Raw genomic sequence first — 45,248 nt, forward strand, 5'->3', positions numbered from 1 at the left:
TATTAAACAAATGACCTATTAATTTTATTCGCAAATAGAGTTCCGGAGAAATACTGGGGCGACCTTTGTTAGGACTATAAAGTTTTTCGGTGAGTGCATTAGCAAAAGAAAAATCGACTAGTTGATTTACTTTCTTCAAAAAATGGGTTTCAGGAATTAACTCTTCCAAATCCGAACCTGAAATACTTTTCTTCCCATTAATTGATCCTTGCATACAAATAATCTAACTCATTGAAAATAAATTTGGATTAGATCATTTTTGATAATTTGAGTAAAGTTTTTTCATATTTTTCAACAGGCCGGGTGGTTTTTTTAAACTTTATTTGATAATTACTCCTGCTAACAGAACTATTACAAAAGGCACCAACTAATTATCGTTTTTTGGAAAAAAATATTATTGTGTTAACATACAATCTATATAATACATCCCTATATTTTCCCAGCAGAGAATTCGTATTTGAATCACGAGAATCAAACACCCTATACACAACTCCATCCCAATGCCATTTTGGATGCAGTTGAAAGCACGGGGCTTCTTTGCACCGGCAGTTTAATCGCACTCAATAGTTATGAAAACCGCGTTTATCAAATAGGAATTGAAAATGATGAGCCCCTCATAGCTAAATTCTATAGACCGAATCGTTGGAGTTCAGAAGCTATTTTAGAGGAGCACCAGTTTTCACTTGAATTAGTACAACATGAAATTCCCATTATTTCACCTCTAATTATTAATGACCAAACCTTACACCATTATCATGATTTCAGATTCGCACTCTTTCCAAGGCGCGGAGGTCACGCACTAGAATTGGATAATAGTGAGCAACTAGAATGGATGGGCCGCTTTATAGGGCGCATACATAGAATTAGTGCATTCAAATCATTTGAGCATCGTATGCAATTAAATCCTCTAACATATGGGCATGATCCTTACAAACTTCTACTTGAGCAAAATTTTATTCCTGATTATTTAATACCTAATTTTTGCAAAACAGCCGAAACGGCATTACAAAAGATAGAACAGATATTTAAATCTATAGTTCACGTTGATCAAATCCGCTTGCACGGCGATTGTCATGCTGGAAATGTTTTATGGAACGAATCGGGTCCACATATCGTGGACTTAGACGACTGCCTCATGGGTCCTGCAATACAGGATATTTGGATGCTTCTTTCCGGTGAACAGGAACAAATGGATTTACAATTAGAGAAGATTTTACGAGGTTATTGTGAATTTCATGATTTTAATCCACGAGAATGCCATTTAATCGAGGCATTACGTACACTACGCATGCTTCATTTTTCAGGATGGCTTGCAAAACGCTGGACAGATCCAGCTTTCCCCTTGAGTTTTCCATGGTTTAATACGCCTGTATATTGGCAAAATCAGATAGTCAATCTTAATGAACAGATTGAATTACTAGATCAAATTGAATGCTAATTGATGGGCCTATCTGCTCCTTAACCACTCAAATATAATAATTTTTTAATGCAGCAAGGAGTCGGTACCAATAGCCTCATCCAAAGGATGAAGAATCTTATCCATCACAAATTTTGATTTTTTGAATTTTGATTATCTCGTAAATTCATAACGCCTCTTTTTTTATTTTTTCATGCTTATACCCTGTTTGTGATGGATAAGGTACCGGCCTGTTGTAAAAGATGAGGAAACTTTACACACTCTGATAAAAATGATCTAATCCATCAATTTTAATTGAATAACAAGAAGTTAAATGCAAGGAAGAATTCTCGACAAATCCCAACATACTGATTATTTATCACTGGATAAACTAATACCTAAAAAGCACTATTTAAGAAAAGTTAATGAATGCATCGACTTTTCATTTATTGAAGAGATTACCGAGTCTTGCTATTGCCCCAATAATGGACGTCCTTCAGTTGCACCAGAATTATATTTTCGAATGATGCTGATAGGTTATATATTTTCCATCAAATCGACAAGACAACTAGTTCAAGATATTCATTATAATATTTGCTACCGATGGTTTTGTGGATTAACACTAAATGACTCTATTCCCCATCACGCAAGTTTGAGTCGCATTAAAAAACGCTATACGGTTGAGGTTTTCGAAAAATTTTTTCAATCCATTGTCGAACAATGTCAGCAAGCTGGTCTTCTTCAAAGCCAGAATGTGATGACAGATAGTACGTTAATTCAAGCAAATGCCTCGTTGAACTCGATGAAGCCATTAAATAAAGAAGTTCCTAAAAATATAAAACCATCTAAAGATGGCATCTCTGAAAATAAGTGGCATATTTCTAATAAAACTCATCGGAGCAAAACCGATCCTGATGCAACGTTAGCTTTTAAATCAGGAACATTAAGAAGTTTAAAATATAAAGCACATGTGTGTTATGATAGTAAAAGCCGTGTAATTAGTGCCATAAAGATTACAACTGGAGCAGTACATGACTCTCAGCCTTACTTAGACTTAATAGTTCAATTAAAAAATAAATTAATGTTGAGAGAAGTTATAGCAGATAGAGCATATGGTTCTGGAGAAGTTATTTCATCCCTGAATGATATGGGTATCCAAGAATTTATACCATTATTTACTACACGTAGTGGTAAAACTCCTGATAAAGAAATACATGGAATTAATTATGATGAGATTAAAAAAACTTATATTTGCTTTGCAAATATTAAATTTAAACCAGGAAAAATAAATTCCGAGGGTTATATTTCTTATCGTACCCATACAAAAGATTGCCGTGAATGCTCTTTAAAAGCAATTTGCCAAGTGCCTCAAATGAAGAATAGAGACATTCGAGTTATGGCACGGCATATTCATGCCGATTTATTTCAAAAAGTGAAAATTAAAATGGAAACTGAGGAATTTAAAGAAAAATTACGAGAACGTTTATGGAAAATTGAAGGTGTTATGAATGAATTAAAAAACTATCATTGCCTTTCAAAAGCGAAGTATCGTGGTCTTGATAATATGCAGATCCAGGCCTACATAGCTGCTGTAGTGATTAATATTAAAAGACTTGTTAATTTTCTTTTGTTTTCAGTTATATCACATTGCATGATCAAAAATAGCGCATCTTTTACAACAGGCCGGTACGTTATCTATCTCAAATAAGGTATCTGTTAAATTAAAGTTAAACCTTTACCACTCCTCAGCTGAATTAAAATGCGCGGCCCATTTTAAGGCCTCGAACTCAAATTAAGAGATTTCTTACAAAATTATGCGCTAATATGAATAAACGGAGAAGATAGTGAGGCTTCATGTAAAAGTTCGTCCTTTGAGTGATTTGTCTTTACGGCCCATGTCAGAAGCTTTGCTTTTTTAAATAATCATTGAACATATGATCGCATTGGCATAATTACTACCTGTTTTCAACGTGTTCAGCACTTGATTATTTGCTTTATTGAAATTACCTTGCCCTAAATAGAAAAATCGATAACCATATTCTAAAAGTGCTGGACCAAAAACCGATTAATTTTTACGCCCAATCTAGCTGTGGCACTGAATGTAGTTAATGTATGGCCAGAAAAAATTTTATCCGGTATTGTTATACCATCCAGTGAGTGCTCCTCAAATCCATTCACCTTTAGGAAGTTTTGCCCTATGTCGGTATCAATGGTTAACGCGTATTGAGGAAATTTTGTTTTAATCGTCGATTTTGCAATGACATACACAAAACCAGCTAGATTAGCTAGTTAATTCTTAGCCATTAATCTAAGAACTTCCAAAAGAACTGATTTTTCTTTTAATTTTAGCGTTTTTAAAAATATGAATATTTTTTAATTGAGGCGATATACTTCTTTAATAATTGATTTATAATCCTTTCTAATAAAAACCTTGTAATAGAGAGTAATGTATGTCGGCGACTAAATCATTAACCAATTTTTATGGATCGTTTTTTTGGAAATGCGCAAAATTTGCTATCTGCCCCTATCGATTAACGATTAATGCCTTCCTGGACTCTGATCACCCCGATCCAAATGATCTTGCTTTAGGAATCGGTGCTTGTCTCGTTTTATCAACTATAGTTCCGATTTTACCAGCAATTAGCTCCATAACTATTGCAATTGCTTCAATTGCAGCAGTACTTGCACTAGCCTCTATGTTTGTCACTTATCCTTTTACTATATTATCTGATGCATGCAGATCCGATCATTCACATAGTCGCGAATTCGCATTTTGATAAATTGGTGGCTTAGTTTGCACATAGCCTCGATTTCCAGAGAACTAAGTGAGCTTTGGGTAAATCTGCATTACCGAAGGCAGACTTACCCAAAGTTTACCGCATACTTCAATATGCCAGGCGTACGCCAACAATTTGTCAATTGATTTAAATAACAATATCTTGCGAGTATATAAATCATCTCTAAAAATCTAGTGATGGGTAACAAAGTATGTAACATACTGTAGTATAACCATAGTTGTTTCAAGCAGTTTTAGGCAGTGGTTGCTAATTTTGTTACATTGCAACATCCTGATTTTATTAAATGTTTTTCTTGATCAATGTAGCTACGAACCAGGGGGTCGGAGGTTCGAATCATTCCGGGCGCGCCATTTTCAAATAAAAATCGGCTCTTCCCCATTTCCAGGGCACTAATCAAGTCGCTTTGCAAGTTCCTGATACTATGGTAATCACGGTTGCCGATAGAGAAGCGGACATTTATGATTTATACTGCAGACTATTGGCTCATTCGATCCTCTTCTCTACTGACTATTTCACAATTGTTTCATTCTTATCGACACAAAGGATAATTCCTATTGTTGAGTTATCATCTTTTCCGCCCCTTATCAAATTATTTGATATCAGATATAAATATATCCAATTAGATTTAATTGATTTATTTTGATTCAATTAAGACCTATATCATCAATTACGAGCCTTCCAATGAAATTCCACACCCATGCTAATAGAGAAAATCATCCTCTGGCTTCATTAATTCCTCAAAATATATGGTTTGAATTTTTTAAAAATAATGAGATCCCTGACTCCATTCTGGACTTGATGGGGTCCACCGATGATGAAATAAAAAATGCCGCCATAGCCAATGAACTTAAAACAAGAGAAACTTGGATAGCTATAGCAGTCAGTCATCCTGCATTAAGCACTAAAGAACTTATAGAAATAGGAAAAAAATTAAACCTTGATGAGTCGTCGCAACTAAACCTTACAGTGATGTTGGAAGAAGGTCCTCGCACGAGAGAATTACTCAAAACGCTTTCTGAAAAAGAATTCTACTCACACTCACTTTCGGAAAGTTATTTTCTAAGAATACAAAGAGCGGCAAAACTAGGACATATTCATACCCTAAAGTTCCTTGCAAAAGATATGACAGCTAAAGCATCAGTAGAAAAAATAAACATCGATTGGGGGGCTATAATTGCAAGGGACGATTATGAAATGTTCTACCGTGCAGCAGAACGTGGCTTTCTTGAAGTCCTCAAATACCTCGAATCATTGGCTCCTGAGAAAATCACCGACATGATTAAAGCCAGTAATTTTTATGCCTTTGAATTTGCAGCCTGCTTTGGCCATTTACATGTTCTTCAATATCTTCATCAAAAAGAACCAGACATACTCCGAAAAGCACTTCCTCGGGCGGATTTTATTACTTTTATACGGGCGATTATAGGCAGACATTTAAATATCCTCCAATTTTTTGAAGAACATGTTTCCAGAGAGCTCTTTCAAGAGATGATTAAAGCAAATAATTTCCGTGGTTTTAGATACGCCGCAAAGTTTGGCTCCGTTGATATCTTAAAATATTTGGAAGAGAAAGCCCCTCAAGAATTGCAAAATATGATTGCAGCAGATAATTTTAATGCTTTTTTTGCAGCGGTAGAACAGGGACATCTTCCTGTGTTGGAGTATCTGAAACAAAAAACATCAAACGAACATTGGAATAGGATCACAAACTTACTTTATGGATGTTTTACAGGAGAAATTCGCGCCAATAAGAATGAAATAAGACGCTATTTATTAGCTCATGCAAATGCACATTCATTTGACTATATAGAAGCTCATGAAGAATACCGGGTAGATTATGTTGAGCCTTTTGTGACAGAAAAAATGACCGCTCTTTACACAAAACGACTCGAAGCCCAAGCACAAAACCCCAATGCGGTCTTTGATGTGGAACCTCAGGAAGCTCAATTATTGTTTTACATCGCCCGTAATCTCATTCGGAGAAATGAGTTCCTGCTCATCGAGCATCTCCGCTTTTTGTTATGCATTCCTGCTGTTAAAGCCTTGGCTCATGCTGGACCTTATATTTGGCGCACCAATGAATTACTGCGCCTTGCGCAATCCGTAGGTAATGCAGCAGCAGCTAATTTATTATTAACGATTCCTGAGGTACGAACCCTTGCAGAACAAAATAATTATTATCTGGACGAGCAGCAAGGAAGGCTCAATTTAGCCGAGTTAGCAGCAAACCATGAGTCGTCACTTATCGTATTAACCCAAGGAGAACAACAACGGTTGCAGGCAGCCATCAACCGTTATCAGCCTTTATTAAAACAAGGCGGTGTGAATCAAATAATGAACGAGTTACGCACTAAGTTAGAAGCTCTTTATCAAGAAAATCCTGCCCGCTTGACAATTCAAGAGGAGTCTCTCCAATTACCTCTAACTTGGAATGCTTTTCAACAACTCCAGTTAACGTCCGAGCAAGAACAACGGGCATTAACAGCATACTACCAAAACAAAGCACACACTGCTTGGCGATACCTCTCTAAACCCAATCCTTGGATGCATCACCAAGCCAGTTACGTCAATATCAACCAGGCACAGACCGCACGTTGGTCTACTTTTGAGAAGTACCAAACCCTTATTAGCATTTTATATTTAGCCACAATTGATGAAAATACCCCTTGTATTGATGGTTTTACCTTGATAACCCGTCTTCAACATTTTATTGATGAGCTTGCTCATATAGGACGTGCTCATAATTGGGATAAAAGTAGACTAAATCACCAAGGAATAAAGGAGCAATACGATGACCTCGAAGGCGATCGACCCAGTTGCTTTTCAGGGGTGAAACGCCGGCTCTTTCAAGCGGTGCTGGGTCATCCCTTACTGAAACTACTTACAAAAGACATTATCAAAACGGAAATCAACGAATTTCTTAGAGCGCATTTCGAAAAAACAATAACAAACAGTAATATCGTTGCTGTCAAACAAGCTTGGGATAAAAACATTGAGGAGGGAGATTTAAATGAAGACGAGATAAAACATATCCAAAGTCTTAACGTCAGCTCTGAACAACAACAGGAATTTACACGATACTTATCCAACAAATACGGCCCCTCTTTTGCAAGCGATCACGAATTGATGCGACAGGTTGATGATGCTTTTTCATTGAGTACCTCATCTTCACACTTATTTAAACATGGAGGGATAATGGTGGAGTTTTTTAACCAACTTACAGAAGATGTGTCGGACTCAAACTTACCGCACAGTTCTGAGCCAGAAGTCCTACACTTAAATCCTGCCCCATCGAATTCAATTTGCGTCACTGAGCAACACGCGCTTGACAAAACAGTCCAGGTTCCGCTTCATTCATCCAATGAAGTTCCAACCAAAGAATCTTCCTTAGAAGAGAACACCAAAAAAGAATTTGAAAGGAGTGAAAAACTCCAGGAACTACAGCGTGAGATGGAGATTGCTGAAGCAACCGATATTTTAGAAAAAAGTAATTTTATGACTCATCTCAAAATTATTCAAGAAAAAACGAAGGAGTTTGAGCAATATGCTCTTAAGAATCCCCAAAAATATAAAAATGCTGCCAAGGCTGCAAGAGAGTTATACCAAGCCCTTGAGCATGCACGTCTCGATTTTGTGAATAAACCCGAAGCGATACAAAAAAAATTAGATGATTTTAAGAAAACAACTGGAGAAGCGATATCACATGCTCGACCCGTACTCAAAGAACATCGTGGTTGGAAACAAGTCTTAGCAGATATTGCCAGCGCCATAATTACACTAGCTACTGGGTTTTCTACTTATTTTGTTACCAATCGTTTTCGCTTATTTCAAGTGCAAACCGACGCTGAGAAGAAACTCCTAGATTTGGAGAAAAACATTCAATCAATTACGACTCATGATAAATAACAAGAGCCCCCAAGACATGGGCAAAGTAGCTCTTGAAATGGTCATTCAGTGACAGAATGAATATTATTTAAATTAAAAAGCATCTTTTTTGTTCAGTTAGATATGAAATCTAATTATATCCTGGGCGTGTTAACAACTCATCCCCACTGCCCACGTGCCGCGACTTGTTCCTGAGAGATGGTCACAAAAAGTGACCCTTATTCCATGGAAAAATAATGAATTTTTTTGAGGTGCATGAAGATATGTGATCCAATATAGTTTCGACATTACAAGGGTTCGCAAACAGTTCAAGAGAACCAATGCCCTGAAAAAGCATATTAATCCAACCCGAATACCGATAGGGGAAAAGGAAATCTGGCGCTGGCTTGAGAATTTGAAACAGTCTACGGAATTGTTGTGTCAGCCATCCCGATGGGTTCATATTGGTGACAGGGAGAGTGATATATATGAGCTGTTCTGTATGGCTCAGGAGCTGAGCACCCATTTTCTGGTACGCACTTGCGTTGATCGTCTGATTGGGGATGGAAAACAGACAGTTGCCGACAGGATGGAGACTGCAGAAATCCAGGGAATGCATACCATTGAATTTCTGGATGCAGAAGGTACTAAACAGGAAGTCAGTCTTGAGCTTAAGCATGAACGCATCCAACTGTTGGCCTGTCTCCAAACAGAAAAAATATCCTTCTCTTGAACTTACAGTCATTCATGCCGAAGAGAAAGAAACACCTACAAATAGGGAAAGAATTGTCTGGTAACTACTTACCGATCTGCCCGTTAACTCGATGTCTGACGCAGTTGAAAAACTGCATTGGTACGCGTTGAGATGGAGAAATAGAAACCTTTCATAAGATATTGAAATCTGGCTGCACGGCAGATTCATCGAAACTCAGAACAGCTCAGAGAATAACCAATCTTATTGCCATTTTCTGTATTTTGAGCTGGCGAATTTTCTGGATGACCATGATTAACCGCTCCTCACCTGATGCGTCTCCAAAGCAGGTATTCACAGTAGAAGAAATAAAACTACTGGATCAATTGATAAAAACTAAGCTACAAGAGGAAAAAACTGAAAGTTTGGCTTCTTATCTCATAAAAACGGCCAGACTTGGCGGATATCTCGCAAGAAAATCAGACCCTCCTCCTGGATTCATCGTTATTTGGCGAGAGTTTTTAAAACTTGCAGATATCCTTCATAGATATCTGCTGGGGAAAAATACTTATGGGTAATTGGAAGAGGCCGTGAACGGTTACGCAATCCGCTTTGAATTTTTAAAGTTTTTAGATAAACCACAAGAAGATCTGCATTAATTGGAATAACCCTGTGTGAGCTTTATTATTTGGGAATATATTCCAGACAAGCTTATACTGTCATACAATCTTAGCCGGATAATGAAATAACTTTTAAAGTTTCATTGTATTTTCAGTAATGCTAACAGATTTAAATTTCTCCAAAGATTTAGTGAAGCGATACTTATTTTCACTAAACATCGTTTCTACCAGCATATTATTTCGAGTACTAAATACGCCGCACTCTCTTTCATTTTCATCAAAAACAGACCAGAATCCCTTTGTTACATAACCTTTGTCTTCTTTAATAACATATTTACCTTGATATGTATTGTTAAATTCATCTACCGACAGATTTAATTTCTTAATGATAGGTGAACATGAGTTATTGTTTTCAATTTGAGAAAAATCATGGCTCGACGCTGGTGTGAACAATCTATTTTTTTCAGTTGTTGAGTAGGAAGGTACAATATTCGGAAATTCTTGCTTTTTAGAAATTCCCAGTCGTTTTCTTAAATCATTAATAACATCAGAAGCTTCTTTGACTGGTTCAACATAAGCACGATTCGATTTATCAAAGTTATGGTGAAGTTTATCATAATTAGATACATCAATTAAATCTTCTGTAAAGGAAATTTTAATTGCGATAAATCCGATATAGTCCACGTATAAATTGGCTGATAAATTGGTTTGTGCCTCTTCCTCAGTTAGTACCATGGACATGAATGCATCATTTATTTCTGTTTGATAATATCTTGTGATGCAGGGCTCGTGGCTATTACAAATTTTAATGGCCATTGTGTTGTACGTCCATTGACTATTTTTCGCATTTTCATACAGCGCTATTAAAACCTGATGTTTGGGTAAGCCTTGAATATTAACTTTCATTTTTTTACTTTAAGACTAATGGGAATCAAATTTTACCACTATGATTGTAGATCGATCAATACTAATCCGGTGACACGAGTTGCTTCATAAGTAAACGGTACACTCTTCAGTTCAACTTGTAACAGAAACAGGTTAGCTTCGTGAAATTAAATACTGATGGAAATGCATGTAAACTTTATAATCCGATATCTAACTAAAAATTGGCCGCAATTTTTAGTCAGCAAGTTTTTGGCGAAAAAATAACTGTTAATATTAGTAACCCAAATTTAAAATCGATTTCAGTAGAATGTTTAGATTTTTCTAATCTATCTAACTTTTTTGCAAAATTAAATTCACCTATTAGTACCACCATAACAATTGAAAAAAATAAAGATACAATTAAGAAAATTCTATAAATAATTTGTAAGAGATAAAATTTAATTAGGAGGTTAGATTAGTATTCAGCCACAACCTCTTAAATAATAAAAATGAATAAACTTAGACTTCATTTACTCTTCAAGCGTCTCTAGATTAATGGGATATGTTAGAAATTTTGTTCACGGTATTTAGGCTGGTGTCATAATTTGGGACATATTATTCGTCTTGTTAAGAGTCGCAACAAAATTATACTTTGCTTCGCTGTAAGTAGTTTCCCCTCAGTTCATGTTCTTCTTTTTCATAAAAGAACATAGCACATTCCTTGTTGTTACTGTCGCTAATTGTCCAGAATCCCTCCATTAAAATTCCTTTCTCCTCTATCAGTGAATAATGTTCATTATACCTGTCATTAAATTCGGATACGGTGATATCAAGCCCTTTAATCAAAATTGAATTATTATTTCGTTTGGGCTTTTCTGTCTTTGGTTTTGCAATTTGTTTTTATTTTGTCAATTTGATTAAATATTGTCAACCTTTAAGAAATAACAGGTTGTATTGGGTTCTCAATCCAAGCAGGTAATACTTCTTGTGGCGTAGACCCACTAAAAAATCCGTAGTCATTGGTGAACACTTTTTCTTGTTGGGCAGAGACAAACCCATGTAATTCATGTAAAGGTAGTTGAAGACCTTTTTCGCTGCAACTTTTCAGCCAGAACAGGATAAATTCTTGGCGATCCGCCTCATCGACATAGAATATTTCATGGTCGACGAATGCACAGAGAATGAAATAAAGAGGTTCCGCATAATTGAGTGGAATGTCTTTTGGTAAAATAAGCTGGAGCTCTTGGCTGTTTTCAATGGCTTTAACTTCAGGTATTAAATATGGTGGTAATTGTAATTCCTTGGCTAATTGCTTGAGATAGATATTCGTTTTGGCAATTAATCTTGTGACATAAACAGCTGGGATATGCTCTTCTATGAAATCTCTGAGCCTGCTAACGTTTACTGGTTGATAAAATCGGGTGAGATCATACCGCGCTTTTCCTATTCTGGAGATAATAACCTCTTCTATTTTCTGGCATGCATCTTCTGATAATAGGCCATCCTCTTTTAATTGATGAATCGATGTGGGTTTTTCAGGTAAAGAGATAGGATTGAGTATTTCCTCCAGTAGCTTAGTATCCTCTATCGAAATTTTCCCGTATAAGATGCGGTCTGATATACTCTTTTCATTTCTTCCTAAAGCAAGATAACAGGCGCAGTTGTCTTTTCTTATGACATAAGTATTTTTTAGATATAAATATTGGCTATAGAGTTTATCCGTAATAAATATCATTGGTTTTTTATATAATTCTGCTTCTTCATAATAATATTGATAGTCCCAGGGTAAAAGGTCTTTAAGCAATAAGTAAAGTGTATGCCGAATATCTGTTGATAGGGAAGTGTTGGGTAAAGTGTTCACACTAATTCTTATTGACTCTTCTATTAAGGATAATTTTGGTACAAATCGTAAAGGCAGATTAAGTTCCAGTGCTTTTGTTTTTAAAATAAGATTAGCTAAATTTATCATTGGGTCAATGCGACAGTTATCAGGGCGATCTCTATTAAGTTTTTCACCTTCATTATAAAAATGAAAGTAATCTTCTGTGCCTACACTTAGCTTGCTTATTAGGTACGAGGCATTGCCATATGAACCATATGATAAAGAATATAGCAAGAAGGGATTGTCAGATTTATCTAGTAACACATTAATGGCTTGCTTATACTGCTCTCGGCTACCTTGGCAATAATTATGTAAGTTCGTTACATTTAGAACAGTTACGGCACCATGGTTTTTGTCTATGAGCTCTTTTAAGAGAATACACTCGTTTGGTTTAAACAAATCAACTTTGGACCATGAAAAATAAAGTGAGTCAACGGCTTTTTTGCATGCTAAAAATCGTTCTTCTGTCGATAAAAAAAACTTTTCTTTAATGATATTATGGGTCAAATTTTGCCATAAACAGTCAATGCTATTTTTATTATTAACTAGAGGGTTAGCGAATTTTTCATCACTCATTTCTTTGTAATATTGTTCAAACTCTTGACGGCTAGAAGCTTTTCTCATGCATGATACTAAGAATTGCGTATATTGATTAAGCTGGGTATTCACATCGTTACATATAATCAGATCGGCATGTTGTGATATTTCTGGTGCAATAGAAAGGATATGAGACTCACCGATCAGGAGGGCAATACGAAGATTAGTTGTTTCTTTTGCTTCCAGTTCAGCTATTTTATCAAGGGTAATATTCCAATTATGTTCATTAGAGGTCTCATACAAGGTAAAATATTTGCCATTCTGAAGTTGATCTTCTTTGTTAATATCTGCACACAAGGCTTCGGCATCATTTGATTTTTTGTTATGGAAGGGTTTGGAAAAAAGCATAGTGAATATCACATTTAAATTCGTTCTCGAGTCTAGCTATTTTTGACTAAGCCAATTCTAACTAGAAGTGCGGCAGAAAAAAGGTAGTTTCGGCCTCTAAGTGCAAATTTCTGTTTTTGTATATTCAATTTGTTGAATGCAAAAATATTAAAACAGAAGGGACTGTCACATGAAGAATTATATCCATTTAACGTTATGATCGACAACGTTTATATACTTATCTTGATATGAATCTATCGATAAGAACAATGTTTGCTGATAAATATAATAATCCAATTTACTATTCAAATGGATATGCCTGGCACGGATGAAAAAGATATCAAAGTATCTTTTTCTGATAATACCTAACCATTACTGATGAAAAATCTATTTCAACGAAAAATCAAGCGTATCGCTACCTCGTTAAAAATTCTCAGACATCCGACCGAGCCCCAGAACTCACTCGCCGATGCGGCAGGTTAAAGGCCGCGAGCGTCCTGTTTCCGGAACATTGCTCTGAACCAGCAAAACGTATGCCTACACCAATGACTTAACGCCTGCAGAAAGATTTACTCCGCACCTTCGGACTGTCTGCGTAAATTGCAGGCTATCGCGGTCTCTTCACCTCGGCTTGTAGCCTTCCTTGGCGAGCAGTAAAGGATAAAAAATTTATATCTCGTGAAATCAGTTACGGCAAATATGAACGAGTTATTTCTTACCTTCAACATTAGACATAGATAAAGCTATAGCATCTTTTAAAAAAGGAATGCTTTGGGTAGTCTTACCGAAAAAATCTGGATCCAAGGGAGGATCACAAGATATTAAAGTTGAGTACGTCTAAGCAATACTTCGCACGATTAAAGTTTGAAAAAAATAATAGCCTCGTAATCGCACAAGATATAACCTATGCTATTGAAAATGTCAAACAAGGACTGTCTATAAAATGAAAGCATTAATTTATCAGGGACCAGGAAAGAAAGCTTTAGAAGAACGCCCCAAACCCACAATTAAATACCCTTCTGATGCGGTGATAAAACTTAAAAAAACGACTATTTGTGGAACTGACCTACATATTCTAAAAGTGATGTAGTTACTTGTACACCTGGTCGTATCTTAGGGCATGAAGGTATTGGTATCGTGGATAATGTAGGTTCAGGAGTAACCGAAATAAAACCTGGCGATAAGGTAATTATTTCCTGTATTACTTCTTGTGGTAAATGTGATCCTTGTCGCAAAGGAATGTATTCTCATTGTACTAAAGGTGGGTGGATTCTTGGGAATACAATCGACGGCACTCAGGCTGAATATGTGCTGATTCCTCAGGCTGATACGAGTCTATACAAAATTCCTCGAGGAGTTAATGAAGAGGATTTAGTCTTACTCAGTGATATTCTACCTACAGGCTTTGAATGTGGTGTATTGAATGGCAAGATACAACCAGGAAGCACTGTAGCTATTGTAGGCGCAGGCCCTATTGGTTTGGCAACACTACTTACCGCCCAATTTTACTCTCCTGCTGAAATTATTATGATTGATGTGGATGAGAATCGTTTGAACATAGCGAAACGCTTAGGCGCAACTCAAATTATAAATAATCATGATGGTAACGCAGCAAATAAAGTGATGCAGATAACCAATAACAGTGGTGTAGATACAGCTATAGAAGCTGTAGGTATCCCAGCTACTTTTGTTCTTACTGAGGATATTGTGGCTGCAGGCGGTACAATTGCTAATATCGGAGTACATGGAACCAAAGCAGATCTCCATCTGGAACGTTTATGGTCACAAAATATTACCATTACTACCCGATTGGTCGATACAGTATCCACACCTATGTTATTAAAAGCTTTATGTGCTCATAAGATGGATCCACACCCATTAATCAGTCACCATTTTAAATTTGAAAACATTCTTGAAGCTTATGATACTTTTGGACATGCAGAAAAAACGCTGGCATTGAAGGTGATTATCGATTTCTCATAAGCAATGATTATGGATTATATTGAAAATCGAACTTTTGATGAAATAGACATTGGTGATTCGGCAAGCCTTAGGCGATGAAATTACTGTGACTGTGCGTCATAAAAAGACTAAACAACATCAAATTGTACTTGATTGCCACTGCATTAAGCAAAGAAGGGAAACCATCATAAGTGGTCTTGCTACAATTATTGCACCAACTATCAAAGTCAAAAGAAAACGGGTTGAACTCCCTGAAATTGAATTCAAAAAAATAATAAGACCTAATTTATAAGGATGATAAAATATGCCCACTACCCTTGCTGAAATAGCTGAAAACGCTCGCAATATACACTTTATTGGTTTTTTCGATGTTAACGATACTGTTTTTCTTGGGGATTCCGAGAAGCGGGTTGACAGAGAAATAGCGACTTTAAAGGCGTTAGCTGAGAACTATTCATCTATATGGGATCCTGAGAAAACAACAGAAGTAATGACCTATAAAAAGTTTGTAGAGCAATACTTAGCTTCCGGTGATAAGCGCGACTCTGCTGTTGAAGCTGCGCGCAATGCCTTGTATAAAAATTTTATCAACTTTCTCAAAGAAACAAATAACCCATTGTTGGTCGACATTGAAACACAATATCATCAAATTCAGAAAAATCTACAAGGTGGCTGCATTGCTTCTTCGTTTATCAATTTAATACGTGAATTAGAAGAGAACGGATATCAATATACCATCATTTTTAGAACGTTCGGTAAGGACATAAAAGCCGTTACTGACGAGTTATCCCAAAAAACACACATAAAGAAGTTCAAGCTTGCAGATGTAAAGGCTGGACAATTACATATTGATGAAGATTTGGTTGTACAAACACCAGCGGAATTATTAGCGCACATTAAGCCATTTGAACATGCCGCTTGGCGAGATTCATTTCTAGATTGGAAAGCGACAGGAGAAACTTATACAGGTGGAAAACCCTATCCTGTCAATCTGGAAGATAAATCAACTATGACAATCTTTTTTGATGATAATGTCGGCAAGCAAATAGTACGCGTTATTCCAGTAAACGGAGATGTCTTTGAGCAGCAGGCATTGCAAGATGAGCTTAAGTCAGCAAATCGACTAGTGAGTGTTAACACCCGAGATGCTTTTGTTAATCCCGATTATTATACTCAACGTGTTGTACTTGCTTATCAAAAACTATTATTAGGACTTTCTCCCTCACCAGCAACAATACAACGTGAAGGACTCAAACGATTTGGTCAGTTCAAGTCTCCTGTTCCAACTAGAGTGGATGTCTCGTTAGAAGATGTTAACAAACTGACAGCTTAAAATTTTGAAAATATATATCCTTTAATTATCGCCGCTTTCAAATTGAGAAATTGCAATATCTATCTCTAGTATAATTTCAATATTCTTTGTCGTTGATATTCTTGGTAACCATGTGAAGGTTCATGCAGGAATCCTCACGACACAAAAGCGGCTTGTGATGTTTGATACTGCCTGCAAAAAATACACTTCAATACAGGCATTTTCTGCTGATGCTGGATATTGTGAAAGTGCTAAAACTGCATATTTAAAAAGAATAACAGATATCTTTTTTTAGACTGGAAACACTAATACCTTTTCATACTCCGTCCTGATAACTCTTCAGGCTTTGCGCACAAGTTTAATTATAAAGGTTTCTACAATCACATCAGATAAGCCTAAAATTTCAGCAGGAATCGGAGTAATTCGTTTGCTCCTGCGGGTATTCCTTTCTAGCAAATTGAACACGATTAGAGTGGACTAAATTCAATGCAAAGACACATAGAACCTTCTTGGTAGGTGGGTTCTAGCTTTTTGCCTATATCGCAACTCATTCTATAATCATTGAAACTTTTGCCACTAAATAAGATTGAGATTTTTTTTACCTTGTATTTCAAAACCTTGTTTTTCATAGAATCCAATAGCGTTTTTATTATTTTCCCAAACCATTACATCCATTGTTTTGAATTTTTTCTGACTGGCATCTAAATAACATTGCTCAAGATGTTATTGTAAATATTAAAAATAAATTGTAATTTGTTTTTGTTTTTTTACAATTCGCGACAGACAGGAGTTGTAAATCGATACAATAATGCGATCATTTTTACAGGATAAATAGGGAGAAAATCCTATGAAAATTAGAGAAATTAATCATATTTTTATTCCTTTGGCTGATGGATGTAAACTGGCAGCCAAAATTTGGCTGCCAGAACAACAAGCAGATTTGCCTGTCCCCGTTATTTTAGAATATTTACCTTATCGAAAGCGTGATGGGACTGCGATTCGTGATCAAATAACCCACCCATTTCTTGCTGCTCAGGGATATGCCTGCATACGAGTCGACCTTCGAGGATCTGGAGAATCTGATGGTTTGTTATCAGATGAATATACAAAACAAGAGCAAGACGATTGCCTTGAAGTTTTAAATTGGATTGAAAAACAGCCGTGGTGCAATGGAAAAATAGGTATGATGGGAATTTCCTGGGGCGGATTCAATGCACTACAAGTCGCCGCACGTCGTCCCCCTAATTTACACGCAATTATTTCACTTTGCTCTACAGACAATCGATACACTGATGATATTCATTATATGGGCGGCTGTTTATTGAACGATAATTTTCAATGGTCTGCGACCATGTCTGCCATGATGTCTAGGCCGCCAGATAAAGATTTGCTAGGAGAAAATTGGCGACAAACATGGTTAAATCGATTAGAACATCAAACACTACTCGCTTCCACTTGGCTACAACATCCGCAATATGACTCTTATTGGAAACAAGGTTCCATTTGCGAAGATTGGTCTGCCATTCAATGTCCGGTTTATTTAATAGGAGGCTGGGCAGATGGATACACCAATACGATTCCACGTATGCTTGAATCTTTGCAAAGCCCTCGTAAGGGTTTAATTGGTCCATGGGCTCATAAATATCCACATTTTGGCAAACCAGGACCACAAATTGGCTTCTTAAATGAAGCCTTGCGTTGGTGGGACAAATGGTTAAAAGGTATAGAAACAGGAATTATGGATGAACCAATGTATCGTGTTTGGATGCAAGACTCTATTTTGCCTGCCCCCTATTATGAGACACGCCCCGGAAGATGGGTGGCTGAAAATCAATGGCCAAGCAACAACATACAGGCAAAACAATTATTTTTTGCCAATACCAATCAATTAAAAGATCTTCCATATTCGTTTGGAAATGTGGTATATGGTACTTCCCCTCAATCAGTGGGCGAAACGGCTGGTGCTTGGTGTGGTTATGGTATGAGCCCCGAAAAACCAATCGATCAACGTCTCGATGATGCTCGCTCCATTTGTTTTGATAGTGAGCCGTTATCTAAGCCAGTAGAAATTTTAGGCTCACCTATCGTCGATTTAGAGCTCACGGTGGATAAACGAGAAGCATTTATTGCTGTGCGTTTAAATGAAGTATTTCCAGATGGTTCTTCTGCACGTGTTTCTTATGGTTTACTCAATCTCAGCCATCAAAAAAACAATGAAGAAGTGACCCCCATACAACCAGGGGAAAAAATAAAGGTCAGCGTTCCATTAAAAAACGTTGCTCATTCATTTGCACCAGGAAATCGTATCCGTCTGTCTATATCAACAAACTACTGGCCTTTAGCTTGGCCTTCTCCGGCCCCTGTTCGATTGGGTATTTTAACAGGAACGAGTTCTCTCTCTCTGCCTGTACGCACACCTAGTGAAGAAGACAAACACTTGACTGCCTTTGGCCATGCAGATGGAGCACCACCTTTAGATGTCATTTATTTTCGTCCAGCTTCAGGCCAGCGTACCGTTGAACGAAATCTCGGTGACAATACCGTCATCTACACGGTTATAGAAGATTCTGGTGATATGTTGATCAAAGATATAGGTTTAAGAACCGACTATATTCAGAAAGAAAAATACAGCATTCGCGATGATGATCCTTTATCGGCAAAAATCAATATTGAAACCACGATTGTAATGAGCCGCGATGAATGGAAAACCAAGACAATAACCCAATCTGAAATGCGTGGTGATGAAACCTATTATTATTTAAATGTCAATTTAGAGGCTTATGAAAATAATACCCTCATTGCTTCTAGAAAATGGGATGAAAAAATACCTAGAGTCTCTGCGGGTAAATCCCTTTCTTTTTTTAAGCCCGTTGCAACGGCTCAAGAGGACAAATCATATCCAACAGATTATGTTAATCGCGGCTTTGTTTCTTAACTCAGGAATAGACCAGTTTAAAATAGGCCTGACTGGCACCGTCAACTTAACCTTGAGCTAAACTGAATTAAGTTGACGGTGCCTTCCAGAATGTTATAGCAAACCCTTTTTCTTATTAGTGTTTATCTATATTAAGAACTGTAGGGCATGCTCTGTTGAACGGCTCGCTATTTTGTTCTTGATAATGCCACTCCAATTAAGACATAAAATAGTTATCTGCAGCGATGATACTCCTTCCGGATACTTCTAAATTAAATTTATTACAGTGAATAACAGCCATCCTCAGGACCAAATTCTTTTGGTAATAGCCCTTTTAGTGATTCACTTTTTAAGTATTCCAACATCTCAGGACCATGAAGTTTTTCTGGTACAGAAGATAAAATGCTTGTACCTGTTGAGCTTGCTGTGTCTACCGCGAGTTTTCTTAGTTCTAAATCCCCCATAATTAGAGCAGCATCATCAGGAGTTAAAACACGTTGCCCCGGTTCTAACTCACCTTCTTTTCTCATTGTGTCTATTAAAATTTCAAGATATTCAGGGTTTTGTGTAAGCACGATTTCTACAGCAAGTGCTCGTTCACGGTAGTCAGGATTATGAAATGTTTCTACCAAACATGATGACATAGGCACTAATCCTAATTTTGGCCTTCCTGTACCAACAACATGATAAATCTTATCTATACATTTATCTACATCATACATTCCATCAAAATGCACCCCTTTTTGCTTACCAACTATTGCGCATATTTCATTCACTTCTATGGTAAGCTGAGTGACATCAACAGCGTCCTTATAATAATCACCAGAACTCAACGCTAGTTCGGTTGCTCGCTTTTGTTCTTTTTCACACATCTGAGGGCACATTTTGGCTTGCTTACTGATGTTAGAGAATACAGCAGGAAGACATCCTACTATAATCGCCCCATCACTTGGTAACCAATATCTGTTTGCTCCATAACAATTAGCCGTTAACATATTACGAGTTAATGATAAAAGATTAGGATCGCCGCCTCTTATTACTTGACGAGCTATGTCACTATGCTCTACATCTTCAAAGGTTGTTGTCTTTGATATTTGAGTGAGCTGATTAATTTCCAACATATTGAGAAGTTGGTTTCTGGTTACTCCCCGACATAGCTGATTTGTTCCTATCTCTACAAGCTCAGGATCCCATTGTTTCAAACCTTGTAAGCCAATTTTTGAGATAGCTCCAATTACACTTCGATTTAATTTGCTTCTGACGACTTTATTGAACATAATAACCAATCTCCTTTTGTGATTGATATTTAATCATTATGATTCATCTATAATCATATACTAGAGGAAGTTGATTCGCAAATTAGTATTTGTTGTGAATCAGAAAATTATGAGCTTTTCGCTGCGCACCAAGAAAGGCGCGATAGCCTGTGATTTTCGCAGACAATTCAAGGGATAGGGAGTAAATTCCTGCCAATGTTAAATTCATTGGTACTGGCATGCGCTTTAATATGCCGCATTGACGAATGAATTCTGTGGACAGGGATGTCCCAGAATTTATAATAAGGTGGTGACACGATTTTTTCCATTTCATTTTAAATTGAAACAATCCGTACCGAAAATTAAGGATAAGAAAATGTTTTTAAAAACACTATTTAAATCCATACCAAAAGACATTCTTTTAGTTAAAGAAGTGCATGCTGCTCATAAACCAAGTATTTTTTATGCTGAGAATAGGTGGCGGCATAAAAACATGGGAAAAACACTAGATTACATTTTTGATCCTCATCAATTCATTGAATTAGAAAAACAATCACAATCTAATTTAAATCAATGGACACAGGAAAAAATACCCCTACCCCATTCAGTTGAAGTAAGTCATAAAGATTGGGGTCTTGCTACCTTTGAAGCAACTAAGAAACACGGTGTTCTTTATTCTGTACTCAATATGGCAAATTCAATTTTTCCTGGGGGTGCGGCTTTGCAAGGAGGAAGCGCCCAAGAAGAAAATATATGGAATAGAAGTACCGCTGCTCGAACTTTATTAGACAAAAATATTTACTTTGATAAAGATTCTAATACATTTCGCTATAATGAGACTGTGAGTAAGCTCTTAGAAGCTAAGATAAAAATGACTGCTCATGAATCTCAGGCCATAGGGGAACCAGGCATCATACCCTATAAAGTATTATTTCTCCGAACCCCAAGTATATGTTTCAGAGGCCCCGAAGTACCACTTATCACTAGTGGTTTTGATACATATAGAAGTATAGCGGACAAAAAAGAAAGTTTTTCCTTTCTTCCCAAATCAGATGTTTTTCCATTTTATGAATTAAGATCAGCAGCTCCAGATCTTTCTTCTGAATTATATACAATGGAAGGACAGGTACAATATATAGATGATTTAAGACGACGTATAGCCGCCCAACTCGACACACTTATCTTGGAAAAACAACGCCATGTGATTTTAGGTGCTTGGGGCTGTGGGGAGTTTAAAAATGATCCGGAACTAGTGGCGCAGATATACAGTGAAGAAATTGAAAAACGAGCTGATTTGTTCGACCATATTGTGTTCGCAATACTGAATACCAATTCACAAGATAACTTTACAATATTTGCTGAACAACTCAATGGTATGAAACTTGGAACACATTATGCTGATACGACTTTAAAATGTAAAGAATAAAGGACGTGTAACCACTATCGATACTGCGTTCCCGGCTTAAGACACATAAAGCACCTTAAATTAAAGATAAAGATTGTAATGAAAATTTGGTTGCTATTTTTTGCTTGAAATTTCATGATCATATTTATTTCGGTTACCTATTTCAGGTTGATCAAGGTTTCGAATAGCTTCACCTTTTTATGGTGTCAGACTGATGATTTGCAACGACTTTTGCCCATTATATTATTGGTGACGAATACAATTATTAATTAGAATCGATTATAATCGCGCAATTATTTTAAAAAAGGGACAATTTATGCTTCGTGATCTAAAGCCATTAATGACTTTAGGACGAATCTTATTGGTTCCATTTTATTCCATGATGGATAAAATTAATGTTTTACTTCAACACTAAATTGTACCGAAAAATCCCTGAGAATCTTCGTGGAGTCATGGAATATTATCCTGATGTTGAGCTATTTGAACTGAATCAAGCTGAATATACTCAATTGTGGCAAAAAGTGTCTTCTGTAAAATATCTCTACACGAATGGCTATGAAATAAGGCCGACAAACTGGTTTATGTACGCTTTTCAATCGATTAAAGGTTGGTTAGGTTTTAGTAACAATTGTCATCCACAAAAAGTCTCATTCATTTTAAATAAACTTGCTTATTATGGGTATGTAAAACAATTTAATCAGCCGGATTTCTCATCAATAAAATACGGTTCTTTGTCATCTGAAATTTGCACCATGGCCATTCACCAACGTAATGATGAAACTACAGCTCAGTTGCAAAAGAAGTTAATAACTGAATACTTTAATGTTGAACCTTATCTTAGCTTTAATGGTTCATTCCAAAGATTATATTCCAATCATCGTTATGGCGATAGCTGGATAAAATTGAAATTATGGGAGCTTATACCTCAATTAGACCCTCAAGAAGACAGTATAATCGCAGATACTTTAAATGCTTTAGATAAGAATCACACATTAATAGAAAGTTTTTTACCAAATAGTAAATATGCTCGTGCCGCAGCTCAATATTATTTGAGTAAGGCTAAAAATATTCAAGAACCTTCATTTCTTTTACGACTTTTTTGGAAAGATCCCCGTCCCGAATATCTTGCACGAGCACTTGTTTATGATCCCGAAATTGCCAGACAAGATACTGAGAATTATATTAAGCATCATTTGCAGCAAAAAAAATACCAAGATGCATTTAACTTATTGGGAATTTTGATACCAAACAATCCTAAATTAGTTCTAAAATATTTGTTAGAAATTCCAGAAATAGAGCGCAATGAACTCATTCAAAAAGACTCACCAATCGCCGCCGTCATGGCTCAATTTTATATTGATAAAATGCACTATAAGAGTGCAAAACAATTTTATACCAATATTGAAGTGCTAAGTCCTATTACCGCATTTAATCTTGAAATTGAAGAACATAATTATATGCAAGCCTATGATATTTTTAAAAAATATGCTTGTTTACAACACCTTTCATCGCCTAAACGAAAAGAACTTGCTGAGCAATTCTTCATGAATGCTGAAACAGCCTATAAAAATGGAAAACCTCTTAGGGATGATAAACAATGGCATGCAGCTGAGCAGTACTATCTTCAAAGTTTAGAGCTAAAAAAGGCTGCTTATCATCTCGATCCATCTGAGGAAAACCTTGAAAATGTATACACACATAAGCGATTGTATGCTTTATTGTTAATTCATGCTGATATAGATCTTCATAAGCCAGAAGAAAGTGATATTACGTCAATTCACAAAGCGCTCTTACTACTTAGAGAATGTAATTCAAATATAGAAGAAGAGCAAATTTATCACAAACATGCTCTTATAACTGGTTTGATGCGTCAAGTAGATATGCTAAGAGAGAAAATTGCAATGACGTATTCAGATCATTCTTTCATCAAAGATCACAAGCTCAAACACCAGGAAGCAATCTCTGCTTTTATCAAAATATTGAAAGAGATAATTAATTTATTGGAGGGAGCTAGAGACAAACATCTACGCATTAAACTAGGTAAAGCACATTATTTACTTGCCGATGTACAAGATTTTTTTAATATTAATAGCCCTGATATTAATCAGCATTATAAAATGGCTATGGAAGCTGTTCCTGATAATCCATTTTATTTACTACGTGCCTCAGAAATATTTCAAGAAGAAAAAGAAAAATATCAACAACGTGGTGTTTCCAAATTAAAACAAATGGGATATCAAGTAATAGATTATGTACACTGGTTTGAGGAGCGTTGGGTTAAACGAGATAGAATCATTTATGATATAAAAGATATTCATGAACCTCCCATAGAATCAAAACAGGGTTCTGAACTTACTTTTTCATTTTTTTAACATCGTTCTAATAACCCATGAAAATATCAGAAAACTTATTAAAAATAATAAGTCAAAAATAGGCCTGGAGCATCACCATTTTTCTGATTGTGCTTACCTCGCTATTGAACATTTTTCAGAAAATATAGGTGTAGATTATTTGCCTCTTCTCATTAATTCGTTGGTTGTACGTAAAGAGTTTGTGTTGGAAATGCACATTCAGCCCCGTTTCCTGCAATAATATCAAGTATCTTCATCAGGATTTCGTGTTGTACATCATAAAATTGAGCCCCTTTTATCGTTTTGCAATAAGCCGAGACCATAATATTTAAAGAAGAAGGACCAAACTCAACCAAACTTACGGTGACCGTTTGAGATTTATCAATTTCTTTATTCTCCAAAAGAAACGCTTTTATTTCTTGGGTTATTTTATTAATTTTATCTGTATCCTGATAACGAACGCCAATATTTGTTTTAATACGTCGATGCTGCATCCGCGAAGGATTTTCCACACTAATAGTTAAAAATATCCCGTTAGGCACATATAAGGGCCGTTTATCAAAAGTCCTAATACGCGTCATTCGCCAACCAATATATTCCACAACACCTTCAATATTTTTGTCTGGAGAGCGAATCCAGTCTCCCACTTTAAATGGCCTGTCCAGATAAATAACCAAGCCACCAAAAAAATTAGCCAACAAATCCTTAGCAGCTAAAGCAACTCCGGCTCCGCCGATTCCTCCAAAAGCAAGTAACCCAGCTACAGGAATGTCCATGGCCTGCATCATGAGTAGCAGACCAATAATGACCACTGCAATGGTTAGCAGTTGCCGTGTAGCATGCACTAGTGTTTTATCTACTTCTTTCGTTTGTTGCTCACAAAAAACTAAATAGCGCTCTTCAAAACATCGTATAAAACGAACCAATATCCAGCATAGAATAAACACAATACCTATTTGCTTCATTACAGAAAGATTGGCGATTAAAAAAGAATTCTTTTTATAAGCTAAAAAAATAGTACTAGTAATAGACAAACCTAAAAACCAAATTAAAAATCCCATAGGTAAAGCAAACGCCTTTAAAAAAGCTTCTGCAAAGAGCACCTTGCGTTGTTCTGCTTTTTCAGTTAAATGACGGCTAACTCGGGCAAGCACCATATGTACTAGTCCGGTACTAACGATGGCTATAACAATATAAATAATCCACATATTAACTTTCATATAGTCAATCACTTATACCTCCTCTGCTCATGGTCTACCCCTAATTCTAGTTTGGAAATCTTTAATACTACGTCGGGTAAGGGTCGAGTTGCTCCAGTCCTCCCCCTAAAAACCACTTTGCTCGACCAATATTTAGGGAATCATTAATAACTACATCTTTTATCCTCAATAATCAAGCAGTAAAAACCAGTGGGTTATCATACTGCTTAAAGCCAGCGGAAGTGAGCTTATTGTCAATTCCCTCTGAACAATTAGTGATATTCACTCGCAAATAAAATAAATTAACCGCTTATTTTCTAACATTATTTCATGAGATTATAGAATAAAATCAACAACAATGATAAATTTAGAACACCTTGTGGATTTTATGAAGGATACCCATGTTAAACGTAGAAGAGCAGAAGTTTATTGAATTGGTACTGCAGCAATTTCAACAGTTTTTAGAGTCTTACGAGCCAACCCCCATTACGAATTATGCCAGTCTAAGAGAAGCTGTAGCAATTAAAGAATTAGTTGAATCGTGTACGAAACTGAAAGAGCTAATGAAACATCCTGAAACGTTTAAAACAGAGTTTCTAAATTATTTTCATCAACGGAAAAAGATTTTAGCTAATACGGCATTAAGTTTCACTGCTTTACCATTAGGCACAGCAAATCAAATCTATTGGAAATTAGTTCAGCATCTCTTTCACCCCCGGACCTTAAGCGAGATGTTGGCTATTATTATGCCTCAAGTGAAAGGAGTTCGGAGTATCGGAATAAAAGAACAAGTTCCATCCCATATGAGTAATGATGATTTTGTCCAAAAACCACCTTTTTTCATGCAAGAGCAATCTTTGGCAGAATATCCTCTGGCTCAAAATTCTTGTCCAGATCATTTAGGCTCTTATGTCGTTCTTGATGATTATCTGTTTTTTCTGGAGGAAATTGCGTCTTTACCTTTTCATTATCATCAACAAATATATATTCTTTTAAAAGAACAATACCCAGAACTAGCCGCTAAAATTTATTCTCATAGCCATATGTGGGAAGTATTGGAACAGGATATATTACTTTCTTTCGGACAAAGTCCAAGAGAGGCTCTATCGGCTTTATGCAAAGGATTGATTTTAGGAGGCGAACGAATTACAGGGCAATTATATGCTGGTGAAAGTGCCCATCAAGCATGTAAACGGTTTACTATTTATTGGAATCACCTTTCTTCTGAATTCAAACAACAACTAAATCAACTTAAAGATGCTCATGGAGCCTCACTTTCAGAAATCTTGCATGTATTGCTAGAGAAAGGTGGGTGTGTTGAAACAGCTGCGGCCCAATTAAAAAGTCTTTTAGATCGTGCTGAAAATGCCGAACTTTTAGACATTGCCTGTCATATTCAGCCTGAAACAAAAGCCGCTATTGCATTAAAATATAGCTCTGAGCGTAACCCACAAGGTATTATTACCGATGGACAAGAAGTTATAGATACATTACCACAGCCTTATCTTAGCCAATCTTTAGCACAAATAAATCTTCGTAGTCTTGATGATTTTCTTAGTTTGCTCATTAAATTCCCTACTAATTTTTATGCTACCTTGCTTTCGTCCATTCAATTTAAAGATGCCAATTTTTTTGAAGAGTTAAGACTATTGACTGAAGAACATATTTTATCTCCAGAACAGTCTGCTGCCCTAAGTGATGCCATAGAAAATCATTTGCCAAATATCAATGCTGTATTAATTCATGCCATTACTACAGACCAATCTGCTTTATTTGAGGAAAAATTAACCGCTCTTTCACTTGAAGAAGCAAAAAAAGTGCTGGAAGCACGTGATCAGCGAGGGGATACCTTACTGCATAGATTGGCATCAAAACCCGAGTTTCTTCGTGTTATTTTTAAACTATATAACTCTCCTGAAGAGCGAATGCGCTTATTACACATACCTGGAATGATTGGTCAAACAATAGTACATCGAGCTATGCGTAACCTTCCTGCCTTGCAAATTCTTTTAAATGCATGCCCAAGCGATGAATTTAAATTAAAGCTCTTTACCTGCAACCAAAGTATGAAACCTATTCTGATCGAAGCTACCCGTTATCCTGAAGCTTTAACTGCATTGCTGCACTCTTTATCCGACCCAGAAAATAGATTAAAAGCAATTCAAACTCCATTATATAAGGGAGAATCTCTTTTACACCTTGATGATGTTTTAACTCACCCACAATGCATTCAAGCCATTTTAAACACTTTGCCGTCCCAACTTGTTCCTAAAGCGATCTGCTCCAGGTCTGCTCAAGATCTTGATGCGCTCCAAAAAACCATTAAGGATCTTCATCGTTATAAAGAGGCAGTCAATGTTTTATTACATGCTATTGAACCAAGTAAACGATGGTCTTTTTTACTCACTCGTTGTATATCAGAAATTTTACCACCCCCAAGTGAACTAGATAGAGGATTGCGATGGGATGCAAAGACAATCAGAGCATTTAATGAAATGAAACGACTCATGGAAAATAACCTGCTATCGCCAGAAACAATACAATCCTGGAATGAGGAATTTATGGAAGTGCCCAAAGAAAAAAGCCCGCCTTCTTATAACTTTTTTACTATTAATCAACAGGATGTTTTGAATAAGATCCTGGAGGTTATTCGCTGTTATGCACCAGAATCGCATGTTCAATTAGAGGAGCAGGTTAGCCTAGGTTATAGATAATAATATAACAAATACCAGCCAGCATAGCCTAAATGAAATGAAGTCCCCCATCTTCGGTACTGCGAGATTTCTACTTAGGCTATACTGCCTACCCATAGCATCTTGGCTAGAATAAACCTTTTTGTTTAGGAGAACAGTATTGCTCTCTTGCTAACCATTCAATTGACTCCCCTGCCCCCTTAAAAGAAGCTTTAAAAAACAGAATAATTTAATTAACTACTGCTAACGCATTCATAAAACTTGGTCTCTTTAGCGGACAGCAATAGTTTTAGTTTTGCAAGGATATTTTAATATCTGACTTGTATTTTCGTCATCCTCAAACTTTCCTTTAAGCTCATTTTGATTGAAATCTTCTTGTGAGGTCTTTTTACGGCTAAAGAAAAAATTTTTACCCAAATCTCTAAGGGTAGCAAACCTGTTTTTTCTTTCAGAAGTTGATATTTTTTCCTGTGGGCAATTAGTCTGCTGATCTTCATAAAATGTTTGAATATCTTTGTGTGCTATTTTATAAGTTTGTTCCAAAGCACCAGAGAGATATAATTTCTGAATCTCAAGCGTCTTGTCCAATGAAATAGCTTTAATCAACTCAGGGAAAACAAACTGCAATGAATCAAATGCCGGCCTGAAATCACCGCTTTTATGATTAATAATTTGTAAAGTATTATTCTCATCAAAAAAAACATTTCCAGCAGTAATACAAGAAGCATCGAACACTCTGGCGGCTCCTGTCATATGCCAATGTGCTGGAATAAGACCATTAGGACACCCTTCGTGAGCAAATACAAGTTCACCATCCGTTCTTAACAAAAAGCGAAGAACTTTATAAACCTTATTCCCACGAATTTCCTTGTGACAGATTTTATCTTTAAGTAATTGATTAATGTCATTAGGTTTTACTATAAGTGGCGAGCCTTCATAATGTCTGATTGTACCTGTCATTAAAATAGGCCGTTTAATATAGTCTTGGTCAAATAGCTCAGATAACATGTAAAACCCTAAAAGAACAAAATTTATACTATTTTACAGTGAAAATATTAAATAAATATTAAAAGTACAACTGAACGATGATAAAAATTTTGTCGTATGCTCGATGTATTACAATACTTCTACGGAATATAGAAAATAAACCGCTGTTATCTCTGGCGAGTAGTTCCGCATGTCTCGCGAATGCGATCTAAACAGGATTGTGCATCTAGATTCTCATTTCCTATCTCCCTGAAGCTATCACGGTATCACATAGTCTGATTTCTTGCGGCATTATTGATTTCGAGATGGTGTAGCTGCTCAGCTTTTGTAATCAACATCTCGCATTCATTCTTTTTATTAGTGGATATTTCAACATACTCAAACCCATATTGCTGTGCTAATTTCCTTCCTATTTTTTCAGTTAAAAGTGGTTCATTTGCATTTCCTGATGCTCTTAGATCTATATTATTAGCAACTGTTTTGGCATAAAAATTAAGCATGTTTATTTCCAGGCCTCAGATACAAATACATATCCCTTTTTATGAAATGTTTTTATTCGATAAGGCTTTTTACTATTATCATTCAATGCTTTTCTTAAACGTGATATTTTTAAATCGATACTTCTGTCAACACCATCATATTCGCGCCCAGAAAGAGCATACTGAATGCTATTTCTACTAAGCAACCTATCATGATTCTTAACCAACAAAGCAAGAACCTCAAAATCACTGCTACTTATTGAAATTTCTTCACCAAAGAGATGAACACTCTTAGTACTAAAATTGATAAAAAAATTATCAAATTGAAATTGATTTTGATTATTAACTAAATTAGGTCTACGTAACAAGGCCTCTATCCTTGCTTTTAAAACTTCGTCTGGAACAGGTTTAGTTAGGTAGTCATCTGCTCCTAAATTTAAAGAGGATACTTCACTTTCAATATCATTAATGGCTGTTAGCATCAGTATTTTCCCCAAATAGTCCTCTCTAACGGTGTGACATATTTGGTCTCCATTCATGCCAGGAAGCATTATATCTAATATAACTATATCGGGTTGCTCTCGAATAATACGATAGACAGCCTTATCACCGCGCTTTTCAATAGAGACATCATAACCTGCTTCTCGTAGGCTTTCTTTGAGATAATTGGCTAACTTAATGTTATCTTCTACAAGCAATATTGATTTATTTTTCATTCTTACCTTCTAAGCCTCTTTAAAATAAGGAAAACCACCTAATCAGATGCGGTCTGAAATGCTGTTGAAGTTAAGTTTTACATAGATATAAGGAGGGAAGCAAACACACAGCATATATATACATTTTATATACAAATAATTTTTTTAACTCGATATAATAACAAATAGGTTAAGTTTTGCACTCATTTATCATTATGAACTTGAGCATTATAGCTAATGGATGGATGTGCGAAGAGAAATTATGAAATCCAAAAAGGATTTTTTAAAGGCAGCCAACTTTGGGTATCCGATTATTTTGAAGCTGCCTCATTAAGTAAACCTGTATTTGCGTATTATTGTTTTAAAATTAGCACAAGATGGAAAAATTAATTTGATACCCCACTCTATAAATATGGCCATTTTGGCTCTCCAGAAATACGAACCCATAACAATTATAAACAATTAACTGCGCGTATGATTCTATCCCACCAAGCAGCTTTACCCAATGAATCATCATTACCAAAATTTGTTCCTAAAGTTAATGTAGGGGAAAAATTTAATTATTCCGGAGTGGCTTATCAATTTTTAGGTGAGGTGGTACAGAACATCACTACTGACAAAAATAAAATCGAATACCCAGTAATAGTCCTCACATAGACTATGAATCCCTATTAAGTTATGCTATCCACACTTAATAGCCAGAACAAATTTATTCATCTGTATCGAAGTGTAGCCATTAGAGTTACTGACAAGATTAAGGAAGATAACAGACAAACTCCACATTGAAACCATAATTGATCATCTATATCAGGTAGAGATAACTGCTTAATTTATTCGTTAAGCTTTATATTTAAGGAAAAAAGCCATATGCATCAAATTAAAAATAAAAAGAAATTTTTGCTCTGCCTTCTTATGGCAGTTAATGGCATTGTTTCTGCAAAACCAAATTTGGAGAATTTTAATGCATTCCGAGGATTTTATATTGGAGGTAATCTTGGTTATGGCGAAGGTGGAAGTAAGAAACAATTTATCCAAAATGGTTCTGAAATTGTATTCAATATAAATGACTTAGGAGTTAGGGGTATTGATGGAGGTATTGAGGCCGGATATACACATCGTGTTGGCTCCTGGGCTCTTGGATTTTCTCTTGATGAAAACTGGAGTAATAGTACTGGATATCATAAGCACATTGATGGAAAGGAAGCAATTTCTGCTTCCTTAAATAACTCTTTTCAAATTTATGCTCGTGGTGGCTATGTTTTTTTTGAAAGAGTTTTATCTTTTTTAGGATTAGGGTGGGACAATTCATCCTGGACATTAAATAGCACGCATACAAATCCTTTTGGAGTGACAAATCGAGATAACGTAACACAACGCCAGAATGCTCTTTTATGGAAATTAGGAACCGATATTTTGGTGTCATCTTACCTAACTCTCGGATTTGAATACATTGGAACTATGGCAAGTGCAAAACAATATTTTTATCCAAACGAATTATTTAAAGACTTATGGAAACCACAATATAATAAGTATGCTTTTACGATCAAAGTGATTCCCTTTGCAAGCGAAAGTGTCCATGCCTCTACCCCATCCTTATCTAAAGAAGAAAAGACAGCATTCCAAGGCTTTTATTTTGGAGGAAATATAGGTTATGGCAATAGTGTTGGAAAAAAGACTAAATTTATTGTAAATGATATATCTCGCATAGGAATTCCAAACCCCAAAGGAGTTGATGGAGGATTGGGTATAGGATATCTCCATCGTATTCGTTCTTATGCTGTCGGCTTAGCTTTTGATGCCAATTGGTCTAATACAGAAGCAAATAGAATTAATCTCCCTGAGAATAGATCGCAAACAATCAAACTTGAAAACTCGCTTCAACTCTATAGTCGAGCTGGCTATGTATTCTATGAGAAAATAATGCCTTTTGTCGGATTAGGATGGGACAACTCCTTCTGGAACCTTACCCTGAAGGATCCAGTAGATAAAGAGGTACAAAAAAGACATCACAATGCTCTTTTATGGAAAATAGGTATGGATCTTATAGCTACAAAAAATGCAATTTTAGGTTTTGAATATATTGGGACAGCATCCCCTACAGAGAAGTATCGTTACAGAACACCATTTATTAATTTAGATACAGGATCTTTGACGCGCATAACTCATGAATGGAAACCGCAATATAACAAGGTTGCTATGACAGTTAAAGTTATATGCTAATCTACTTAAGATGATAAATTAAAATAGATTGAATGCTTTTAATAGACGAGTAGCAGAGTCTGCAAAATTTTGCAGTGTGCAATTAGTTTTTATAAATTTGTAATACTCTTTCGAACTGTCTTATCTATTCATTGCAAATCAGCATCTGGAAATTCCTTGATGTTGATTGTACTATTTAAAAATAGATTTAATATCCTATAGATTCCTGCTTAACTAAAAGGATACGAATATGTGTAAATTACTATTACCTCGGTTCATGTTACTTATTTCACTTTTTGCATCACCGTTAGTTTATGCTGTTACTAATAATGAAGTAACGGATTGGGCCCAGAAAGTATTAATGTATACTATGTCAATTAGTTATCTGACTACACCTGATGAAGATAAAGAGGCTGCAAAAAATTTCTCTCATTCTGCTTGGGAGTCCGTGAATGGCTTTTATTTTAATGAATCCAAAATAATTAAGCATTACAAACTTACACTCCATCCTAAACCATTGAATTACCCAACCCTAATTAAAGAAGATATGTGTTTTGGGGCACCATGCTGGAGAATCAATCAAACTTATAATATTCCTGAATTGCATCTTAATGTTGCCTTTTCATTACTCATTACTAGTCAAAAAACCGCTAGTAAGTCACCTTTTATAATTAAAAGTCTTAATATGAAAGTTGAACATTATTAAATTACGGACAGAATAAGACTGTATGCTTTATTCATTGCTTGTAGAAGTGATTTATTTGGACTTTTAAAAGCCCCATCAGAACAAACTGACAGAGCTTTTTAAAGTTGCCAACTATATATTACTTAGCAGCTGCTGCTTTCTTTTCTTTTTCTTTGGCAATCACAGCTTCAGCTACACTGCTGGGGCAAGGAGCATAGTGAGAAAACTCCATTGAAAATTGACCACGACCAGAGGTAAGGGTGCGCAAAGTACTAATGTAACCAAACATTTCTGAAAGAGGAACATCGGCCTTAATGCGGACACCAGCTGCACTGGGTTCCTGGCCCGAGATCATGCCGCGACGACGGTTCAAGTCACCAATCACATTACCTACATCCTCTTCTGTACTATAAACGTCAACCTTCATAATTGGTTCAAGCAATTGAGGGGCAGCTTTTGGTATAGATTGGCGGAAAGCGCCTTTTGCAGCAATTTCAAATGCGATTGCTGAAGAGTCAACGGGGTGATAAGCACCATCGGAGAGGTCAACTACAACATCTAATACAGGAAACCCTGCTAAAGTGCCTGTACCCATCATTGAACGGAAACCTTTCTCAATTGCAGGAAAAAATTCTTTTGGGACATTTCCACCGACAACGGATGTGGTAAAAGTGAATCCAGTGTTTGGCTCACCTGGTGAGATAGTGTAGTCAATTTTACCGTATTGACCAGCTCCACCTGATTGTTTTTTGTGAGTATAGCTGTCTTGAATCGATTTAGTTATGGTTTCGCGGTAAGCAACCTGTGGTTGGCCCACTATTAATTCAACGTCGTAAGTACGCTTCAGAATATCTACTTTAATATCAAGATGCAATTCACCCATACCACGAAGAATGGTTTCACCTGAATCCTCATCAGTTTCAACCCTAAACGTTGGATCCTCTGCAACCATTTTACCAATAGCAATACTCATTTTTTCGGTAGAGCCTTTATCTTTTGGCGTGACTGCAATGGAGATAACTGGTTCAGGGAAAACCATCGCTTCAAGTGTACATTCATGATTAGGATCGCAAAGAGTATGACCGGTTCGAACATTTTTCATACCTACAATCGCGATAATATCGCCTGCTTCAGCACCTTGCAATTCATTACGCTCATTTGCCTGCATTTCAACCATACGGCCGACTCGTTCCGTTTTACCGGTAAAGGAGTTAAGAATAGTATCACCTTTATTAAGTTTTCCCGAATAGATGCGTACGAACGTTAGAGCACCAAAACGGTCATCCATGATTTTAAATGCCAAGGCACGAAATGGCTCATCAGGAGAAACAATAGCAAACTGACCGTTTGGCTCACCTTCAGCATTGGTCAAAGGTTGTGGATTAACCTCATGTGGAGCAGGCAAATAGTCAACCACAGCATCCAATAACAGCTGCATTCCTTTGTTTTTAAAGGCTGAACCACAATAAGTTGGGAAGAAGGCTAATTCAAGAGTACCTTTACGGATACAACGCTTAATTTCTTCTATTGCAGGCTCCTCTCCTTCTAAATAAGCCATCAGCAAATCATCATCCATTTCAAGTGCTGTTTCAATTAATTGCGCGCGATACATTTCAACATCGTCATGCATGTCGGCGGGTACATCAGTAACTTTGTAATTTTCTGGCTGGCCAGACTCGTCCCAAACATACGCTTTACGAGTTAATAAATCGACAACACCTACGAAGCTGTCTTCATAACCAATAGGCAAAGTCATAATTAAAGGATTTGCACCCAATACTTTTTTAATTTGTTCAGTCACTTTCAAGAAGTTCGCGCCAATACGATCCAGTTTGTTTACGAAAATCAAGCGAGATACTTTTGAATTGTTCGCATAGCGCCAATTGGTTTCTGACTGAGGCTCAACACCACCAGAACCACAGAATACCCCGATACCACCATCAAGTACTTTCAGTGAACGATATACCTCTACAGTAAAGTCAACGTGTCCTGGGGTATCGATTACGTTGAAGCGATGTCCTTTCCAGAAGCAACTTACTGCTGCTGACTGGATGGTAATGCCACGCTCCGCTTCCTGTTCCATGAAGTCGGTTGTTGATTCACCATCGTGAACTTCACCTATCTTGTGGATTTTACCAGTGAGCTTAAGAATACGCTCGGTAGTGGTGGTTTTTCCGGCATCTACGTGAGCGAAGATCCCAATGTTTCTATAAAGGTTTAAATCAGTCATAGCACTCTTATAAAGTTTAAATGGTTAAAAAATTGTCGCATATTGTACAGGATTTTATGTCGATTTGCAGCAAAATTTGTTCCATTAACTTATTTATATTTTTCTCCTATTGGTTTATAAAACAGAATCGTTTACACTCGCTAATTCATCTTTAGAAAATTCCATTTTTTTTCTCTGTAAAATTTCATCCCGACTAAATTCAATAACATTTTTGTTTGCTATGCACCGCCAATTTTGCATATTAGTTATATATTCTTTATCTTTAATCTTAAATACGTCTGGTATGAATGCTGCCACATTTTCGCCCGCATTTTTATCTCTTGCTGAAGCAAATATAAAGGCCTCTACTTTTGCCTCCCTCATTTCCGTACCCAATAATTGACTTTGTTCATAATTTGTTTTGCTAGAAATTTTATCTTGATATTTCTGAAATGGAGCTTTTGTTAAGTCGATTCCATTTTTTGTTTTTATATAGGCCTTAAATGCAGTCATTCGAATCTCAATGTATTCTAGATTAGCTGCAGTATCATCAAAAAATTTCAACCGGTAAAATGCTACTTCTGCAAAAGCTGTTTGCAAAGATAAAGATCCATACCATAGTGAAGGTTCATAAGTATTGCCAAATCGGGATCCATACTCAAGTGGAGGATATCTGAAAGGAGTAAAAATTAAATAATGCTTATTATTAGCTGCGTGAGGTTTTGAATTGTCTAGTAATTTTTCTAAAAGATCGTGCTCTTCGCTACTATCCACTAAATCTCTAGAGCTTGAACTATATTGATCCTCAACTATTCTCCAAGGTTCCAACTCCAAATATTTGAAAAATTTCACTCCCTCGCATTCAGTCCAAATACTCATAGTTTACCGCGCATTGCATCTAAGTAGTTAAGTACACGAATTAAACCAGGGATAGTTTTCATTTCTTCTATAGGTTTATTTTTAAAATATTTATTTTGACTATTGAGCCATAATTTAGCCTTTTCATGATTATTTCCAACCATAGCATTTAGGCTTCTGTATATCCTTAAAAGTAATAGAGCGATTTCACCTTCTTTCGTATGAGGTGAAATTAACTTTTTCCCCTGACTGAGGCGAGATGTACTGGGCTCACTTATTCCAATGATTTTACTTAAGTCTTTGCCGGTTAAAGAATAAAACTTTGCCAGGTTGCATAAAGCCTTCGACAATACAATTTCTTCTTTATGACGTACATTATTAGACGCTTTCATTTTGAACCTCCTTTCATTTGAAATTATAGTAATATTATATTTCATATGCAAGTCATTTATATTCTATCTTAGAATTCTAAGTTGACAAATGGAACTTTTATACGACATAGAAATTCTTGGCATAGCAGGATGATGTACTAGCTATAGATATTAGAGGAGACGAAAATAGACGCGTCTCCAAAGTGTAGATAGCTTGATCAAGCGCATGGTGCTATCAACGGAGATTCAAACGAAACAGATTCACTTGTTTGATAAAATGGATTTACCACTTCGCTGCATTCATTTCCTGAGATCTTAATGCAACTGAGAATGTCTTTGGGCATAAAATTTAACGCCATCAAATGACCTTTACCAACACTTTTGCTCTTATTAAGCGTTGCTATTTGTGTCGCATTAAGCATCACCATGTAACAAAACACTGTTGTCCTTTCTGCTTCCCGCCCTTCCTGTGCAAATAAATCATCAGTGGAAGTATAAAACATCCGAGACACCAAAGGATTTCTTGCATAGTTCCAAGTACTTACTTGCTGCATATTATCTATTATTTCAACAATTGGGATGTAATAGGTTTTCAGATCATTTTTTATTGAAGGAACATCCCTTTGCGTAAAAAAAGTTGCTTGCACCATTTATATTCTCCCTATATATCCATTTGTTCACTAATTAACTACTTTTATACGCCAGTTAAGATGTTTTTAATAAAAGCTTAATTCTTATACCATATAATTTGATCATTAGACACCCACTTTTAATGAATTATGAACGATTTTGTTAGCACAATTACAAAAGCAAATGCGAAATTAGCGATCTTCAAAGAACTTGCTCGTAAAGAAAGTATAAAATGGTTTCACGATGATTCGCGTTATCAGGCTATTAGCTACATCCAAAAAAAATTAGCTTTACACGATCATATGACCATTAGTGAGCTAGAGAAAGCTATTCGTTTTATAGAGGAAATGAAGATCACTACCGAAAATAAAAAAACAGAGGATTTCAAAAACGTACTTTCTAAAAATTTCCATTATCGAACTCTAGCTTCTTTTGATATTGATGAGTTTCCAGTCAGAGTAAAAAGACCGCAGAAACCAGAACCATCCGTTATCATTAGTAAAAGTGCCTCTTTATGTGGTTTTCTTGCAGAAGTCCATAGCACACTAATTAGCCACTATGAACTCTCCAAAGCTCATGCAGAAGGACATATTCCAGTGAGCAAGATCCACTACAACGCTGACTTAATGAAACAGACGCAAATAGCACAAGACATTAAAAATACAACAAAAGCGGCTACAACAAGTGACCACTCAACGTCTGTTATGGATATTCGCCGTGGAGGAACGACCTTTTATGGAGTAAAGATAGATACCGGAAAAAACGATATCTACGCTCTTTCCACCATCGAAAATTTTACGGGTGATAAAATTGATGTCCATGGATCCAAAGCCAATAAAATTTTTCATTTTGGTGGTCAAATACTACATGGGATAATTTTAGATGAATTTGAAAACTCGATGGAGTTAATCGATGAAGAACAACATTTAACTGAGGGCTTAAAGCCTACTCTTACGCGCGGACGAGTCAATTGGTCGAAAAATTCAGAAACGGGTCAAATTTATGCAACAGTGGAATTAAAAATCCTTGCTTGTGCTTTTATCGATCCTATAGATACAAGTAAAATGCCGAAACATTTTGCAATAAGAAGTGATGGCATCACTTTAGACACGATTGACGAAAGCATGCTTCCTCATCTCAATCGAATCGCTACACAGGATGAAAATGATATTGTACCTATTTGTACTTTTAGAGCCAAATTGGATCTGACTCAAGATCCAAGCACTCAAGAGTATTATCTAAAAATGAATGAATTTGTTGTAAAAATAAATACCCCCGATATGATTTCTCGTAAAGATCCTAATCACCAACCAAAACCTAGTTGGTATTATGATATTTAAATCCCTAGATCGTTTTATCTACACCTGGCACAGTATTGAAATAGACTTTGCTGCCGTCATTCTTCAACTTTGTAAGATTTTGTAGTTACTAATAATAAGATTTTTATCGAGTAAAAATGCTCTGATCATGTTGCACAAAAATACAAGAATCACAAAAGTATATTTCATACTCCAATTGAAAAAGTAATATTTGTATTTTACAGTTCATTTTATATTACAATATCTTCTTATCTATTAAATTAGTTCCTATATGAGTTGTATAGAAAAAACTATTAAAATACCGGGCTTTAATTTAGCATTAAAAATCTGGAATGCGAATTGCCCTAACCCCATTCTATGTCTTCATGGGAAAATGGATAATGCAGCGAGCTTTGATTTATTAGCCCCTTTATTTCCAGAAAGACAAATCGTAGCCGTTGATTTCCCGGGCACAGGTTATTCAAGCCATTATCCAGATGGTGTGCTTCCTAATTGGAAAAATGATGCTTATTTAATGTTGCATTTAATCAATGCATTAGGTTGGAACTCTTTTGATATTATCGCCCATTCGTTAGGCTCCTTAGTAGCAACTACCCTAGGAATTGCTCAACCCAAGCAAGTTGGTCAAATAATTTATCTTGATATTTTAGGGCCCACACTGAACTTTATTGACAAAAAAATCGATTATTTTCATTTTGATGTTGAAACTTATTTATCATTTAATCCAGAAAAGCGCACTACATTTCCTGATCAGAAATCTGTCATTCAAGATAGAATGCTCATTGGAAAGATAAGTTATGCAGCTGCTAAGGCATTAGTAAAACGAGGAACTATAGAAGATGAAAATGGATGGTATTGGACATTTGATAGGCGATTGCGATGTGTCAGTTCCACACTTCCTTGTGAGGATGAATTAAGGCAAATGTTTTATGCTTTAGATAAGCCTGTTTCCCTAATTCGAGCAAATCAAGGAGTTCCCTACCCTCAAGATATTTTTAAAAGTAGAACTCAATGCTTTCGTGATTTAACAATCTATGAAGTTCAAGGCGGCCATCATGTACACATGGATAATCCAATGCCAGTAGCCAATCTTATAGCTCAAATTTTAAATAATGAATTTTAGTTGGGTATGTGCAATCCCTCTATTCACAGGATAAGAATATGAAAAATAATGATGTTTCTTTATCATCCGATATGCTGAACTTTGAGAAAAGTATTGCTTACTTTTTTGGCGTTAAAAATACAGATAAAGTAGCTATTCATTATATTCACGCAGTAAAAGAAATAGAGAAATTAGGTAAAGAAACGAATGATAATATACTTCGAATGCACTTAATGCCGCATTTACGGCTAGCATATCAAGAAATTAAAGACCAAAAACAATTGCAATTTAATGTTGAAAAAGCAGCTGAATTAGAATTCGAATTATTTGTAGGTGGAAAACGAAATTCGAGTTTTGAGAATGATTATCAAATATTAGTCAGAATTTATGAAACCGTATTTCAAACAAAATCAGATAGAATATTGAGAGCTGCTATGCTCAGAGCATTTTTGTTTCAATATAAAATTACCATTTTTGAAGCAACCGAACAATTAACACCATCTGATCAAGACACTCTTTTAATGTTAGCCAAAATTAGTGAAGATGAAATGAGCTTGCTTGAAAATAAATTGATAAATAAGCACCATGAAAAAACTTTCCAATAAATTAAATCTGCATCTACCTTTTCAGAAAATATTACAAGATACTCTATAAGCAGAATGCCGTAAGTAAGATTTAGCAAAAATAATCCTTTAATTCCCAAATTTTTTCCCAAACGATATTCGCTTTTTGACTTCCTATCAAAAGTTTCAAATGCTTCGAATATTACCTTATCCATTTCCTAATGCTCATTGTTTACGTTCCCGGCAGCCTTATTGCAAATAATTCTCTTATTTAACCCAATATTCATGCCTATATGAGTTAAGCCTTTAAAAATTATCACATATTTGTATCTCATATATGATATATAAAAACAATTAATTGTACTTATTTTACCCATAGTGATTAAATTAAAATGAAACTAAGGAGCTTAATTATGGGTATCAAACAAATTGTTCAATCAGATGAAAATCCGAAAATTGCCAGACTGAATGATTTAATTGAGCAATATAATCAAATGCACTCAAAACCTAATGCTGTAGCATTATTACAAAAAATTGAGGCGATGAAAAATCAAATTTATTCGGATAGTGAATTAAGAAACAACGGTAACTTTATGGAATGGTACTTTACTAATCCGATTACGAATGAAATAAGAGACAAGAAATTAGGCAAGGATATAAATCTTATTTTTATTGAAGATTCAAAAAGCGAGATCAAAAATTTAACACTCGAATATTGGAAAAAAATGACCAAGCACGTGATGTTAGGAACTCGCTCTAAGAATTGCTGTAAAATGGATGATCTCATTTCCGCAGTTGAAACTGCCCGTCAAAACTTGAACAAACAGCAAGGCTCACAGGATCAAGCTCCGTTAGAACTGAAAAATTCATTGGAAGCGTTGCAAGTACAAACGTTGTTTATGATAAATAATGAAATTATCAACAGTAAGCGTAATACACAGGAAAGTTTTGAGACCCTTATAAATATAACCAATTATCTTTTAAAGGATTTACTTAATAGTTATCCTGAACTGATAAATACTCCCGAGTATGAATACACATCTTTAATTGAATCACTGATTGCTGCAGATACAGAGTCTCAGATAGAAATATTCCGGAAACTGTTTCACACTCAAGATCCACTGCAATTGAATGGATTCGATGTCACCTATATCGGTGGCGGAAATAACAAAATATGGCTGGCTGAGAATGAGAAAGGCAACTCACAGTTTATTATAAGACTAGAGAATGCTGATGTACCGAAAACAGATTACAGTTTAGTAGATGAAATGAAGAATGATGGTGCAATAAAAAATAATCTCGCACAAGATTATTTTTATTGTCCTGTGATATTGCCCCAGCGAGGGAGGGATCCCAAACGGTGTATCAATGTGGCAGTTTCAGAGTTTTGTCCAGATGGCGATCTTCGCAATCATCATATACAAACAATTGCAAATGGACAGGAAACAGATAAAAACATCACCCGTTGTCTAGGTACACTTGATGCAATAGAACAAGTAGCAAAGATTGCTTCTGATTTTAATCAAAAAAACATGGCTTATATGGATATTAAGGCTACAAATTTTTTGAAGCGATCCAATCAGCTGATAACAGCAGATACAAAATCTGTTGTCCGCACGGATAAAGACAATCTAGTGGACGTGAGTGATATCAGCACTACCTTTGAACCACCTGAATACAGATTTGGGGTTGAACGAACTGTGGAGGCAGGGGCTTATATGGCCTATCAAATTGGCTTAATGGCTTATGATCTAATGGTCAGCACTCAAGAACATAATGCCCAGGATAGCATCTTGAATAATCTCCAAAAAAGAGAATCATTAGATTTTAATTTACCAGTTTTTAATACTCTGGAAGGTAAGGACATTAAAAATTTCATTGAAACCATCCTGAATCCAGAGCCTCATTGTAGACTTCCTCTTGATGTAATCATAGGGAAAGCTCGGGCTTTAAAAATACTGCACAGTGAAGAGATAGAGGATAAATGGAATGGTAATACGTTTCGTGATAATGAAAGCGAAAGCTCTTTTGCTCTTGATTTACTTAAGCCTATAAAGAATTGCCAAGAATTTTTTAAGCAATTTAAGCATGAATATAAAGAAATCACTCAAAAAACAACAGACAAAGAAGAACCTAATCTAACTTCAGCTCGATATAAATAATTTGGACTGATTTGAAGTTCTTAGCTGATTTCTATGCTTTCCATACAATCTTCTTCACCTAATATCAGCTTTATGGAAAAAACATGGGAATTTCTCCCGCGAAGAACTTTAGGGTTTTGATCTTATGAGATTTATAAATCAAGTCGTAACAACAGATGAGTCTATACAAATAAGCATCAAACAATTACTAGTTAATACTCGAAATTAACAAACTGTACTATTATTTAACATACAATCCATTGTCAACTGGTAACTAATTAGCAGAATTGATAAGGAAAAATGATTACAAAATTTGATGTATTAAGACGTGTTTAAACTCTGTAACTGGAGGATGTTACTATGTTTATGAAATTGGGGATGAAACCAAAAAAATCGAGCACAAACTTTAAAAAACAAAAATTTATTGCCAATTCTTTAGACGGAATGCAAAACCGTGGAATTTCCAGCTATGCCTTTCACCCATTTAATATAGAATGGAGCAAACCTGAAAAGCAACGAATTGCTAAAGAAATGACCATAAATACGATTATATCTACCCCCCATCCTTCTAGAGCAAATACAACACAACCATTATTTCCTCCCGGTAAAAAACAACATCCGTCAGTAGTATATGCTATGGGAAGTACTTATGGTATGCCGTGTGCTGTGGATAAAATTTTTGCTGTTTGTGCTGAGCATTACTTATTAATGCGAACAGCAATTGGTATAACAAGAAATCCAAGCCCGCAAATTTATGAAGCTTGCTGTATTATAGCTGGTGAGCTTGGAAAAGAGCTAGAAAAATTAGAACCTAAAACTCTTGCAACTATTTTTGAAATCGGATCTAATGTAGCAGAGAGTCGATCTAAAGATGTCCTTGAAAATCAACGTTTATTAATTGAAATCCTTAAAAATAATCAACAAGTTCCCCCACAAAAACTGCTCCGAGTGCTTGAAGTGGTTTTATCACCATTGGGAATGCTTGCAAATGCATATGGAGAAAAATTCTGTAAAATTGCAAAGGCAAAAGAACAAGGAAAAGACGTAAGAGAATTAGAAAAGTTTATGGAAGAAATAATCATGCCTTCATTAAAACCCTTTCATGTTCCATACATCAAAGCGCAAGGTTCACCCTATTCCCATTTACAGTTACAAGAATATATACACGGAGCTGAAATATCAGAATCGGAACTTGTTACAGTAAACCATTTCCTTGAATGTTGTGAAGGAAAGCAAGACAGTATTCCAGAAATCCCCAAATTACGTAGTGTAAAAGTTTTGGATCCTACAGGAAGAACAATCCAATTACATGACCATATGAATCTACCTCATTTTTTTGATGTCTCTGGTACTACTGGTGCAGTAATGCAAGCTGCAATGGGGCTTTTACATAAAGCGGGTAGATCAGATCTTATAAATACCACTGAAAAAACAACTCAATTGGGCATGGTTCTCGCTGGCTGTAATTTCTACAAACAAGGGTATCATAATTACTATGAAGTTTTGCCGGCTTTAAATTGGTGCAACTGCCATTTTTGGAAGGAAAACTATGTACAACTGACGCCTACGGAACTTCTTCATGCAGTTCCAGATTCATTAAAAGAATGCGTTAATCCCTCTACTCCAATGGCGTCGATAATCGATGACACATTGGATTTGGTGACAGAGCACTTTGATTTACACCATGAATTATTCATAGCCGATCTTCAAGCAAAAGCCCGACAAATGCAGGAATCAACTCTTCCTACTTTTAGCAATACTGAGCCAAAATAGGTTAATTTCTCAATCAATTAATTTTAGCTAGAATGGCTAAAATTAATTGTAAGATAATCTATATATCCTGTTTAAAACATAGTTGATTTATTAAAGCTTTGACGCGCTAGATATAGCAACTCCAGCTATTGCAAGATGCTTTACTCATTTCAGCGACTTTTTCAAAATGAAAAGCTTTGTGCTGCGGCATGTAAATAATCAGAAAATCCATTCGGGACTCTATTAGCTGAATCGACATCAATCAAAACTATTCCATCCTTATTATATCCCCAATTTTTTTGATGCAAATCTTGTATGAATGTAGATGCTACCATTAATTTAGCCACTTCTTTTTTAGGAATATTTTTTAGATCATTTTTATTTTCCTCCATATATTTGAAATCTATTTCTGCATGGCCAGAATAAAAATTTTCATGTGTCCCGTTATTTTCCCTAAAAAATTGATCGTTAGGTGTTTGTAATTTTAAATTATTGATACCAAAATTCTGATTAAATTTTTCATAACTTATCAGACCAGGCTGATTAGGAGCGGCGCTAGCCTCTTGCCACGAGTAATGAGCCGATAATTTTTTTAGGAAAAATCTCGTATTATTGAAATGGCATATTTTTCCTTGAATTACACCCTCTTTTTTGGGCCCACAATTCATATTTTCAGTAATATCAATCATGGGTTTATCATGAATGGTAGCCTGTTTTTTAGGTAATAACGGATGTTGCTGTCGCTTCGTATGAATAGAGTTCATTAATACTGGAACAAGCGAACGTACTAGGTAAGGAGCAAGTATTGTAAATAAAATAATAGTACTATAATTCCATTGACAAGATTGAGAATCATCTTCTAGTACTTTACGCTTGGTTTTCTTGCTGAAAAATTCTTGTTGTTTACGTTGCAATGAAAGTTGTTGTGGAATATGCCAACCTTTTATGTCTTGTACATGCCTATTTAACTTTTGCTTCATACTACCTATATATTGTAATTCTTAATAAATTATTAAATTCCTCCTTTTTTGTGTCCAGGAACAGGGCGATTTCATCAAAGTTTAAAAACCTATCACTTTTCTCAAATATTTAGTAGAAAGGGCAGCTTTCAATCGTTTTAAAGCAAT

At 35.8% G+C, this 45,248-nt stretch carries 35 protein-coding genes and 1 pseudogene; 23 read left to right on the top strand and 13 right to left on the bottom strand.

From position 1 onward, the window contains the following. The coding region (locus Lsan_RS22720) for a transposase (RefSeq protein ID WP_475001233.1) at positions 1–214 on the bottom strand (214 nt) is incomplete at its 3' end. A 243-nt stretch (positions 215–457) separates the two neighbouring features. Here Lsan_RS22720 and Lsan_RS17490 point away from each other — a divergent pair. The 6 genes from Lsan_RS17490 (at position 458) to Lsan_RS17515 (ending at position 9,327) form a co-directional block, all read left to right on the top strand. Further along, positions 458–1,438 carry a serine/threonine protein kinase gene (locus tag Lsan_RS17490; RefSeq protein ID WP_058515412.1) on the top strand — a complete coding sequence of 327 codons (981 nt, stop codon included), beginning with the start codon at positions 458–460 and terminating at the stop codon, positions 1,436–1,438. Positions 1,439–1,730: 292 nt separating this feature from the next. Then, positions 1,731–3,104: an IS1182-like element ISLlo2 family transposase gene (locus tag Lsan_RS17495; protein WP_058515413.1), complete on the top strand. Its 1,374-nt coding sequence runs from the start codon at positions 1,731–1,733 to the stop codon at positions 3,102–3,104. A gap of 742 nt (positions 3,105–3,846) precedes the next feature. Further along, positions 3,847–4,173, top strand: coding sequence for a hypothetical protein (locus tag Lsan_RS17500; protein ID WP_058515414.1), 327 nt, complete (start codon positions 3,847–3,849; stop codon positions 4,171–4,173). 702 nt (positions 4,174–4,875) lie between these two features. Continuing rightward, a complete protein-coding gene (locus Lsan_RS17505) occupies positions 4,876–8,100 on the top strand; it encodes an ankyrin repeat domain-containing protein (RefSeq protein ID WP_058515415.1) in 3,225 nt (1,074 codons plus the stop codon). A gap of 244 nt (positions 8,101–8,344) precedes the next feature. Further along, positions 8,345–8,791 carry a hypothetical protein gene (locus Lsan_RS17510; RefSeq protein ID WP_058515416.1) on the top strand — a complete coding sequence of 149 codons (447 nt, stop codon included), beginning with the start codon at positions 8,345–8,347 and terminating at the stop codon, positions 8,789–8,791. A 269-nt stretch (positions 8,792–9,060) separates the two neighbouring features. After that, positions 9,061–9,327 (top strand): hypothetical protein, encoded by a 267-nt coding sequence (locus Lsan_RS17515; protein WP_133134330.1) that lies wholly within the window; start codon positions 9,061–9,063, stop codon positions 9,325–9,327. Between the two features lie 174 nt (positions 9,328–9,501). On the opposite strand, the gene Lsan_RS17520 is transcribed toward Lsan_RS17515, so the two are convergent. Both Lsan_RS17520 and Lsan_RS17525 read right to left on the bottom strand, forming a co-directional pair. Then, positions 9,502–10,275 carry a hypothetical protein gene (locus tag Lsan_RS17520; RefSeq protein ID WP_058515418.1) on the bottom strand — a complete coding sequence of 258 codons (774 nt, stop codon included), beginning with the start codon at positions 10,273–10,275 and terminating at the stop codon, positions 9,502–9,504. 892 nt (positions 10,276–11,167) lie between these two features. After that, the gene (locus tag Lsan_RS17525; RefSeq protein WP_058515419.1) at positions 11,168–13,060 is read right to left on the bottom strand and encodes a hypothetical protein; all 1,893 of its coding nucleotides are present in this window, start codon (positions 13,058–13,060) and stop codon (positions 11,168–11,170) included. A 635-nt stretch (positions 13,061–13,695) separates the two neighbouring features. Between Lsan_RS17525 and Lsan_RS23205 the strand changes: the two are divergent. The 6 genes and pseudogenes from Lsan_RS23205 to Lsan_RS17545 all read left to right on the top strand — a co-directional run. Next, positions 13,696–13,880: pseudogene (locus Lsan_RS23205) on the top strand (Hsp20/alpha crystallin family protein); the annotation flags it as partial. Positions 13,881–13,982: 102 nt separating this feature from the next. Beyond that, positions 13,983–14,129 carry an alanine acetyltransferase gene (locus Lsan_RS23210; RefSeq protein WP_237762189.1) on the top strand — a complete coding sequence of 49 codons (147 nt, stop codon included), beginning with the start codon at positions 13,983–13,985 and terminating at the stop codon, positions 14,127–14,129. Positions 14,130–14,176: 47 nt separating this feature from the next. After that, entirely contained in the window at positions 14,177–15,022 is an 846-nt protein-coding gene (locus Lsan_RS17530; RefSeq protein ID WP_237762191.1) for a zinc-binding dehydrogenase, read from the top strand. A gap of 49 nt (positions 15,023–15,071) precedes the next feature. Then, on the top strand, positions 15,072–15,293 hold the full coding sequence (locus Lsan_RS17535) for a hypothetical protein (protein ID WP_058515420.1): 222 nt from the start codon (positions 15,072–15,074) through the stop codon (positions 15,291–15,293). Positions 15,294–15,305: 12 nt separating this feature from the next. After that, positions 15,306–16,334, top strand: a complete 1,029-nt coding sequence (locus Lsan_RS17540; RefSeq protein ID WP_058515421.1) for a hypothetical protein — start codon at positions 15,306–15,308, stop codon at positions 16,332–16,334. Positions 16,335–17,160: 826 nt separating this feature from the next. Further along, on the top strand, positions 17,161–19,248 hold the full coding sequence (locus tag Lsan_RS17545; RefSeq protein ID WP_065236324.1) for a CocE/NonD family hydrolase: 2,088 nt from the start codon (positions 17,161–17,163) through the stop codon (positions 19,246–19,248). 260 nt (positions 19,249–19,508) lie between these two features. On the opposite strand, the gene Lsan_RS17550 is transcribed toward Lsan_RS17545, so the two are convergent. Continuing rightward, entirely contained in the window at positions 19,509–20,504 is a 996-nt protein-coding gene (locus Lsan_RS17550) for a hypothetical protein (RefSeq protein WP_058515422.1), read from the bottom strand. Between the two features lie 355 nt (positions 20,505–20,859). Between Lsan_RS17550 and Lsan_RS17555 the strand changes: the two genes are divergently transcribed. Together Lsan_RS17555 and Lsan_RS17560 are read left to right on the top strand one after the other, a co-directional pair. Continuing rightward, a complete protein-coding gene (locus Lsan_RS17555; protein WP_058515423.1) occupies positions 20,860–21,909 on the top strand; it encodes a poly(ADP-ribose) glycohydrolase domain-containing protein in 1,050 nt (349 codons plus the stop codon). Positions 21,910–22,283: 374 nt separating this feature from the next. Then, positions 22,284–24,260 (top strand): hypothetical protein, encoded by a 1,977-nt coding sequence (locus Lsan_RS17560; protein ID WP_058515424.1) that lies wholly within the window; start codon positions 22,284–22,286, stop codon positions 24,258–24,260. A gap of 152 nt (positions 24,261–24,412) precedes the next feature. Here the strand turns inward: Lsan_RS17560 and Lsan_RS17565 are convergent, their stop codons facing one another. After that, positions 24,413–25,471, bottom strand: a complete 1,059-nt coding sequence (locus Lsan_RS17565; RefSeq protein WP_237762194.1) for a mechanosensitive ion channel family protein — start codon at positions 25,469–25,471, stop codon at positions 24,413–24,415. Positions 25,472–25,839: 368 nt separating this feature from the next. Here Lsan_RS17565 and Lsan_RS17570 point away from each other — a divergent pair, with 368 nt between their 5' ends. Beyond that, on the top strand, positions 25,840–28,152 hold the full coding sequence (locus Lsan_RS17570; RefSeq protein ID WP_058515425.1) for a hypothetical protein: 2,313 nt from the start codon (positions 25,840–25,842) through the stop codon (positions 28,150–28,152). Between the two features lie 249 nt (positions 28,153–28,401). Here Lsan_RS17570 and Lsan_RS17575 read toward each other — a convergent pair whose 3' ends face one another. The 3 genes from Lsan_RS17575 to Lsan_RS17585 all read right to left on the bottom strand — a co-directional run bounded on the left by Lsan_RS17575 (position 28,402) and on the right by Lsan_RS17585 (position 30,313). After that, positions 28,402–29,139: a hypothetical protein gene (locus Lsan_RS17575; protein ID WP_237762195.1), complete on the bottom strand. Its 738-nt coding sequence runs from the start codon at positions 29,137–29,139 to the stop codon at positions 28,402–28,404. Between the two features lie 245 nt (positions 29,140–29,384). After that, positions 29,385–29,618, bottom strand: a complete 234-nt coding sequence (locus Lsan_RS17580; RefSeq protein ID WP_058515426.1) for a hypothetical protein — start codon at positions 29,616–29,618, stop codon at positions 29,385–29,387. A 2-nt stretch (positions 29,619–29,620) separates the two neighbouring features. After that, a complete protein-coding gene (locus Lsan_RS17585; protein WP_058515427.1) occupies positions 29,621–30,313 on the bottom strand; it encodes a response regulator in 693 nt (230 codons plus the stop codon). A gap of 453 nt (positions 30,314–30,766) precedes the next feature. Between Lsan_RS17585 and Lsan_RS17590 the strand changes: the two genes are divergently transcribed. The 3 genes from Lsan_RS17590 to Lsan_RS17600 all read left to right on the top strand — a co-directional run bounded on the left by Lsan_RS17590 (position 30,767) and on the right by Lsan_RS17600 (position 33,197). Beyond that, positions 30,767–30,949, top strand: coding sequence for a hypothetical protein (locus Lsan_RS17590; RefSeq protein ID WP_058515428.1), 183 nt, complete (start codon positions 30,767–30,769; stop codon positions 30,947–30,949). 210 nt (positions 30,950–31,159) lie between these two features. Next, a complete protein-coding gene (locus Lsan_RS17595; protein ID WP_058515429.1) occupies positions 31,160–32,512 on the top strand; it encodes a hypothetical protein in 1,353 nt (450 codons plus the stop codon). Between the two features lie 229 nt (positions 32,513–32,741). Beyond that, positions 32,742–33,197: a hypothetical protein gene (locus tag Lsan_RS17600; protein WP_058515430.1), complete on the top strand. Its 456-nt coding sequence runs from the start codon at positions 32,742–32,744 to the stop codon at positions 33,195–33,197. A gap of 118 nt (positions 33,198–33,315) precedes the next feature. Here Lsan_RS17600 and fusA read toward each other — a convergent pair whose 3' ends face one another. From fusA to Lsan_RS17620, 4 genes are all read right to left on the bottom strand, one after another. Further along, positions 33,316–35,406: an elongation factor G gene (fusA, locus tag Lsan_RS17605; RefSeq protein ID WP_058515431.1), complete on the bottom strand. Its 2,091-nt coding sequence runs from the start codon at positions 35,404–35,406 to the stop codon at positions 33,316–33,318. 114 nt (positions 35,407–35,520) lie between these two features. Next, positions 35,521–36,237: an RES family NAD+ phosphorylase gene (locus tag Lsan_RS17610; RefSeq protein WP_237762197.1), complete on the bottom strand. Its 717-nt coding sequence runs from the start codon at positions 36,235–36,237 to the stop codon at positions 35,521–35,523. Between the two features lie 23 nt (positions 36,238–36,260). Further along, positions 36,261–36,635, bottom strand: a complete 375-nt coding sequence (locus tag Lsan_RS17615) for an antitoxin Xre/MbcA/ParS toxin-binding domain-containing protein (RefSeq protein ID WP_058515433.1) — start codon at positions 36,633–36,635, stop codon at positions 36,261–36,263. Between the two features lie 197 nt (positions 36,636–36,832). Beyond that, complete coding sequence (locus Lsan_RS17620) at positions 36,833–37,264, bottom strand: hypothetical protein (protein WP_058515434.1); 432 nt, start codon at positions 37,262–37,264, stop codon at positions 36,833–36,835. Positions 37,265–37,393: 129 nt separating this feature from the next. On the opposite strand from Lsan_RS17620, the gene Lsan_RS17625 reads away from it, so the two are divergent. From Lsan_RS17625 to Lsan_RS17650, 5 genes are all read left to right on the top strand, one after another. Continuing rightward, positions 37,394–38,584 (top strand): hypothetical protein, encoded by a 1,191-nt coding sequence (locus tag Lsan_RS17625; protein WP_058515435.1) that lies wholly within the window; start codon positions 37,394–37,396, stop codon positions 38,582–38,584. A 250-nt stretch (positions 38,585–38,834) separates the two neighbouring features. Then, positions 38,835–39,686 (top strand): alpha/beta fold hydrolase, encoded by an 852-nt coding sequence (locus Lsan_RS17630; RefSeq protein WP_133134331.1) that lies wholly within the window; start codon positions 38,835–38,837, stop codon positions 39,684–39,686. Positions 39,687–39,724: 38 nt separating this feature from the next. Continuing rightward, on the top strand, positions 39,725–40,270 hold the full coding sequence (locus Lsan_RS17635; protein ID WP_058515437.1) for a hypothetical protein: 546 nt from the start codon (positions 39,725–39,727) through the stop codon (positions 40,268–40,270). A gap of 371 nt (positions 40,271–40,641) precedes the next feature. Continuing rightward, the gene (locus Lsan_RS23215) at positions 40,642–42,390 is read left to right on the top strand and encodes a protein kinase family protein (RefSeq protein WP_237762198.1); all 1,749 of its coding nucleotides are present in this window, start codon (positions 40,642–40,644) and stop codon (positions 42,388–42,390) included. Positions 42,391–42,729: 339 nt separating this feature from the next. Next, complete coding sequence (locus tag Lsan_RS17650) at positions 42,730–44,142, top strand: hypothetical protein (RefSeq protein WP_058515438.1); 1,413 nt, start codon at positions 42,730–42,732, stop codon at positions 44,140–44,142. Between the two features lie 161 nt (positions 44,143–44,303). On the opposite strand, the gene Lsan_RS17655 is transcribed toward Lsan_RS17650, so the two are convergent. After that, positions 44,304–45,101, bottom strand: a complete 798-nt coding sequence (locus tag Lsan_RS17655) for a hypothetical protein (protein ID WP_058515439.1) — start codon at positions 45,099–45,101, stop codon at positions 44,304–44,306. Positions 45,102–45,248 lie beyond the last annotated feature (147 nt).

The organism is Legionella santicrucis (assembly GCF_001468135.1).
GTDB classification, from domain to species: Bacteria; Pseudomonadota; Gammaproteobacteria; order Legionellales; family Legionellaceae; genus Legionella; species Legionella santicrucis.

Coding starts and splice junctions, on each gene's coding strand:
- fusA (WP_058515431.1), bottom strand. CDS start 35,406: ATGACTGATTTAAACCTTTATAGAAACATTGGGATCTTCGCTCACGTA.
- Lsan_RS17525 (WP_058515419.1), bottom strand. CDS start 13,060: ATGCTTTTTTCCAAACCCTTCCATAACAAAAAATCAAATGATGCCGAA.
- Lsan_RS23210 (WP_237762189.1), top strand. CDS start 13,983: ATGAAAGCATTAATTTATCAGGGACCAGGAAAGAAAGCTTTAGAAGAA.
- Lsan_RS17650 (WP_058515438.1), top strand. CDS start 42,730: ATGTTTATGAAATTGGGGATGAAACCAAAAAAATCGAGCACAAACTTT.
- Lsan_RS17550 (WP_058515422.1), bottom strand. CDS start 20,504: ATGTTCAATAAAGTCGTCAGAAGCAAATTAAATCGAAGTGTAATTGGA.
- Lsan_RS17580 (WP_058515426.1), bottom strand. CDS start 29,618: ATGCTTAATTTTTATGCCAAAACAGTTGCTAATAATATAGATCTAAGA.
- Lsan_RS17545 (WP_065236324.1), top strand. CDS start 17,161: ATGAAAATTAGAGAAATTAATCATATTTTTATTCCTTTGGCTGATGGA.
- Lsan_RS17500 (WP_058515414.1), top strand. CDS start 3,847: ATGTCGGCGACTAAATCATTAACCAATTTTTATGGATCGTTTTTTTGG.
- Lsan_RS17540 (WP_058515421.1), top strand. CDS start 15,306: ATGCCCACTACCCTTGCTGAAATAGCTGAAAACGCTCGCAATATACAC.
- Lsan_RS17600 (WP_058515430.1), top strand. CDS start 32,742: ATGTGTAAATTACTATTACCTCGGTTCATGTTACTTATTTCACTTTTT.
- Lsan_RS17515 (WP_133134330.1), top strand. CDS start 9,061: ATGATTAACCGCTCCTCACCTGATGCGTCTCCAAAGCAGGTATTCACA.
- Lsan_RS17495 (WP_058515413.1), top strand. CDS start 1,731: ATGCAAGGAAGAATTCTCGACAAATCCCAACATACTGATTATTTATCA.
- Lsan_RS17630 (WP_133134331.1), top strand. CDS start 38,835: ATGAGTTGTATAGAAAAAACTATTAAAATACCGGGCTTTAATTTAGCA.
- Lsan_RS17590 (WP_058515428.1), top strand. CDS start 30,767: ATGATTCTATCCCACCAAGCAGCTTTACCCAATGAATCATCATTACCA.
- Lsan_RS17520 (WP_058515418.1), bottom strand. CDS start 10,275: ATGAAAGTTAATATTCAAGGCTTACCCAAACATCAGGTTTTAATAGCG.
- Lsan_RS17655 (WP_058515439.1), bottom strand. CDS start 45,101: ATGAAGCAAAAGTTAAATAGGCATGTACAAGACATAAAAGGTTGGCAT.
- Lsan_RS17595 (WP_058515429.1), top strand. CDS start 31,160: ATGCATCAAATTAAAAATAAAAAGAAATTTTTGCTCTGCCTTCTTATG.
- Lsan_RS17505 (WP_058515415.1), top strand. CDS start 4,876: ATGAAATTCCACACCCATGCTAATAGAGAAAATCATCCTCTGGCTTCA.
- Lsan_RS17555 (WP_058515423.1), top strand. CDS start 20,860: ATGTTTTTAAAAACACTATTTAAATCCATACCAAAAGACATTCTTTTA.
- Lsan_RS17620 (WP_058515434.1), bottom strand. CDS start 37,264: ATGGTGCAAGCAACTTTTTTTACGCAAAGGGATGTTCCTTCAATAAAA.
- Lsan_RS17575 (WP_237762195.1), bottom strand. CDS start 29,139: ATGTTATCTGAGCTATTTGACCAAGACTATATTAAACGGCCTATTTTA.
- Lsan_RS17570 (WP_058515425.1), top strand. CDS start 25,840: ATGTTAAACGTAGAAGAGCAGAAGTTTATTGAATTGGTACTGCAGCAA.
- Lsan_RS17625 (WP_058515435.1), top strand. CDS start 37,394: ATGAACGATTTTGTTAGCACAATTACAAAAGCAAATGCGAAATTAGCG.
- Lsan_RS23215 (WP_237762198.1), top strand. CDS start 40,642: ATGGGTATCAAACAAATTGTTCAATCAGATGAAAATCCGAAAATTGCC.
- Lsan_RS17585 (WP_058515427.1), bottom strand. CDS start 30,313: ATGAAAAATAAATCAATATTGCTTGTAGAAGATAACATTAAGTTAGCC.
- Lsan_RS17635 (WP_058515437.1), top strand. CDS start 39,725: ATGAAAAATAATGATGTTTCTTTATCATCCGATATGCTGAACTTTGAG.
- Lsan_RS17615 (WP_058515433.1), bottom strand. CDS start 36,635: ATGAAAGCGTCTAATAATGTACGTCATAAAGAAGAAATTGTATTGTCG.
- Lsan_RS17560 (WP_058515424.1), top strand. CDS start 22,284: ATGTTTTACTTCAACACTAAATTGTACCGAAAAATCCCTGAGAATCTT.